Raw genomic sequence first — 57,671 nt, 5'->3', positions numbered from 1 at the left:
CTTTATGGTATGCGCGGCAGGAGCATAGATGCATCGTGGCGACCAACGCGAAACACAGCGGTCAAAAGCGGAATAACCGCGAGACGGCAGATGCGAGTTCCGGTTGGCAGCAGTTTTGGTGAGATTCTTTATGTGTCTGTAGCAAAGTCCCAATTCTCTGACCTGCGGTTTATCATGTTTCAAACCTGTTTGTACTGGGGGTATCTCCGAAAAACTGCCACCAACCGTCGATTCCTGCCATCGTGCATCCGAATGGCGTCCGTCCAGAGACTGGGTGGCCCGCCCGGCCTCGTGTGCCGTTGCTGTTGAGAAGAAATTGGACAGAATTCACACCGGGGATGCCCAAGAACGTCCAATTCCTTCTCCGCAGTGCTCGTCCAGGCGCAGTGTGGGGTGCCGGCAAATCGGGTGCTTGCCCATCTCGTCCATCAATCTGCACACGGAGATAATCTCAGTGCGTGTGCACTAGATTATTTCCCTCCGAAGGTTTATCTCCTGCTGCGCTGGGTACCTAGATAGACGGTATGAAGATAGATGCCGGCTTGTCTCAAGGAAAGAAGCGCACATGAAGCAATTTAAGACAGAGTCCAAGAAGCTCTTGGACCTCATGATCAACTCGATCTACACCAACAAGGAGATCTTCCTGCGCGAGCTCATCTCCAACGCGTCGGACGCCATCGACAAGCTGAGCTTCGAGAGCCTCACCAACCCAGACGTCCACGTTGACCAGGACTCGCTTGCCATCCACCTTGCCTTTGACAAGGACGCGCGCACCATCACGGTGAGCGACAACGGCATCGGTATGACCAAGGACGAGCTGGACAAGAACCTGGGTACCATCGCCCACTCTGGCTCGGAGGCCTTCAAGGAGGCAAACGCCGAGCACCAGGGCCAGGACATGGACATCATCGGCCAGTTTGGCGTGGGTTTCTACTCCGCCTTCATGGTTGCCGACAAGGTCCGCGTGGTGAGCCGCGCCTATGGTGCGGACGAAGCCTTTGCCTGGGAGTCTGACGGCCGGAGCGGCTACACCATCGAGCCTGCCGCTGAGGGAGAGCGCTCGGGCGAAAATGACCACGGCACCGACGTGACGCTCTACCTGCGTCCCTCGACCGAGGAGGACAACACCGACCGCTTCCTCTCCGAGTGGGGCCTGCGCGACCTTGTCACGCGCTACTCCAACTATGTGCGCCATCCCATCCAGATGATGGTCACCAAGAGCCGCGAGAAGCCCAAGCCCGAGGACGCCGGCGACGACTACAAGCCCGAGTACGAGGATTACCAGGAGCTTGAGACCCTCAACTCGATGACCCCCATCTGGAAGAAGCGCTCGAGCGAGGTCAAGCAGGAGGACTACGACGAGTTCTACAAGTCGACCTTCCACGACTGGGAGAAGCCACAGCGTACGATCAGCTTCCACGCCGAGGGTGCGCTCTCGTACGACGCGCTGCTCTTCATCCCGTCCGAGCAACCCTTCGACCTCTACAGCAAGGACTACGAGAAGGGCCTGGCGCTCTACTCGTCAAACGTCCTCATCCAGGAGAAGTGCGCCGACCTCTTGCCCGACTACTACAACTTTGTGCGCGGCATCGTCGACTCGCCTGACGTGACGCTCAACATCTCCCGCGAGACGCTGCAACAGAACTCGCAGCTCAGGGCCATAGCACGCCGCACCGAGAAGAAGATTCACTCCGAGCTCGAGGACATGCGCGACAACGACCGCGAAGGCTACGAGAAGTTCTTTGGCAACTTTGGCCGCGGCCTCAAGTTTGGCATCTACAACTCCTACGGCTCGAAGGCCGCCGACCTCGCCGACCTGCTGCTGTTCTGGTCGGCCAAGGAGGGCAAGCAGGTCACGCTCAAGGAGTACGTGACGGCCATGCCCGCCGAGCAGGACAAGATCTACTACGCTGCCGGCGACTCCCGCGACCGCCTGGAGAAGATGCCCGTGGTGACCTCCGCCGTGAACCACGGCTTCGACGTGCTTCTCTGCACGCAGGACGTCGACGAGTTCATGTTCCAGTTCATGCGCACCTACCACGTTGACGCTGTGGCGGGCGACTCCGAGCACAAGGGCACCGACGCCCGCGACCTCGAGTTTGCTAACGTCTCTTCCGCGGATCTCGACCTTGCGACCGAGGACGAGAAGAAAGCTGCCGACGAGGCGACCACCGAGCACAAGGACCTTATCGACGAGCTCAAGGGTGACCTGGGCGACAAGGTCACCGACGTGCGCGTGGCGGCCGGCCTGGGTGACGCCCCTGCGACGATTGCCTCCGAGGGCCCGGTCTCGCTCGAGATGGAGCGCGTGATTTCCCAGGGTCCCGAGGCTGCCTCTGCCCCCAAGGCCCAGCGCGTGCTGCAGCTGAACGCTGCGCACCCTGTGTTTGGCAAGCTCGTCGCGGCGCAGGAGGCTGGCGAGAAGGACCGCCTCAAGCTCATGGGTTCCATCCTGTATGATCAGGCGCTTCTCGTCGAGGGACTGCCCATCGACGACCCGGTGGAGTTCGCCAAGAACGTGACCGAGCTCATGTAGGAGTCGGTGGGGAAGCCTACTCGGCTGGGTCGGCCGGTGTCGCTGCGCTTTGCGCCTCACTGGCCGCATCCTTATCATCACCGGCAACCGCCCTCGTGACCTCCTTGGAGGGAACGAGGGCGTTCTTGTCCATGCAGCCCATGATCAGCTGGTTGAGCTCGGCGATGTAGGCCTGCGCGAGGCTTGAGAGCTTGCGCTCGCGGTGCACCACGTAGCCCACGTTCATGACCTCGTCCACGTCGAGCGGGATGGCCACGATGCCGTCGAGCATCTCGTCCGAGCGCACGCCTGTCGAGACGAGAAAACCGTCGTAGCAGCGCAGGAGGCTCGTCATGGTTGCGCGGTCGCTCACGGTGATACGCTGGCGGTGGGGGAGCGACGAGAGCGGCTCCTCGGAGTAGTAGAGCGAGCCCTCGGGGCCCTGCTCGAAGGTGTAGCGCGGATAGTCCTCGAGGTCCTGCACGCGCACGCTCTTGCGGCTGGAAAGCGGGTGCCCCTCACGGACAAAGACGTGCGGGCGCGCCCGAAAGAGCGAGACAAAGCGCAGGTTTGCCTCGTCCAGGCGGCGCCTGAGCACGCGCTCGTTGTAGGTCGAGAGGTAGAGCACCCCGATGTCGCTCCTAAAGGTGCGCACGTCGTCGATCACGTCGGCCGTGCGCGTCTCGCGCAGCGTGAAGTCGCAGGACTCGTCGTGGCGCTTGGCAACAAACTCCGTGAAGGCGTTGACCACAAAGGCATAGTGCTGAGACGAGACGGACAGCTTGCGGTAGGTGTCGTTGCGGTCGCTCTCGTAGTGGCGAATCATGAGATCGGCCTGCTCGACCACCTGGCGCGCGTAGGCGAGAAGCTCCACGCCCTCGGACGTGAGCGTGATGCCCTTGTTAGTGCGGTTGAAGACCTTGACGCCCATCTCCTCCTCAAGCTCGCGGATGGAGGTGGAGAGCGCGGACTGCGAGATGTAGTGGCTGTGCGCCACGGAGTTGATCGACCCGCTCTCCGCGACGGCGATGAGATAGCGCAGCTGCTGCAGGCGCATGCTAGTCCTCCTCGCGCTGGCCGGGGAACATCTTCCGCTCAGAGAATTCCGCCTGCACGGTCGCAAGCATGAGGTCCACGTCCTCGAGGCCCAGGTGGCGCTCCTTCTCGTTCTTGCTCAAGGTGCCGCGGCGGCGTGCCCAGTTCTCGAGTGTGGCGGGGTGGGTCTCGCGGGGAAGCAGGCGCACCTCAGGGTCCACGCGGCGGCAGATGTCGCGCGTGTCGATTGGCACGATTATGCCGGCCTTGCGCGCCTCGGCGTAGCCGTCCACGTTAAGCATGAACCAGGAGTCCTCAAAGGCGGCGTTGTGCGCCATGTAGGGGAAGGCCGTGAGTGCGGCGAGAATCGCCTTCTGCATCTTTGGGTTCTGGCGCAGGGGCGGCATGCCCTCGAGGTCCTTCCAGGTGATGTGGTGGATCTCTGAGAGGGGCACGCCCTTCTCGGCGTACATCTCGGGCATGCCGCAGTAGGCGGAGTAGGGGTTGGTGGGCTTGGCCGTGGGGGTGAGGTTCATGAACTCCAGGCCCACGTTGATCACGTAGCCGCGGTCGGGCTCGCGGTCCGAGGTCTCGAGGTCGATGCCTACCACGGCGCCCCATACTGGCGCGTCGATGTAGGCGATGCCCAGGTCTGCGGCAGTGGGGCCAGAGACGCGCGCGACCTCCTCGTCCGTGCGGTGCTGGAGCGTGGCCACGCCGTGGATGAGGTCGGCATCCGAAAGGCGCCGTGCGAGGTTGAGGCCGTTGGTGTTTCTCAGCCGCTCGATGCCATAGCGGTCACAGATGTCGCGGTTCCTGTCGGCAAGGCCTCGTACCAGGTCAAACGAGAAGGGCTCGCGGCCAAGCGGCGCCGCCTTCCAGGCATCGGTCAAGACCTTGATTGCCTCCTCGTTCTTGGAGCGCTCCTGGGTGAGGGAGTCGTCGTCCGTGAGGAAGCCAGGGAAGACAAAGGCGTTTGCCTGCTCGATTGCCTGGGAGAGGTCCATGCTTGCCGCTTTCGCTTCTGGCGGGCGGGGCCCGCGCGTAGTTGCTGTGTGAGGCGTCCGGTGGAGCCAGACGGAACCATACAGATTAGCAGAGGGGCGTGGCGGCGGTGTGCCGGGACGGCAGGCGGTGCTGTGCACAGTTGCCATTCTCGGCGTGCTTCTCGCCACTACTCTTCTTGCCGCGAGTTCTCGCCGTTTAGGGCGCCCTAACCGTTCGGAATCCGCGGCACCAATGCCATGCCGCGAGTTCTCGCCGTTTAGGCCGCCCTAACCGTTCGGAAATTTCCTAACCGTTCGGAATCCGCGGCATGACGCCGCCGTCCCGAGAGCCCAAGAGACGTTGCAGCCCGACGGCCGCCGCCGGCCCGAACACGCGCGCCGACCCGAGTCCCGCCGTCGCCGGTGCTACGACGCGATGACCTCCGGCCACGCGTCGCCAAACTTCTTGCGCAGGTCGAGAATCGCCTCGCAGAACGTGTACCCGTGAGGCGCCGATGTCCGCACCAGGCGACCGTCGCGGTAGGCGATAAGACGGTTTCGGGGCACGGGCTTCCAGAGGTCCTTCTCGGCATCCCCTCCCAGGGGCTTCGTCGAGAAGACAATGGCGTCGTCAGAGAGCTGACGGTAGTTAAGCGTGTCCTCTGACGTGTTGGTGTGCACGTAGGTGTAGGTGCCATCGTCCATGATGAGGTTCAGGCGGTTGAGGTTCGAGATCTGCGAGAGGGCACCAGCCAACGCGTCGAAGGTGCCGTTGAAGTCCAGCGCACCGCCCGCGCGCATGGCTGCCTCGTCCAGGACGTCGAGAAGGAAGAGCATCGTACGCTCGCTGTCTGTCTCTCCGCGCTCGCGACGGTCATAGCCCGCAAGCAGCTCCTCGTTGAAGAGGATGCCATTGTGGATGAGGGTCCACTCGCGTCCGGAGATGTCCGAGCCCAGGAAGGGATGGCAGTTCTCGACGCTCTGCGCACCGCAGGTGGAGAAGCGAATGTGTGCCTCCAGGCGGCAGGCCTCGACAGGCTGATCCAGAATCTTGGGCAGCAACGTTGACTCATATGCCGGGATAGGCTCGCGCCAAAGTACAACATCCGCCTCGGGGTCGCCGGCCTTGCCGTGATCGTCGCGCCACGAAAGCCCCCAGCCATGTGGGTTGTCATGGCTGTGAGTGTAGAACTCCCTCAGGTAGGCGTTGGCCAAGACCGGCCTTCCCGAGTTGATCGCGAAGAGCTCGCACATGCGGGACGTCCGATCTCAAGCGGGTATAGGTACACAAACGATAATAGCGCGTATCGTGTGACGGCTCTGTTTCCGTGCGGTGCAAGCCTTGCTAGTACCCCACGGTGCAGGGGAAGCCAAGGCCGCGTACGCGCTGGGCGATGGCATCGAGGGTTTCTCTCGGCGCCTTTGCAAGGCCCGGTGCCGGTGTGTCGCGATCCACTGTGTAGATGGTCACGCCCTCCGGCTGAATGCGCCTGAGAGCCAAGAGCCACGCTTCCACGTGGGCGTCGTCCGTGTTGTCAAACGAGTGGCCCATGTAGCTGCCGCGAAGGAAGATTGTCTGCACGATCACGTGTCCCTTGAAGGACGCAAACACCTCCACCTGGCGCTCCACGTCATATGGCACGCGGGGGCGGTCGAGCGCGGCCACATAGGCGGCATCAACGGTGTCCAGCTTGAGGACGTTCCTGTCGACGCGGAGCAGCGCTTCGTGGACGTCTAGCCGTGCCGCCTGCGTGCCATTCGAAAGCACGGTCACATGTGCCTCGGGCGCGTAGCGGTTGCGGAGGGCAAGGGCGGCGTCCACGGCCGCAGGGAAGATGGGGCTCGCGGTGGGCTCGCCGTTGCCCGCAAAGCAGATGTCGTCCAGCTGCTCGCCCTTCTCGGCCATGGCCTCCAGTGTCTGTGTAAGGGCGGAGGTCACCTGGTCAAGCGTCACATAGCCGTCATGTGTGCGGCGCTGGTCGTCAAAGCCGTTCTCGCAGTAGAGGCAGTCGAAGGTGCAGATCTTGCCTGTTGCCGGCATGAGGTTCACGCCGAGGGAGACGCCAAAGCGCCTGCTTGTGACTGGCCCAAAGACGGGGCTCTGGTTGAGAAATGTGGACACGCTCGAGCCTCCCATGCTTTTTGGCCCAGGTACCTAGATCTCGTCGGCGAAGGTGACAAAGTCGAGGTTGCCAATCGACTCTATGAAGAGACTCTTGCGCCCCATCGACGAGAGCTCCACCGAGAAGGTCGCCGCCGTGCCCTTGCGGCCGTCCTGGCCGCGAATGACCTCGAAGTTCTCGTACGTGCAGTCCCACGAGTGCAGCTTGCGGAGAAGCTCTCGCACGCCCGCCGGTTCGTTGAACTCCACGTAGACGTCGAAGGTCTTTGACGCACGGCGAATCACGCGGTCAAGGCGGTTGAGCCCCTCGAAGGTGAGAAGCACGAAGAACAGCCCGATGAGCGCGGCCTCCGTGAATCCAATGCCCGCGGCAAGCCCTATGCACGCGCACGCCCAGAGACCGGCGGCCGTGGTGAGGCCGCGGACCTCGTTCTTGCCGGTCACGAGGATGGTGCCCACGCCGAGAAAACCAACGCCCGAGATGACCTGGGCGCCAATGCGGTTGATGTCGCCGCGCGCATCGGGGAACTGGTGAAGGACGTACTCGCTCACGATCATGGCCATGGCGGCGCCAATGCACACGAGGACGTGGGTCTTGATGCCCGCGCCCTTGTTGTGGAACTCGCGGTCTATGCCGATGGCCAGGCCAACGAGGGTCGCGATGAGCAGCCGCAGAAAGACGGCATGGGCACCCCATGCCGCCGTCTCTGCCACAAAGCTCTGCCAGGCCTCACCGATCATCTTGCCGTGCGCTCCGTGCTACTCGTCGCCAAAGCTGATGCCCAGGAGCTTGGCCTCGCGCACGAGGTCGCAGTTGGGGTCAACGTACTTGAGCTTGCCGGCCACGTCCTCGAGGGGCACGCGGCACATCTTGCCGCCGACCTTCGCGATCATGTAGCCGTACTTGCCCTCGAGGCAGCCGCGCGCCGCCTCCACGCCGCACTGCGTGGCAAAGATGCGGTCCTGGGAGTCTGGCTGGCCGCCTCGCTGGGTGTGGCCGGGCACTGCCACGCGGACCTCGCGGTCGGTCCTGCGGGCAATCTCCTCTGCGATGTCATAGGCAACGGAGGGCTTCACGCGCTGCGCGACGAGCTTCTTGTAGTCCTTCTTCTTCATCGCCGCCTCCTCCTTGGAGATGGCGCCCTCGGCGCAGACGATGATCGCAAAGCGGCCGCCGTTCTCCTCGCGCCTGTCGATGGCCTTGACCACGTTGTCCATGTCGTAGGGGATCTCGGGGATGAGAATGACGTCGGCGCCACCGGCCACGCCCGCGTAGAGGGGGATCCAACCGACCTTGTGGCCCATGATCTCTATGACGAAGACGCGCCCGTGGGAGCTTGCGGTGGTGTGGATGTCATCGATGCAGCGCGTGGCCACGTCGGTGGCCGAGGTGAAGCCAAAGGTGATGTCGGTGCCCCAGGTGTCGTTGTCGATGGTCTTGGGGAGCGCGATCACGTGCAGACCCTCCTGCGAGAGGCGGTTTGCCGTCTTGGTGGACCCGTTTCCGCCCAGCACGAAGAGGCAGTCGAGCTTGAGGTTCTTGTAGGTGCGCTTCATGGCGGGCACCTTTACGGTGCCATCGGCCTCGGGGACGTCGAGCAGCTTGAAGGGGGTGCGGCTGGTGCCGAGCACGGTGCCGCCCTGCGCGAGGAGGCCAGAGAAATCGCCGGGCGTCATCTGGATGTAGCGGCTGTGAATGAGGCCCTGGTAGCCGTCGAGAAAACCGTAGATCTCTACGTCTTGCTTGGTGTTGTGCATGATGGTCTTGACGATTGCGCGCATGGTGGCGTTGAGTGCCTGGCAGTCGCCGCCGCTGGTGAGAAGGCCGATCCTCAACATGATTCTTCCTCTCCTGTGGTCCGTCGCCCCTGACGGACGCCTGAGGAAAGTGTGGCACAAGTTGGCGCTGCAGGTGGGGCCGGCCGTCAGCGGGTGCTGGCCCGGCGCAGGCGTTGGCCTTGCGCGGGGCCAGCTGGGCGAAGCCATGGTCATAGCGAGAGGAACAGCTGGTGGACCCTGAGGTCTGGGTCAAGCTCGGGATGGAAGGCGAAGCCGAGCTGAGTGCCCTGCCGCACGGCCACCACGTTTCCATCCACGCGCGCCAGGACCCGGACGCCCGCACCCGCATCCACCACGCGGGGCGCGCGGATGAAGGTCATGGGCACCTCTCGGCCAACGCCTGTGACGTCTGCCGTCGCATGGAAGCTCCCGAGCTGACGTCCGTAGGCGTTGCGTTCCACGGTCACGTCCATCGTGGCCAGGCGCGGCGTGCCCTTGTCGTCATGGGCTGCGAGCCTCTGCGCCAGGAGGATGAGGCCGGCGCAGGTCGCAAACACGGGCATGCCGCCTTCGATCCGCTCCCGAAGGGGCTCAAGCATGCCAAGCTCCTCGAGGAGCCGGCCCTGGACCGTGGACTCGCCGCCGGGAAGCACCAGTCGGTCGAACGAACGGGCGAGGTCATCGGGGCCACGCAGCTCGAAGGCCTTCTCGCCAAGCTCCGCCAGGCGGGCCTCGTGCTCGGCGAAGGCTCCCTGCAGGGCGAGAACCGCGGTCGCCATTACTTGCCCCTCTCGGCCATGAGCAGGTCTATCTCGTCCTTGTTGATGCCAACCATGGCCTCGCCGAGGTCCTCGGAGAGGGCGGCCACCTTCTCGGGGTCGTCAAAGTTGGTGACGGCGCCGACGATGGCGCGGGCGCGCTTGGCTGGGTCGCCGCTCTTGAAGATGCCCGAGCCCACGAAGACGCCCTCGGCGCCCAGCTGCATCATGAGCGCGGCGTCCGCGGGGGTGGCAACGCCGCCTGCGGCAAAGTTGACCACCGGGAGGCGGCCGCTGTCGTGCACGGAGCGCACGAGTTCGACCGGTACCTGCAGGCGCTTCGCCTCCTCGAAGAGCTCGTCGTCGCGCAGGCTCACCACGTGGCGGATCTGCGCGTTGATGAGGCGCATATGGCTCACGGCCTGCACAACGTCTCCCGTGCCCGGCTCGCCCTTGGTGCGGATCATCGACGCGCCCTCGGCGATGCGGCGAAGTGCCTCGCCCAGGTCGCGCGCGCCGCAGACGAAGGGCACCGCGAACTGGGTCTTGTCGATGTGGCAGACGTCGTCGGCGGGGGAGAGGACCTCCGACTCGTCGATGTAGTCGATGTCGATGGCCTGGAGCACCTGCGCCTCCACAAAGTGGCCAATGCGGCACTTGGCCATCACGGGGATGGAGACCGCCGCCTGGATGCCCTTGATCATGTGGGGGTCGCTCATGCGGCTCACGCCGCCTGCTGCGCGGATGTCAGCAGGGATGCGCTCGAGTGCCATGACGGCGCAGGCGCCGGCTTCTTCGGCAACGCGAGCCTGTTCGGGGGTCGTGACGTCCATGATGACGCCGCCCTTGAGCATCTGTGCAAGCTCACGGTTGAGCTTTGCGCGCTCCGGCCCGGGTGCCGGCGTGACGGTCTTCTCGTCTCTCTTGTCCTGTGACATTCGTGGTCCTCCTTGCGTTGGCGCGTCTGTGTGCCTACGTAGACTAGGAGCACCGTGGCAATATTAGAATGTCCAGAACGTGATAGATTGCTATGACCAATATAAGTCCAGTTTTACAAAACCGATAAGACCAGATGTTGAGAGGATCGTCGCATGCGGGGGATTGACCTCACAGGGAGAGGGGAGCTTCCCCTCTATGAGTACCTCTACCGGTGCATTCGCAACCAGGTTGTGACGGGTGCGATTGCCGCGGGCGAGCGCTTGCCCTCCAGGCGCGTCCTGGCGGAGCGGCTGGGCGTGAGCGTGGTCACCGTGGAGGGCGCCTATACGCAGCTGGTTGCCGAGGGGTATGTGATCGCTCGGCCGCGTCGGGGCTACTACGCGGCAAGTCTGCCTTCGCTTCCGGACATGGCGATTGCCACGCCGGCTTCCTCGGCGGCCGAGATTGCGCCGGCAGGTGTGGCAGAAGGCCAATCCGCTGCAGGTAGGGTGCCATATGATCTGACGCGTGGAGCTAACGTCGCCTGCCAGGGAGCGGCGCGCCTCTGGGAGCGCGCGTTGCGCGACGTATTGGCCCATGAGCCCGACGAGGTGCTCTATCGCACACCGCCTGCCCGAGGCGTTCTCCGCCTTCGCGAGGCGATTGCAAACCACCTCGCGCGCTCGCGCGGTATGTCGGTCGACCCTCGGCTGGTGGTTGTGGGTGCTGGCGCGCAGACGCTCTACGGACTTGTCGCACAGCTCCTTCTTGGGGATGGTTCGGTGGGCGTGGAGGACCCCGGCTATGCCCGTGCGAGCGAGACCTATCGAGCGCATGGGCTTGACGTGCACTACCTGCCGCTTGATGGCGAGGGCATCTCGGTGCGTGCCTTGCGTGCGTCTGGTGCTACCGTGGCGCACGTTATGCCCTCGCACCAGTTTCCCACCGGCCGTGTGATGAGCGTCGCGCGTCGCTACGAGCTTCTGGGCTGGGCCGCCGAGCAGGACGGGCGCTACATTGTCGAGGACGACTACGACTGCGAGCTGCGCCTCGCGGGCCGGCCCATTCCGGCGCTTGCGAGCATCGATGCCACGGGAAGCGTGATGTACCTCAACACGTTCTCGAAGAGTCTCTCTTCAGCGCTGCGCATCGCCTACCTGGTGCTGCCTGCCGCGCTCGACGCCGTCTATGACGAGCGCCTGGGGTTTCTCTCGACCACCGTACCTGCTATCGATCAGGTGGCGCTTGCACAGGCACTTGAGTCCGGAGCGTACGAGCGGCACGTGGCTCGCTATCGCCACGCCATGCGCGAGGTGCGCGATGCGCTGGTTGAGGGTCTGCTCGATGGACCCTCGGGGGAACGCGTCCGCTTTGTGGAAGCCGATTCCGGGATTCACTTCGTGCTGGAGGTGCGCGATGAGGGGCGCGGGGAGGCCGGTATTTCCGCGGCTGCGCGTGAGGTGGGCGTGGGACTGATGCCGCTCTCCTCGTTTGCGCGGGTTTCCGAGCATGTCGGGGCACCGGATGGCTTTGCCCGGTTTGTGGTGCAGTACGACAGCCTCTCGGTGGACGATGCCCGTGCTGCTGCCAAGGCGCTTGGGAGCGTGCTATAGGCCAAGCTCGGTTCTCACCTGCGAAAACGGACGCACCGACGGCTGTGGCAAAGCGTGGGCGCCCAGATTGCGTTCCATCCACACTGTGTCGTACCAGTGCCCAAACTTGTATCCGCAGTTGGGAAAGTGGCCTATCTCGTGGTAGCCTCGCCGCTCGTGGAAGGTGACGCTCCCGTTGTCGAGGTGGGTGTCGGGCGTGCTTGTTGTGGCAACGCAGGCGTATAGGTTGAGGATTCCCTGAGCGGTCAGCACGCGTTCGAGCTCCTGGTAAAGGGCGGTGCCAACCCCGCTGCCGCGGGCCTCGCGGTCAACGTAGATGGAGGTCTCAACGCACCAGGCGTATGCGGCTCGCCCATAGTAGGGACTCGCGTAGGCATAGCCGAGCGCTGCTCCTGCGGCGTCGCGCGCGATCAGCCAGGGGTGTGTGGCGCCAACCCGTTCGATGCGAGCGGCCATCTCCCGTGCGTCAGGGGCATCGTACTCGAAGGTGATTGCGGTGTCTCGTACGTATGGAGCGTAGATGTTGGCGACGGTTGCAGCATCTGAGCTGGTAGCGACCGTTATGCGAAGCTGGTCTACCTGGTTCATGTGGTTCCTCCTTGTAACTCCTGGGTCAACTATAGCGGTGTGCTTGGAGTCCATCGGGCTTGTCGAGGCGCCCATGCTTGCTGCAACAGTCATCTCACTGCACAAAAAGTCGATAGCGGACAGAGTTTCAGGGTTCGCTGCATAAAAACGCTCTATCGGACGGTGTTTTTTGTCTAACTGCATCAAATATTGAATCAAACTTTCATAGAAAAGCATACTTAATATGAAATATGCAGTATTGTGGATATGTAGTTCAAAGTTTGATATCTGTGACACGAAGGCACTGTCCGATAGAGCGTTTTTATGCAGCGACTCAGGATTCACCGTCCGATAGGGTAGTTTTATGCACAGGGATCGGCGTCGTTGCATGGCGAAGCGCAATAACTCCTCCGCCTGCAGGCGCCCTATAGCAAGCGCTGCATCAAGTGCGCCTGCCCCACCCTCTTGGCGACGCTCCCCTGTGATAAAGTGCGCTCACGGACGCCTGCCCCATCAGGCGCGACGTCTGGGTGACAATGGGTGCACGCGCCGAGCTCAGTCGGCGCAGATTGGCTCGAAAGGCGGTATGGCATGGCAGACGAGCACGACGGCACGGCGATCACCGGCAATGCGGGGGCAAAGGACGCAACGCGCCTTCCGCACGAGAGGCTCGAGGAGATGCAGCTTGAAGGCGTGCGCCGCACGCTGGTCAACTGCTACGAACACGTCCCGTTCTACAAGCGCTCCTTCGACGAGGCGGGCTTTGACCCCTATCACCTGGACTCCCTCGATGACCTTGCCAACGCGCCGTTTGTGACCAAGCAGGACCTCCGCGACGCCGCGCCCTACGGCATGCTTGCCGTTCCGCTCTCCGACGTGCGTGAGATTCACATGTCGTCCGGTACCACGGGCGTTGCCACACTTGGTGCCTATACCCAGCATGACCTCGACTTCTGGTCCGACTGCTTCGCCCGCGGCATCCGCTTTGCGGGCGGTGGCGCCAACGATGTGGTGCAGGTTGCCTACGGCTACGGCCTCTTCACGGGTGGCCTTGGTGCCCACTACGGCGCCCTTGCCTCGGGCGCAACGGTGATTCCCACCTCTGCCGGCAACACCGAGCGTCAGATTCGCATCCTGCGCGAGATGGGCACCACGATCCTCTGCTGCACGCCCAGCTATGCCATGCACATCGCAGACACGGCGCTGGAGATGGGCCTTGACCCCTCCCGCGACTTCCACCTCAAGGCGGGAATCCACGGCGCCGAGCCCTTCTCTGACAACTTCCGCGCCGAGCTCGAGCGCAAGCTCAACTACAAGGTGCTCGACATCTATGGCCTCACCGAGACCATGGGTCCGGGCGTGGCCTGCGAATGCCTCGAGCAGGACGGCCTTCACCTGGCAGAGGACCACTTCTTTGCCGAGATCATCGACCCGGCCACCGGCAAGCGCCTGCCCGACGGCGAGTGGGGCGAGCTTGTCCTTACCACGCTCGATCGCGAGGCATCGCCCGTCGTGCGCTACCGCACACGCGACATCACGCGCATCCTGCCTGGCGAGTGCCCCTGCGGCTGCACACACAAGCGCATCGACCGCCTGCATGGCCGCACCGATGACATGCTCATCATCCGCGGCGTGAACGTCTTCCCGTCGCAGATCGAGGACGTCATGAAGACCTTCGACCAGGTCTCCAGCTGGTACCAGATCGAGGTTGGCACAGACGAGCGCTCGCTGGATGTGGTCACGCTCAAGGCCGAGGCGAACCCCGACTTCGACTTCGACCAGACCGGCGCAATCGAGTCCCTGCAGCGTCAGATCTCCGCGCGCCTCAAGACCGACCTCTCCGTTGGCATCAAGGTTCGCATCGTCGAGCCCAAGTCCATCTCGCGCAGCACCGGCAAGGCAAAGCGCGTCATCGACACGAGGAAGGGGATCAAGTGATGATCAAGCAGATCTCGGTCTTTCTTGAGAACGACAAGGGCCGCCTGGCCGCGCTCTGCCGCTGCCTGGCGGACGTGGGCGTCAACATGAGTGCCCTCTCGATTGCCGACACCCCGGAGTACGGCCTGGTGCGCATCGTGTGCAACGAGGCCGACAAGGCAAAGGCGGCGCTTGACGAGGCGGGCTACAGTGCCCGCGTGACCAAGGTTACGGCCGTGGCCGTTCCCAACCGGCCCGGTGGCCTGGCCGAGCTCCTCGAGACGTTGGACAACGCAGACATCTCGGTGGAGTACGGGTATTGCTTCTCGCACCAGGACGGCAACGCGATCTTTGCCCTTAAGGTGACGGACTCCGCGCAGGCAGCGGAGGCGGTCTTTGCCATCGAGCGCGCCGGCTTCCAGATTCTGGAGGAGGGCGAGCTGGACTAGCTCCGGTCCTGGATGCCGCTGTCCTTCTCGCATATTGAACGGAGAAGCCCCTCCGGCGCCATCTGGCACCGGAGGGGCCGTTTTGGAAGCAACAGCGTCTAAAACCCTCGCTCCGGCGCCGAATTCTCGCCCGAAGGTGCATTTCTGCAGAAGGGGAGAGAACCGCACGCGAAGAAGCGAGAATCGCACACCTACAAGCGACCGAAGAGCGTCGCGCTTCCTGTGCAGTCGTCGTCGATGGTGGCGGGCAGCGCGGGGACCATGGCCTCGATGAGCTTGCGCAGCAGGTGGAGGTTCTCGTTAAAGACGCGCAGCACGTCGTCGTTGGTGACGGCGGCGTACTTGCCCAGACCGGAGTCGTAGTCGGTGACCAGGCTCACGTTCACGTAGTGCATGCCAAGTTCGCGGGCGAGCCATGCCTCGGGGTACTGCGTCATGTTCACCACCGACCAGCCCATCTTCTGGAACCACTCGCTCTCAGCGGTGGTCGAGAAGCGCGGCCCCTGGATGGTGACAACAGTCCCGCCGTCGTGCACGGGAATGCCCAGCTCGCGGCACTTCTCGACGGCGACCTTGCGCATGGTCTCGCAATAGGGGTGAGCTGCGGAGAGGTGCTGCACGCCCAGCCCCAGGTCATGCGTGAAGAACGTGTCGGCACGGCCCTTGGTCCTGTCCACAAACTGGTCGCAGATCACAAAGTCGCCGGGGTGGATGTCAAGCGAGAGGGACCCCACCGAGCACGGCCCAATGACCTGCTTCACGCCCAGCTCGTGCATGCCCCAGAGGTTGGCGCGATAGTTGACCTCGCCGGGAGCAAAGGTGTGCTTGTGGCCGTGGCGGGGGAGAAACGCGACCTTGCGACCCCCGATGGTTCCCACGGTGTAGACGTCGGAGGGCTGGCCCCAGCGCGTGTCAAGGGAGACCTCCTCGTAGTCGCCCTCGAAGAGGCTGTAGAAGCCAGATCCGCCAAAGATACCAATCTCTGCCTGCGGAAGTTCTGCCATACGTGACTCCTTTCAAATGCGGTGCGTATGCCCTCGTACATTGTAGAGTGGCGTCTCTGCTCCGTCACGCGGCACTGTATCAAAGCCAATCGATACAAGCTCTATATGTGAAGGTACATCAAAATGTATTTTACCTATCCATTGGCCAATCCTACTATCAAGACTGAAAGGCAGCGCGCCCCATGGCGTGCTGCACAGGGACCGCAACAGGTGTTGCCGTCCAACCGCATGTCGTTATAGGAGGCAACAATGGTTCTCGGAATGGGTGTTCCCGAGCTTCTCGTCATCCTCTTGGTCGCCCTGATCATCTTTGGGCCCAAGAACCTGCCCAAGCTTGGCTCCGCCATCGGCAAGACCGTCAAGAACGTGCGCGAGGGCATGGAAGAGGGCAGCGACGACAAGGATGTTGCCAAGGCTGAGAAGTCCAGCTCCTCCGAGAATGTCGAGGAGGTTGTCGCCGATCCCGACGACGCCGACGCAGACGTTGCCACCAGCGCCAAGTAACCCTGGTTTCCCTTTCCCCAGGCCGGACGGCCTCCTTCCTCCGTTCGGCCAGTTCCTACCCCAGATCGCCGAGAAGAGCCAAGCACCTCTGTGCAAGCGGTGACATGTAACGGTCTGCCTTCCAGACCACCGCCTGCCGGGTTGACAAGCCCTTCTCGGCGATCACCTTTATGAAGCAATCGCCCGTGTCGGTGACGGGGAGCAGCGTCTCGGGCACGAGGGCAACGCCCATGTCGCCGCGCGCCCAGGTGCAGGCCGTGCGCTCGTCGTCGACCATGCAGCTTACGGCTAGCTCTGCCTTGGCCTCATCGAACGCGGCGCGCACCTGCTCTTCAAGGCGACGCGCGAGCACCACCGGCACGCTCGAGAGCTGCGCGCAGGTGACTTCCATCTCCGAGCCCACCTCAAGCGCGGGCGGCATGATGGCAAGCATGCGCTCCGTCTTTGCGTAGCGGCAGCGCAGACCGGCGCTCGCGAACGGCGTGCGCACCACGCCGATGTCCACCACACCCCCCTCGAGCATCTCGAGCACCTGCGGTGTGTCCCCCTCGCGGAGTTCCACCGACACGTTGGGTGCGGCCGCAAGCTCGGCGAGCCTCGTGCCCGGCACCGATCCCGCGCATGAGGCGTCGACCCCAAGCGTGAGCACGCCGGTCATGCCCTTGCCCACACCTTCGACGTCGCGCTTCGTGGCCTGCGTGAGCGCAAGGATGCGCGTGGCCCGCTCGTAGAGGAGCTTGCCCGCGTCCGTGAGCGTGGCCGAGCGCGGCCCCCTGCGCACGAGCGTGGTTCCCAGCTCGCGCTCCAGCTGCGCCAGCTCGTAGGAGAGCGGAGGCTGCGAGATGTGCAGACGACGCGCGGCTGCCGTGATCTGGTGCTCCTCGGCAATGGCGACAAAGTACTCCAGTTGCTTGAGATTCATGCGTGCCTCCCGCGATATCTGCAAGCGCGCAGTCGCCTGGCGTGACGGCAGCGTGCGAACAAGTCATACGAGAATTGTATGGCGTTGCCTTAGAACATGCACGTGCAAGATGGATGTCCAAAGCGCAGCCCCGCGCCCATGGGTAGAATGTGGGCACGAAGGCCGCCGGGCGCATGCTCCGGCACACACGGAGGGTGAGGTCCACATGGCCCGGAACAGCGACAACTACCCCAGCTACGAGGTCCCCGGGGAGGACTTTGACCCAAAGCGGGAGGTCGAGGAGGCAATCGACGCTGGCGAGAAGGCCCTCGCGTGTCTCAACCGGGCGTCCAAGAGCCTAGACAGCGCGTCCGGGTGGGGCATGCTCGACATTTTTGGCGGTGGCCTCATCTCTGGCCTGGCCAAGCACCACCGCATCGACGAGGCGCAGGATGCCCTGCGAGAGGCGCAGTCGTCCCTCGCGGTGTTCTCGCGCGAGCTCTCGGACGTTCGCGAGTTCTCTGGCCTCAAGGTGGACATTAGCCGTGGCTGGACCTTCGCGGACTTCTTCTTTGACGGTGCCATCTCAGACATCGTGGTGCAGAGCAAGATCGAGGACGCGCGCAGCCGCGTGGACCATGCGCGCGACAGCGTGCGAGAAACCCTCGCGCGCCTGGAGAAGCTTCGGTAGCGTATCTCGCGCACTGCAAATAGGGCACTTACGCTGGGCTTACTGCTTGTTCAAACAAGTTGTAGACGTTATGTGCAGTTAACGAGGCAGCAACATATCGCTCCTACCTCGCGGGTACCGTATTCATCAGGAACACCGCTAGGAAAGGAGGACTCCATGAAGATCAAGAACCTGAGCAGGCTCCAGAAGAAGGTCCTTGACGCCTGCATGGACGGCTGGTTCATGAGCGGCGAGTACACCGCCATGTTCGATAACCACCGTCGCAGTTTCGAGGCCGACAGCCCCCTGTGGCTCTACCGCGACATCGAGCGCTGGTATGCAAGCCATGCTGCCAACCACGGGGATTCCCACCTGCTCGTCAAGTGCACCAGGGTCGATTAGGGGCAACATGCCCCGGCACCCCGGTGCCGTCCGGGGAAATGACAAAGTGCACGTTGGCAAGCAGGACCCCACGGGGTCTTTTTTGTTAGTCTTCGGGGAGTAGCGCCCGCGCGCCGCCCCCGTTTTTCTTTGGGGCAGCCTGGAATCCCTAGGAGGAACCCATGCCCCTCTTGCTCAATGCTGCCCTTGATGACCTAAGGCTCTCTGGCATCAGGCGCTTCTCGGCACTCGCTGCCCAAACTCCCGGCTGCGTCTCGCTCACGCTTGGTGAGCCCGGAGAGGACACGACCCCCAACGTATGCGCCAAGGTGGGGGAGGACCTTGCCCGCGGTCTCACGCATTACCCGCCCAACAACGGCTTTGCATGGCTTCGCGAGGCCATCTGCACGTGGGAAGCCGAGCGCGGCGTGCGCCTTGCCCCGGAAAACGTGATAGTGACCGATGGCGCAACGGAAGCGCTCTTCTGTGCCATCACGGCGCTTCTCAACCCAGGTGACGAGGTCATCATCCCTACGCCGGCGTTTCTCCTCTATGACTCTCTCGTGAGGCTGGTGCGCGGCGTGCCCGTGGCGCTCGACACCACAGCGAGCAACTTCCAGTTGGACCCGTGTGCGCTCGCGCAGGCGGTTACCCCCCGCACCAAGGCGATTGTGATTACCTCGCCCAACAACCCCACCGGGTGTGTGCTCGACCGTCGCAGCATGGATGCCGTTGCCGAGGCGGCGCGTACGCGCGACCTCTACGTGATCTGCGACGACGTCTATGGCGAGCTTTGCTACGAACCCGGTTACCGACGCTTCTCGGCCCTCTACCCCGAACTTGCGGATAGGACCATCGTTGCCAACAGCTTCTCGAAGCCGTGGGCCATGACCGGCTGGCGCCTAGGCTGGGTGGGCGCTGGCGAGAAGGTCGCTGCCGCTATGGCCAAGGTGCACCAGTACGCGGTCTCGTCGGTGCCGGCCTTCCTGCAGCACGCCGCCGTGGAGGCGCTTGCTACCAATACGGCCCCCATGCGCGCCTCCTACCAGGCACGACGCGACGTCACGGTGGAGGCGCTCGCGCACATGGGGCTTCGCACCGTCACGCCCCAGGGCGCGTTCTACGCATTCCCCAGCATCGAGGCGCTGGGCTTCTCAAGCGAGGAGTTCTGTGAGCGCGCCATCCGCGAGGCCGGTGTGGCGCTGGTGCCGGGCTCGTGCTTTGGTGGAGAGGGCCACGTGCGCCTAAGCTATGCCACGGACGAGAAGACCCTGGCCACAGGCCTTGAGCGCCTGGCCGGCTTTGTGGGAGCGTTGCGGTAGCGGCGCCTGCCGCCAACGGCGCGTTCGGGCGCTACTCGTCCTCCACCACGTGTGCCATCATGAGCAGCAGCGCCACCGCGACGCCCTGCTCAAGCGACGCCTTTCGAATCCACTCGTCGCGGGTGTGGGGAAGGCCCCCCGTGATGGTGCCCACGCACACAGCGGGCACGCCAAGCGAGAGCGGCACGTTCGCGTCGGTCGAGGAGCTCACGTGGCGGGCGCGCACGCCAAGGACCGCTTGGATGGCGTCATCGCAGCGGCGCGTGAGGCGTCGCTCGGCGGTCTCGTTCACATCGCCCGTGGCGGGCCGGCGGCCTATGACGGCGATCTGGACGTCCATGTCGTCGCGGGCGTCCGCGCGGGCGACGAGGTTGCGGAGCTTCTCGTCCATCTCCTGCAGGCACGCCTCGCTCGTGGAGCGGAACTCGCAGAGGCACGACGCCTCGCTCGCGATGCTGTTGACCGTGGTGCCGCCCTCGATGAGGCCAACGTTGCAGGTGGTGCGGGCCTCGGTGGGGCGCGGCAGGTCGTACATCGCGCAGACGATGCGCGAGAGGCGCTCGATTGCGTTGGGGACGCCCCAGTTCTTCCAGCTGTGGCCGCCCCGCGTGTGCACGCTGATGCGATAGCGCATGGACCCCACGGCTTCGGTGACCACCTCAGGGAAGTGTGCGTCGAGCGCGGTGAGTTCGGTCACGGGGGCCGTGGCCTCGCGCATGAGCTGCTTGGTGCCCTTGAGGTTGCCCAGTCCCTCCTCGCCGGAGTTCGCCACCACCACAACGCAGGTGTCGAGCTTGGGGCGGTGCTTGAGGAACCACTTTGTGGCCATGAGCAGCGTCACCAGGCAGGCCGTGTCGTCGCCGATGCCCGGGGCGTACATGTTCTCCTCGTCCTCGGTGAGTGGCAGCTCGCCCGTGTCGGGGAAGACTATGTCGGTGTGGGCGGAGAAGACCGCGCGACCTGGTTCGGACCGGTCGCCCAGGATGCAGACAACGTTATGCGCCTCGTCCACGGTGACGTCGGTTGCGCCCTGCTCGCGGAGCCAGGTTGCGACAAACCAGGCACGGCGTCCCTCGTCGCCCGTGGGGGCGCCAATACGCCCGAGCGCGCGCAGAAGCTCGAGCGACTCCTCGCGCACCTCGTGCGCAAACTCCAGTGCTGTGTAGGTCTCCCTTGGGTTCATGAGGTCCTCCAGAGCGCGGCGCGCCGCCGCGTAGCGTGCGTGTTGCCCCTAGCATACTCCCTCACTGTCACCCAGCCGTCCTCCTATCGGTGTCCGCCTCCTTCGCCGTCCCCCTACGCCCCGTTCTTTAGCGGTATTTGAGAATCGTGTTTCCCGCCAACTGGGCAAATGCAGTGCCCGATTCTCAGAAATCGCTAAAGAACGGCGGGGCGCAGGGGGACTATGGAGATGGCGGGCGAGGAGGTGCCTACCACCTCGTGAAGAAGTTTTTCTCCGTTGGTGCCACGTGCGACCTTGCGCAGGCGCGGCGTGGATGCTAGCGTTGTCCGCACGATAGAGGAGCGGGCACGATGGTCCTGGAGGAGCCGGCGGGCAAGGATTCCAGGAGAGGCGATGCCCGCCGAACTTCCGCGTCAGGCATGGCGCGGCGGTGGGCTCGGCGGGAATACCGCCGGGACTGTCCGTGGAGAAGATCCGCGGGAGCGCTATCCCCGGCCATGCGACGCTGCCGCGTGGACCCCGGCGGCGCCCTCGCGGCGCGTCTGGGGGAACAATGGGGGAGAAGCTACCGTTCGTCACAAGAGACCAGCTCGAGCGTGCCGCCGCACAGTGGCCCACGCCCTTCCACGTCTATAGCGAGAAAATCATCCGCGAGCGTGCGCGCGCCTTGAAGGCGGCGTTCTCGTGGAACCCCGGCTTCACCGAGTACTTTGCCGTGAAGGCGACGCCCAACCCCACGATTGTCTCCATCCTCGCAGAGGAGGGCTGCGGCTGCGACTGCGCAACCGCCACAGAGCTTACGCTCGCCAGTGCGTGCGGCATGCGAGGCGAGCGCATCATGCTCTCCTCCAACGACACGCCCGACGAGGACTACCGCCGCGCGCGCGACCTGGGTGCCATCATCAACCTTGACTCGCTCGACATGGTGGAGTGCCTGTCGCGCGCGCTGGACGGAAAGCTGCCTGCCATGGTCTGCCTGCGCGTGAACCCTGGCGGCAACTTCACTGCCTCAAACGGCATCATCGGCGAGCCCGAGGACTCCAAGTTTGGCATGACTGTCGAGCAGGTCATGGAGGCCGCGCGCAGGCTCTCTGCCATGGGCGTCACCGAGTTTGGCCTCCACGCGTTTCTCGCCTCGAACACGCAGGTGGAGGACTACTACCCGCGCCTCGCGCGCGTGCTCTTCGAGCTGGCCGTGCGTCTTTCGCGCGAGCTTGGCGTGCATGTGCGGCTGGTTGACCTCTCCGGCGGCATTGGCATCGACTACCGACCCGAGGATGTTCCCGTGGACATCGTTGCCGTGGGCGAGGGCGTGCGCCGCGTGTACGAGGAGGTCCTCGTGCCCGCGGGCATGGGCGACGTGGCGCTTGCCGCCGAGCTTGGCCGCTGGATGCTGGCGCCCGCAGGCGGCCTTGTGACCCGCGTGATCCACGAGAAGGTCACCTACCACGACTACCTGGGCGTCGACGCCTGCGCCTCCAACCTCATGCGTCCGGCGGTCTACGGCGCCTACCACCACATCACCGTGATGGGCCGCGAGGGCGAGCCCGCAACCAGGCGCTACAACGTGGTGGGCAGGCTCTGCGAGAACTCCGACCAGTTTGCGCGCGACCGTATGCTGCCCGAGGTCCACATCGGTGACCTGCTCTTCATTCACGACGCTGGCGCCCACGGGCACTCCATGGGCTACAACTACAACGGCACGCTCCGCTCGGCGGAGCTCTTGCTGCGCGAGGACGGCTCGTTCGAGCTCATTCGGCGCGCCGAGACGCCCGCGGACTACTTTGCAACACTCGACTTTCCGGGCTCGCGCTTCTCGGCGCTTGCCCACCCAGAGGGCTAGGACACGTAAGGTTACACGCAGGGCGCCCATGGGGCGCACGTGAGAGGGGACGCACAATGGACATGCAAGGACTTACCGGTTCTGTCGTGGCGCTGGTCACGCCGTTTTTGGAGGACGGCTCCATCGACTTTGGCTCGCTGGAGCGCCTGGTCGACTTTCACCTCGAGAACGGGACCGACGGCATCTTGGTCCTGGGGACCACGGGAGAGTCTTCCACGATGACCGACGAGGAGGACCTCGAGGTAGCCAAGACCGTCATTGACCGCGTAGCGGGCCGTATTCCCGTCATTGGCGGCGCGGGATCAAACTCCACGGCCGAGTCCCTCCGCAAGGCAAAGGCGCTGGAGAAGCTCGGCGCCGACGGTCTTCTCCTCATTACGCCCTACTACAACAAGTCCAACGAGGAGGGCATCTACCGTCACTTCACGACGGTCCTCGACCAGGTTGACGTGCCCTGCCTGCTCTACAACATCCCTGGTCGCACGGGTTGCTCCATCTCGGAGAGAAACGTCGCACGACTGGCCACGCACCCCAACGCGTGGGGCATCAAGGAGGCTTCGGGCAATATTTCCTACGCGACGATGGTTGCGCGCTACCTCTCGGATGACTTCCGTATGATGAGCGGCAACGACGATATGGTGGTGCCCATCCTCTCGCTGGGCGGCGTGGGCGTGGTCTCGGTGTGGGCCGACGTCGCGCCGCGCACCGTGCACGACATGTGCGAGAAGTGGCTCGCGGGCGACACCAAGGGCGCACTCAAGGTGCAGCTGGATAACCTCGACCTGGTGCACGCACTCTTTGGTGAGGTCAACCCCATTCCCGTGAAGGCCGCGCTCGCCAAGATGGGGCTCATCGGCCCTACCGTGCGCCTGCCGCTCTGGCAGCTCTCGCCCGAGGCAGATGCGCGTCTGGAGGCGGCCATGAAGGGGGTTGGTATTCTTGGCTAGCGTGCTGGTGGTTGGCGCCAAGGGGCGCATGGGGACGCTCCTTCGGGCGGCCGTCGAGGCGGATGCGAACCTCTCGCTTGCGGGTGGCTACGACGCCGACAACATCTCTGAGCTTGACTCCGTTGCCCCAGCGGTAGACCTCGTCATCGATTTCTCGGCGCCCGCGTCGCTTCCCCATGTGGAGGCCTACGTGCGTCGCACGCATGCGGCGCTGCTCTCGGGCACCACTGGCCTCTCGGCGGAGGATCTCTCGCGCATCGAGGCGTTGGGGCAGGTGGCCCCGGTCATCTGGAGTGGCAACTACTCGCTTGGCGTGGCGGTTCTTCGTCACCTGGCGCGCGAAGCCGCGGCCTCGCTTACCGGCTGGGACACCGAGATTGTGGAATGCCACCACAACCGCAAGGCCGACGCTCCCTCCGGGACGGCAAAGATGCTGCTTGAGGCCGTGGATCCCGCAGGCGAGAGGAGCGTTGCCTACGGGCGCGAGGGCATCGTGGGGCCACGTCCGGCAAGCGAGATTGGCATGCACAGCCTGCGCGGCGGCACCGTGGCGGGGACGCACGAGGTGCTCTTCTTTGGCGAGGACGAGGAAGTCGTGCTCACGCACCGCGCAACGAGCCGGCAGATCTTTGTGAACGGCGCCGTCTCTGCGGCCAAGCGCCTGCTTGCGCACGAGCCCGGTTTCTATGACTTCGACACGCTCATGTTTGGATAGCCTGCAGCAACGAGAAACGCCAGGTGGCTGGCGAGAGGGGACAATCCATGGACGCCCAGGAAATCATTAACTATATTGCGAGTGCGCCAAAGAAGACGCCGGTCAAGGCATACGTCAAGCTGGCTCCTGGCGCGCATGTGGACTTTGGTCCCAGTTCCCACGTCTTTGGGACGGGCGATGTTGTGGTCTTTGGCGACTGGTCCGAGGTTGGGCCGGCGCTTGAGGCGGCTGGTAACAACGTTCTGGACGTGGTTGTCGAGAACGACCGTCGCAACTCCGGTGTGCCGCTGCTTGACGTGCGCAACGTGAACGCCCGAATCGAGCCTGGCGCCATTATTCGCGACCAGGTGGAGATTGGCGACAACGCCGTAATCATGATGGGCGCGATCATCAACATCGGTGCGGTCATTGGCGCGGGCACCATGATTGACATGGGGGCCGTCCTGGGCGGGCGCGCCACGGTGGGTGCGCATTGCCACGTGGGTGCCGGCTGCGTGCTTGCCGGCGTGGTGGAGCCTGCAAGCGCGACGCCCGTGGTGATTGAGGACGACGTGCTTCTCGGTGCAAACTCCGTGGTCATCGAGGGGTGCCGCGTGGGCAAGGGTGCCGTTGTGGCTGCCGGTGCCGTGGTGACCGAGGACGTGCCCGCAGGCGCGGTTGTTGCCGGCTGCCCCGCGCGCGTCATCAAGATGAAGGACGAGAAGACCGAGTCCAAGACTGCCCTGGTGGACGCGCTGCGCAACCTGTAGAGGGAGCTGCTCGCCACGGCGGGTGTTGCTCTTCTCGCCCTTGCTTTTCTTCCCGTCGCGTTGTCGCGGATTTCGAACGTTTAAGCGGGGTTAACCGGCGATAATTCGCGTCATTCGAACTGTTCCGCGGAATTCGAACGTTTACGGTGGTCCAACCGTTCGAATTCCGCGGCTTTCGCATCTTGCTAGATGCAACTCTTCCAGCCACGCAGCGGTGCGGTGAGGATTGGCGTGTAGGTGAGCTGCTCGCCCGTGGGGTGGTGGCTCCACATGAGGGACACCTCCGCGTGGCGCGTCTCGAGCGAGGGAAGCCCGCAGGAGACTTCCTCGCAAATGCGCCGCAGGTCAGGCATCCCGTTTCCCACCTCTCTTGCTGGCCGCGCGCCACGCACAAGGGTCACGTGTGGTACGAAGGGCCTCTCGTCCACAGGAAGCCCACGTGCGGTCAGCTCCCGCACGAGCGTTCGCTGGAGGACGAGAAGCTCCTCTTGTCGAGAAACGCCTCGCCATACGATGCCCCCGCGCCTGTGCTCAAAGGCGCCTAGGTCGCCAAGTGAAAGGCTCACTGGGTCGCATGCGCGCGCCGCTGCGCGCAGGGCGTCTGCCGCGCGCTGCTCGCCCGCGTTGTCAAGCATCCCGAGAAACGCCAAGGTCAGATGAATATTTGTAGTGAGGGTGGGATGCCCGGAGCGAAGCCTTTCCAGCACGGCGTCGCGCGACTGGGCAAGTGCCTCTCGCTCCTCTGCCGAGAAGCACAAGGCAACAAAGAGCCGCTTTTGCGTCTGGTCCGCAGAGCTCTGGTCATTCTTGGTGCTCTCCATAAGACCTCCCATGGTTTTCTCTCGTAGAGAAGCCTATCCCAACCACGGCCTCCGCCACCCCTCTTGCGGTGATGCCGCAGCGTTTGGCCGTATCGTGGCATATAGTCGTTAGGTAAGCGGGGGAGAGGCCCGCATGCAAAGCGATGCTGGGAGGGTGCTCATGAGAATCAAGGCTTTGGTCGTGCACGAGAAGAACGGTCCGTACTGCATGGAGGACGTCGAGCTGGACGAGCCGAAGGACAACGAGGTCCTCGTGCGCAACGTTGCCTCTGGCATCTGCCACACCGACGAGTTTGGCCGCTCGCAGGGCGTTCCCATCGCGCTGCCGCTGGTGCTTGGCCACGAGGGCGCCGGCATCGTCGAACGTGTGGGTGCCAACGTGGATGACCTCAAGCCCGGCGACCACGTGGGCATCACATACGCCTTCGACGGCACCTGCCCGGCCTGCCAGGCGCACGAGCCGTACTACTGCGAGAACTTCAACCAGATCAACTTTGGTGGCGTTGCCACGGACGGCACCACCCGTCTGCACCAGAATGGCCACGACGTGAGCATGTTCTTTGGGCAGTCTTCGTTCGCTACCTACTCAGTGGCCAACGCCGCCTCGGTCTGCAAGGTTGACGATGATGTTGACCTGGGAATTGTTGCTCCTTTGGGATGCGGTGTGCAGACGGGTGCCGGTGCCATGATTAACGTGGCCCACGTGGACGAGACAAGTGCCGTTGCCGTCTTTGGCTGTGGTGCCGTGGGTATGTCGGCCATCATGGGTGCTGCCGTTGCAGGGGCCAAGGTCATTATCGCAGTGGGCGGTAACCCCAAGAGTCTGGCCCTTGCGCGCGAGCTTGGCGCCACTCACACCATCAACCGCAAGGAGGTGGACGACGTTCCGGCGGCGGTCCACAAGATCTTCCCGTCTGGCGTCGACGCCACGGTGGACACCTCGGGCAACCAGTACATGATGGTCAACGCCATCCGCAGCCTCAAGTTCCACGGAACGTTCCTGCCCGTTGCGGCGGCTGGCTGCATCGACCACTTTGACGTGGGTGGCGACATCATGATGCCCATGCGTACCATGAAGGGCACCTGCGAGGGAGAGTCCGATCCCAAGACCTTTGTCCCACAGATGGTGCGTTGGTACAAGGAGGGTCGCTTCCCCGTGGACAAGATCCTCTCGTTCTACGACTTCTCCGAGATAGACAAGGCCCTTGCGGACACTTCCGGTGGCAAGACGATCAAGGCCGTGCTCAGGATTTCGAAGCAGTAGGTCTCGACCCTCTAGGCAAATCCAAGCACCCCCTTCGTGTGGTTGACAGTCTTGTTCTATCTGTTATAGTCCAAATAGAACAAACCTCATCACCGCGAAAGGGGGTGCCAGCATGCCCGTCGTGATTGACCAGATGTCGGAAGAGCCCATCTACCGGCAGATTCGCGCGCAGGTGATTGAGGCTATCGCCACGGGGGAGCTTTCTCCCGGTGACCCTCTTCCCTCGGTGCGCTCGCTCGCACGCGACCTTGGCGTGAACCTCCATACCGCGAACAAGGCGTATGCCGTCCTGCGCGACGAGGGCTACCTCATCATGCGCGGCCGCTCCGGCGCTTTTGTAGCCGATACGGATGGTGCGCTCGCGCGTCGTCTCTCAGCCGAGCAGGACCAACTCATGGCACGTGAGCTGTTGCGGCTCGCAGTTGCATACAGGGCCCGCGGGGGCTCGGAGCAAGGCTTTATGGAGGAGGCGGCCCGCCAGGCGCGTGCGGCATACGGGGCGGGAGAATCCTTGGCCAAAGGAGATGGTACGGGTGAGTGTTGAGTCTGTCCTTTCGGTAGTCACGATTCTCATTCTTGTGCCACTGTGTGGCGTGGTCTTTGCCCTGACCCCCTGGCTCGCGCCAAAGGGCGAGCTCTTTTCGGTCAGCGTTCCTACTGCCGCTGCAAGTGATTCTCGGGCCCGGTCGCTCAAGCGTTCCTACTCGCTGTGGGTGCTTGCGGTGACGGCTTTGCTTACGGGCTGGGTTTCCTACGTGCTGGTTGCGATACATCCCAACATGGCGGCCCTTGCCTCCTGCGTGGCAATGGTTGTGCTGGTGCTCTTTGGCTACTTCCTCATGCTGCATTACCGCGATAAGGCACAGGACCTCAAGCGGGCCCGCGGCTGGAAGGCCAAGGCGCGAAAGAGTGCGGCAATGCTCGGTGGCGTGGGCGTCCCCAAACCTGTACCCCTGGGCTGGGAGCTTCTCAACATTCTGCCCATAGCGGCCTCAGTCATGGTCGCCGTGTTGGGCTACGACAGTGCGCCGGACCTCATCCCCATTCACGCGGGAATGGACGGCGTCGTGAATGGCTGGGCCGAGAAGTCAGTGCCGGTCATGCTTCTGCCCATCGTCTTTCAGCTGGCAATGGCCGGCACGATGACCATCTCCCATGCCATGCTTCTGGGTTCGAAGCGGCCAATCGACCCGCGTCATCCCGCGTCGAGCGCCTTCGCCTACGGTGCCTATGTCCACGCGTGGAGTGCGTGCTGCGTTGGCATGGGCCTGGCGCTGAACACGTCCGGGGTGGTGCTGGAGGCATCCATGGTGGGATGGGTTTCGTTTGACGTTGGCGGTACGACGCTCACGGCTGTTGCTTTGGCCGTGCTTGTCCCCTGCGTGGTTCTCGCCGTGCGCTACGGGCAGAATGGAACCAGGCTCCTCGCGCGTCTGCCCGAGGACTTTACGCTTCCCGCGGATGACGATGACCGCTGGTACGGCGGCGTGTTCTATGCCAACCGAAAGGACCCGGCGGTCGTGGTGCCCAAGCGCTTTGGGATTGGCTGGACGCTCAACCTGGGTAGGCCAGTGAGCTGGCTCATTATGGCTGGGCTGGTTGCCATCTGCGTGGTGGCCGTGGTGGCGACGGTGCAGGGGTAATTCGCGGGCTGCGGCAACTCTCCACGCCCCTCTACCGCATCCCCCTCTCGTTCTTTAGCGGTTTTTGAGAATCGGAGGCCACGTTTGCCCTGTTGTCGAGAGGTGCGATTATCAATTTCCGCTAAAGAACGCGGATGGGGTAAGGGGAGGGTCGCGACTCGGCAGTCTGACGTACCGTTTCGTTGGGTAGATAGCTCTCGGTCACGTGTCCGATGGCACAGGCGCCGCCGGCATCCAACGGGAAGGAAGACTCTATGGTTAATCGCTTTGTCCTCAACACCATCTCGTATCACGGCTCCGGGGCCATCAAGAAAATCCCCGGCGAGCTGAGCCGTCGCGGCCTCACCAAGGCCTTTGTCTGCTCCGACCCCGACCTTGTGAAGTTTGGCGTCACTGCCAAGGTGACCGACCTTCTCGACGAGGCGGGCTTCCCCTATGTGGTCTACTCGGAGATCAAGCCCAACCCAACCATCAAGAACGTGCAGGATGGCGTGGCTGCCATGGCTGACTCTGGTGCGGACTGCATCATTGCCATTGGCGGCGGCTCCTCCATGGACACCGCCAAGGCCATCGGCGTCATCCACGAGAACCCCGAGTTCGCGGACGTTCGCTCGCTCGAGGGCGTGGCGGACACCAAGAATCACGCCACCTTTACCATCGCCGTGCCCACCACGGCAGGCACTGCGGCCGAGGTCACGATCAACTACGTGATCACCGATCCCGAGAAGGTCCGCAAGTTCGTCTGCGTGGACACCAACGACATTCCCGAGGTTGCCGTCGTCGACCCGGACATGATGGCTTCGATGCCTGTTGGCCTCACGGCTGCCACCGGCATGGACGCGCTCACCCACGCAATCGAGGGCTACACCACCAAGGGTGCCTGGGAGCTCTCGGACATGTTCCACCTCGAGGCCATTCGCATCATCTCGCACAACCTGCGCGAGGCCGTGGCCGAGGCAAAGTCCAAGGAGCCGGGCGAGGGCCGCAAGGAGATGGCGCTGGGCCAGTACATCGCCGGCATGGGCTTCTCCAATGTTGGCCTGGGCATCGTGCACTCCATGGCGCATACGCTCTCGGCGCACTATGACACCCCGCACGGTGTGGCCTGCGCTATGCTCCTGCCCGTGTGCATGGAGTACAACGCCGACGCCTGCGGCGAGCGCTATCGCGAGATTGGCCGCGTGATGGACGTGGCCGGCTGGGATACCGACCCCATCGACGTGGTGAACAAGAACGTGGTTGCCGCCGTTGCCAAGCTCGGCGAGGACGTGGGCATCCCCAAGACCTGCAACGGCCTGGTGGAGGCCGACCTCGACCAGCTCGCAGACGACGCTGCCGCCGACGCGTGCTTCCCCGGCACACCCAAGCCTGCCGACCACGAGACCATCAAGGCCCTGTTCCGCAAGGTTATGGCATAGGCGAGAAAAGCTTTAGGCGATGGTCCGGCTGGGGCTACCTGGCCGGGCCTTTTTTCTCGGCTGGGGCGTAGTCCTTGGCCCTGCCAGGGAAGACTATGGCCGAGAAAATACATGCTGCCGAGAAAACCTGCGGCTGTGAAATTACACGCCGCCGAGAAAATACACGCCGCCGAGAAAACCTGCGGCTTAATAGCACCCTCCGAGAAGGCCGCGGGCCTTCTACCTGCGGTTTCTCTCAGCGGCGCCCCAGGCTAACTGCTATTAAGTCGCAGGTTTGGTGAGAGGCGGACCGACGACGGGTCGGCACCACAGGCAAACTGCAATTTAGTCTCAGATTTCCCCCACCTGCACGCGTTCGTGGCATACTGCCTCATACCAACTGCCCGCTTGGCCATACGCGAAGGGACATCCATGGCGAACATCCACAACTACCTCGACCTTCGTGGCGACATCACGCTCGAGGAGCGGCCATTCAACGTGGTAGACGGGCTGATCCTCTCGGTGCTCTCCTACGTCGACTTCACGGGGATTGTTCCCGGGGAGGGAGAGGGGCCGGTCACCGTTTCGTACGCATGCGAGGCGCTGCTCGACCGCGCGGGCGGAGACGTTGCGCCCTTCGTGCGCTCGCTCGCGAAGATTGACGAGCGCTACCTGCGGCTCCTTGGGGTATCCAAGCGCTTTGGGCAGGCACGCGTGCAGGACTACGTGGACGTCTTCGACCATGACCGCGACCTGCAGTTTGCCGCGCTTACGGTGGAGCTTCCGGGTGGCCTGCGCTTTGTTTCCTTTAGGGGAACCGACAACTCCCTGGTTGGCTGGCGCGAGGACTTCATGCTGAGCTTCGAGGTCACGGAGGCGCAGCGTCTGGCTGCGGAGTACCTGCTGAGACAGGCGCGCCGTGCCGAGGCCGAGGGCGTGCGCCTTATGGTGGGCGGTCACTCAAAGGGCGGCAACCTGGCGAGCTTCTCGGCGGTGCTTCTGCCCGAGGAGCTGCAGCACGTGATTGAGCGCGTCTACTCCAACGACGGTCCCCTTATGGCGCCGGAGGTGGTGCCTCTGAGCTGCCACGACGTGTATGGCGAGCGCTTCGTGCGCATAGTTCCCACCTACAGCGTGGTGGGCATGCTCTTTGACGACCCCTCAGAGCCCAAGACCATCGTGAAGAGCACCGGCGACGGCGCCCTTCAGCACGACCCCACCACCTGGCAGGTCCATGCGGACTGCCTGGACGAGGCCGACGACCTGCTCCCGCAGTGCAAGCTCGTGAACGCCATCTTCGACAAGTGGATGCGCGGAGCCAACCTTGCGGACCGCGAGCTCTTTACACGACAGGTCTTTGACGCCTTCGAGGCCGGGGGAGCGACCACGTTCGACGAGGTCATGGGCAACCCTGCCAGTACCCAGCGCGTGCTTGCGGCCCTGAGGGACGCGGACCCCCGCACCAAGGAGCTTCTCGGCGAGCTGGTCCAGGTTGCTGCCGGCAAGACCTGGGATGCAACAGTTGCTGCTGTGGCAAGCGCCACGCGCGCTGCCCTAAGTGCCGTGGGGGCCATGCTCCCGCAGCACAGGCTTGTGGGCGAGAGTGACGCCGGCGAGCAGGGACAGGACGAGAAACCCGCTGAAAGGCCCGTGCTCCCCGGGGGTTCGGCATCCGTCGATGCTGCATCTGATGCCGGCACAGAGGACGCCTCCCTCTGAGGGTCTTATTTGTGTCGCGCCCCCGTTCCATACTGTGAGCAACACAGAGGACGGCCATGCAAACGGCCTAGGGAATGGAGGAAGCCATGTACGAACTTTCTCGTCTCATCTCGTCATTCTTCATTGCGGGGTTTCAGTACTATGACGGCGCGCTTGTGCTCTCGAGCCTCAAGCCAGGCGAGTCCACCCTCGAACTTGTCCCCGAGCCGGACAACCCTCATGACCCGGATGCTGTTGCCATCTACTTTGGTGGCCACAAGCTGGGCTTTGTTCCCGGAAGCGAGAATGCGCTGATATCGCTCATGTGTCACTACGGTCATGCGGACGTCTTTGAGGTCCGGGTGCAGCAGGTCAAGGAGGATGCCGACCCCTGGAAGCAGGTGCGCGTGGGCATCTATGTGACAGATGCCCGCTAGCAGGCGCGTTCCCCTCGCTTCACTTTGATGCGCTAAAGTGTTTCCCACGCACGTGACGCTGCTCGCTGGCACAAACTGGCGCGGGAGGTTTTGGATGACGCGTGACAACACGTTCGACTCTGAGGAGACGCGACGTCTCTGCGAGGCCGCATGCCTTGTGAAGACGCCGGAGGAGGCCTTGGCCTTCTTCGCCGACCTTCTCAGCCCGCACGAGATGAGCGACCTTGCGCAACGCCTTGAGGTAGCGACGCTCCTGCGGTCCGGGAGATCCTACGTGGACGTTTCGAGTGTCACTGGAGCATCGTCCACTACGGTGAGCCGCGTCTCCAAGTGTCTGAGGGGAGAACGCGGTGGCTACCGTCTTGTGCTGGAGCGACTTGATGGCGAGCCGGGCGCGGCAGGACGCGCGAATGCCGAGTAGGTCGATGGTTTAGGGATGCAGGAGAGACAGGTCTAGGGATGCTTCACATTGCGACAACTGCCGAGGAGTGCCTGGCGAGTGCAGAGGTGCGTGCATGCCTGGGGGAGGCGCTGCGCACCCACGGCACGGCAACGCTTCTGGTCTCGAGCTTTGCCGACCAGCTGGTTGTCCAGAAGGAGCTCTCTGCATACCCCGCTCTCTCACTTGGCGTGACCGTCACCACGCCTGTTGCGTGGACCAAGGAGCGCTGGGAGGTGTGGGGAGACGGCACGCATGTCGTGGAGCCTCTTGCGAGGACCATTGCCGTGCAGCGTGCCATCGCGCAGGCTCCCCAAACGCTAAGTCGCGGAGTCTCGCTCAACGTGGGCACGGTGCAGCTCCTCTCGGCGCTTGCGCAAAGGGCATTGCCCTGGCTGCCATTGGATTCTGCTGGCAAGCCAAACGAGCTTGCCTGCCACGAGGCCGGCCTCACAGATGCCGAGGTAGGTGTTGTGGCGCTGGCGGGGGAGTACGCGCGCATCATTCACCAGGCGGGCTACGTCGAGGAATCCGAGGCAATGGCGCGGGTTGTCGGCGCAATGGCAGAGGGGCTTGTCGACCCTGGGTCCGTGTGCGTGGCCGGCCTGGGAGAGACGCCCCGCGCCGTGCGCGAGCTTCTGGCAGACCTTGCTTGCGCGGGAGAGCTCACCATTGTTGCTCAAACGGGAAACGACGCCGCGCTGGAGGGGCAGCGCTCTGCCATTTCGCTGGTGGAGGAGGCCATTGCCGCACGTGGCGGCAGCGTCTCTTGGCAAGGGGAGACAACTCCCGGGCCGGTGGCAAACCCCGGCCGGGCGTCGGAGCTCCAGGACCTTGCCCAATCGATCTTTGGTACCGAGACGGGCATTGTGCCTGCGGGTGCGGTGGAGTTTCTCGCGCCGGCAGGCCCCCTCGCCGAGGCGGAGCTGGTGGCATCCCGTGTTGTCGAGCTTGCAGAGTCGGGCGCACGCGAGGTGGTTGTGGTTGCGGCAGACCCCGCGCGAGCCTGGCGAGAGCTCTCGCCCAAGCTCTACTCGCGCGGCGTGACCTGTGAGGCGGAGCTTTCCTCGCGCGTGGACCAGCTCGAGGCTGGTAGGGCCTTCCTCGAGTTTGCAAGCTCTGTCGCGCAGCTCTCCGAGCTGGCTGCCTCGTGGCCGGCTCCTGAGGAGAGCCCCGAGGGAGAGCTCGTCGTGCTGGGCGACATGAACTGGTGGCCGCCGCGCGCACTTGCGGACTTCCTGCGTCAGGACATCGCGCACGTTCCCACCGAGCGTGCCGTCTCGCTTGACCGCGCGTGGCGCGCGGATCGTCTGCTCACCCCCGCGGACGTCCTAGCCACGCTCCAGAACCCCAAGGCTACGAGCGCTCCCGTTGCTGCTGCAACAAGGGAGCTCCTGCGCGGGCGCGTGGGCTCTGCGGCGTCAAAGCTCCTCGCGCCCTACCTCCAGGACGCCGAGCCTGCGCCGGCAGACCTGGTTCCCAACGAGGCCGCCCTCGAGCTGGTTCCCGTTGCGCCCGAGCACAACCGCCTTGAGGACGAGCGCGCCATTGGCGTCCTTGACGCGGTGCTGGGGATTGCCGGCACGCTCAAGGACCTGGGGATAACGGCCGACCCAGGGGTCCCGGCCCACGTGCCCCTCTCCACGCTTGTCGAGCTCTGCGCGCAGGCAATGTCTCAGACCAGCGTGATCGTGCGTCCTGGCGCCTGGGCGGGCGACGGAGCATGCCGTTGCAGGATCTATGGCCGCGCGCGGGCGGCGGGGCTGGCGCCCCTCTCAGCAGACGCCCTTGTCTCCTGTTCGATGACCTCAACTGAGTGGCCTGTTGCCACCGGAGACGACGTCCTCTCGGCGCTTCTCGAGCGTCTGGGGATAGAGCCAAAGGCGAATCCTGCCGCGCACGAGCGTTCCGTCTTCTGGCGGATGCTTCGCGTACCCCGTTCAAAGCTCGTGGTAGAGCGCTGTGGCGTCGATGCCTCGGGTAGCCCCTGCTACTCGGCAGTCATGCTTACGGAGCTGCTCTCCTGCTATGGCAAGGTGTCTGCCGATAAGGACAAGGGCCTCCCCATGCGGTCGCTTGGCGAGGACCAGGCGGATGCAAACCTCAGTACGGGTGGACGTGGCATGGACGTTCTTGGCGCAAGCGACCCTTCGCCAGCCGGCAGCATCTCTGGCGCAAATGCTGCCCTTGTGGTTGTGCCGCCTACAGGCAGGGTCGACCTTGTGGAGGGAAAGCCGCTCCTCTCGGCGTCGCAGATTGAGTCGTACCTCGAGTGCCCGTACAAGTGGTTCAGTCTGCGGCGTCTTCGCCTGCAGGACTCCGATGCCGGCTTTGGCCCAATGGAGATGGGCACCTTTGCGCACCGCGTGCTGGAGGTCACTCACTCGCGACTGCTTGCCGAGGCGCGTGAACGTGCGGGGGTGGGCGAAGACGAGCGGCTTGATCCCTGGGTCATGCTTCCGGGCTCGCGCGTGCTTGAGGATGACGCGGAGGGGCTTGCCCACGCGCACGAGGTCCTTCTCGCCGAGTTTGAGGAGCATCTTCGCCACCAAAGCCTGCGCCAGGGAAAGCGCAGCCGCTATCAGGCATTTGTCCCCCACAACTCCGCAGACGAGGCGCAGCTGGCACAGCTCAAGCGCGACCTCGAGACTGCGCTCGACTACGAGGCGGGCCTCTTTGTGGGCTATGAGCCCCGCTTCTTCGAGTGGGACTTTGGCACGCAGGACGAGCCCGTGGAGTACGCGGGCGCCTGGATCTGCGGAACCATAGACCGCGTGGACGTCGATGCCCACCAGCAGGCCGTCGTTATTGACTACAAGCATAAGGGGCCAAACGGTTTTGCCAAGGAGTATGGCGTGACGCCCGTGCAGAGGCCTTCCTGCGATTTCCAATTCGAGACGGACGAGCAACAAGCGGCCCCGTATGGGCTGCCCCGCCGTGTCCAGTCGCTCATCTATGGCCAGGTGGTGCGGCGTATGCATCCAGAACTAAAGGTGAGGGCGGCAGTCTATCTGGGAACTCGTGGGAGCCACGCCGTGGGCGGCGCCATCCTCGGCAACTCGATCGACCGCGTACTTGGTAGCCACGCTCCCGCAAGGGAAGGCTCCCTCGCCGCGTATGCGGTTGCCGACAATGACTCCTACGGCATGGAGGGCGAGCATGGCATGGAGGCGTACCTCGACGCCACCGAGGCGGCAATTGCCGAGAAGGTGGCCCAGCTCCTTGCCGGAAACGTCGAGGCAAATCCGCTCGATGCCGCCGCATGCTCCTTCTGCCCCGTCATGAACTGCGAGAGGAGGCTCTCCTAGTGTCAGGCATAGACCTCTCTACCTTGAACGACCGCCAGCGCCAGATTGTCTCCACGCTCGACAGGCCAGTCTTCGTCGAGGCTGGCGCCGGCTCCGGCAAGACGTTCACCCTAACGCGCAGGATAGCGTGGGCCCTCTCGCCGGGCTCCGGCGTGGGGGACGCTCCGTTCGTGGACGACCTGAGCCAGGTCCTGGTCATCACCTTTACCAACGCTGCCGCACGCGAGATTAAGGAGCGCGTTCGTTCGACGCTTCGCCAGGCGGGCATGCGCGAGCAGGCGCTCATGGTCGACTCCGCATGGATCAGCACCATTCACGGGATGTGCTCGCGCATCCTTAAGCGCCATGCGCTTGACCTGGGGATAGACCCTTCGTTCAAGGTTGCTGGCGTCAACGAGGCGCGGGCCCTTCTCGAGCAGGCGACAGAGAAGGTCGTAGGCGCCGCCAGCCACGACCATTCGAACGAGGTGCTCAACCGCGCCTTCCAGGAGTACGGCTACGGCACGCTTGGAGGGGCTACGCCCTTTGGCGTGGTATCCATGGTCCTGAACGTGGTGAATGCCGCACACTCCTCGCCAGACGGCTTCGATTCGCTCGTCACGGTGGGGGAGCCGGATGTCGAGGGGTCGATTGCACGCCTCAGAGAGGCCATCGGTGCGCTTGGGGCGCAGTCTGGTATCTCGCCTGCTGCGCGCGAGGCCGTGATGACAAGCCTGGGATCTCTCGACGGGTTTCTCTCGTCGCCTCCCAGCCAGCGCACACCGGAGGCGGCGGCAGCAGCACTTGCCGGGGTGAAGCTTCCCAGCGCGCGGGCGAAGGCGATAAAGGAGTTGGTGCCCGAGGCAAAGCGCGCCCTGGGCGAGGCTACGCTCGAAGCCGCGCTTGCGGGCACCGCGCCGCTGGGAGACGCCCTTGTTGACCTGGCACGCAAGGTAGACGAGCGAAACCTCCAACTCAAGCGCGATAAGTCCGTTCTCGACAACGACGACCTCGTCTCCCTCGCCCTTCACGCCGTGCGTGACAATCCCGTCGTGGCCGCCGACTACCGCGGGCGCTTCAAGCTCGTGATGGTCGACGAGTCGCAGGACACCGATGCCAGGCAGCTCGAGCTCATCACACTCCTGTCGGGCGACGGTGCGTGCCACCTCACCACAGTGGGCGATGCCCAGCAGAGCATCTACCGGTTCCGTGGCGCGGACGTGGGCGTGTTCCGCGCGCGAGGGGAAGAGGTCCCGCAGGAGGACCACGTGCGCTTGGACGTGAACTACCGCAGCCACGCCGACGTCCTCTCGTTTGTGGATGCCGTGTGCGGTGGTCCAAATGGCGTTGTTGACGGCTTCATGCACCTCGAGCCAAACCCAAAGCGGGATGACGGGTATCGCGCCCGATCTCTCCCGCGCGTGGATGTCGAGGTGACGCTTGCCAGGCGAGGCATGGCGGCGCTTGCCTCTGCCACGTGCGCAACGCAGATCGCCGACCGTCTTGCGGCGTATGCCGCGGCTGGACAGAGCCCATCTGACATGGCGCTGCTCCTTGGCGCTACTGGCAAGGCTGACCTCTACATCGACGCCCTGCGCTCGCATGGCCTCGAGTGCGTGGTCACCGGAGGCTCGACCTTCACGCGCACCTCCGAGGTCAAGGTCATGGCCGCCCTGCTCCACGCCCTTTCCAACCCCCACGACACCCAGTCGGGCCTCTTCCCGCTTTTGGCATCGCCCATGTTTGAGCTTGACGCGAACGACTTTGTCCAGCTGGGGACGCGCAGGCAGGACATGGTCGACGCTCCCACCAAGCGCGCCATCGACCGTGGCCTTCAGACCATGTCGTTCTATGGCGAGGCAGAGCCGTCTCCACGGCTGAGGGCTGCGCACGAGGTCCTCTCTCGCGCGCGCCTGGCCTTGCGCAAGCATTCCGTTGCTGACGTCTGCCTGCAGGTGGTGCGCGAGTCGGGGTGGCTTCGTCGCCTGGAGGGTGCCGGCACCGATGGCCTTGCACAGGAGGCAAACATCCTTGCCGCGGTGCGCTACATTCGCGAGCTCACGCAGGACCTGGGCCTTGGCCCGGCCCGGGCCGCGCTTGAGTTTGACCTCTGGCTCGAGGCCGCTAAGGTGCCCCCCGCCTCTCTTGCGGGCGGATCCTCCAACCAGGTGCAGATCATGACCGTGCACGCCTCAAAGGGTCTCGAGTTCCCCATTGTTGCCATTGCCGAATGCTGGGCCAACCCGCGTCCCTCCGGCTCTGTGGTCACCGGTCGCGTGGACGCCCGCCGTCGCGGCATCATCGTGAAGCCCAAGGGCCTCAAAGTCCCCAAGGACCTCACCGCAGAGGAGAACCCCCGCAGCTGCGCGGAGTGGCTCCTCTCGCTCACCGAGGACGGCGCAGATCAGGAGGCTGCCGAGAAGACCCGCCTGCTCTACGTGGCGCTCACGCGCGCGCGGGAGGCGCTGGTCCTGGGCGTTGGCATCACACAATCCGCCTCGGGCGCCTCGCCGGCGCTCGCCGCGAATGTGCTTGGGGCGCTTGTGGGAACGACCGCGCCTGCGCCGGGCGTGAGTTCGATAGAGTACGGAGGAAGCGAGCCGGGGCGGCTGAGGTGCGTCTCCCTTGAGCCCTGCGAGGAAAACGGGGGAAAGGGTGCCACGCTTGACTCCGCCGGCAGCTTCTTTGATGGCACCGTCGCAAACACGGACGAGGTCATAGGCATCGGCGCCACCATCGAGGTTCCGGAGCCTGCGGGCTTCTCGCTTGTCTCGCCAGACCCAGATCCTGCGACGCCTGCCGTCACCATGTGGCGACCCCGTGCGGGTGTCTTCAGCTACTCGAGCGCCCACGCGCAGATGCTCGGGGACTTCTCGGCGGCAGATGACGCGTCGATGGATGATGCGGGTCCCGTCACCGGTGTGGCAGCCTTGCCCTCGCGTGCCGAGCGCGATTCCATGCAGGAGGGCGCTCCGGTGGTGGGGGACGCCGACAAGGCCACGGGGCTGGGGTCGGCCTTCCACGAGCTTGCCCAGTCCATGGTCGAGGGTGGCCAGCGCTTTCCGCTTCCGGAACGCATTGCTGCCACCAAGCGCTTCTGGCACCTCTCAGAGCGGGCGGGCAGCAGGCTCGACGAGGCGCTTGCGCGCTGGTGGGGCTCGGACGTGCGCAAGGAGGCGCTCTCGCATGCCCTCGTGCGTGCGGAGGTCCCGTTCTTCCAGCGCGTGGACTCCGTCTATGGCGGCTACGTGGAGGGAGCCATCGACCTTCTCGCCACAGATCCCGGCTCTGACCACGCGTTTTTGGTGGACTACAAGACGGGTGACCGAGGTCTGGACGCTCGCGCTCTTCACCTGCGCCACGAGATGCAGGCCAACTTCTACGCGCACGTCCTCATGGGGCTTGGCTTCACCTCGGTAAGCTGCCGCTTTGTGTGCGTCGAACTGGATCGCACGGATGCGCCCGGCCAGCCCGTGGTGGTGCTCTACGAGTTTGACGCCATGCATCCGCCGCGCATGGGATAGTCCTCGCGCACCCGTCGCGAACCAGAACAACGTGTGGAGCCTCTGCTCGATTTCTACCTGCGGCAACGTCATTGCCGCAGGTAGAGTGGGGTATAGGTCAAAGCTCGCGCCGCATTCCTTCTGCTATGCTGTGCCAAACACCACAGCATCACCCGGTATGGAGAACACATGGCATTCGTTCACCTACACAATCACTCGGACTTCTCGATCCTCGATGGCGCCACGCCCATCCCCAGCATGGTCAAGCGTGCCATCGACGAGGGGATGCCCGCTGTTGCCCTTACGGACCACGGCTACATGTTTGGCATCCCCAACCTCGACCTGGAATGCCGCAAGTACAACGACGACCAGGCCAACATGAAACAGTGGCGCCACGACGTCGAGTGCTTCAAGAAGAGTTGGGACCTCGAGGAGCCCGAGCCAGACGCAGACGACGCGAGCTACTTCGATCGCGTCCACGACCAGTGGGCAAGCGACGTGGCCGTGTGGGAGTCCTCCGGCCACGACCTCGCTGCGGTCCAGGCAAACCGCCCGCGCCTCAAGGTGAAGCCCATCTTTGGCTGCGAGGCCTACTTCATCACCGATGACTGCATCGAGCGAGGCACAAAGCAGCGCCGCTACCACCTTATCCTCCTCGCCAAGAACGAGACGGGCTACCACAACCTGGTGAAGTGCATGTCCAAGGCCGCCGGCCACGAGATGATGTACTACCGGCCGCGCACCACGCTCGACATGCTCAAGGAGTACCACGAGGGCCTCATCTGCCAGAGCGCCTGCGTCCAGGGCATCATTCCCCAGTGCATACTGGACGGTGACTTTGACGGTGCGCGGAGATGGGCAGAGACCTTCCGTGACGTCTTTGGCGAAGACTTCTACATCGAGATACAGGACCACGGCCTCACCTTCCGCAATGGATGGGATGACCGCAAGCTCGACGAGTACCTGGTCAAGATGGCGCACGAGATGGGCGTGAAGGTTGTTGCCACCAACGACTTCCACTACCTCACGCGCGAGGACGCCCCCACGCAGGACATCCTTTCCTGCATAGGCAAGGCAACCACGCTCGACGACCCCAACCGCATGCGCATGGAGGGCTCGGAGTTCTATATGAAGTCCGAGGACGAGATGCGCCAGCTCTTCTCCTGGTGCCCTGAGGCCTGCGACACTACGCTCGAGATTGCCGACAAGTGCAACTACGAGCTCGACTGGACCCACATGTACCTGCCCGAATACCCTGGCCTGCGCCCCGGCGAGACGGCAGACGAGCGCTTCCGCGAGGAGTGCGAGAAGGGCCTTGCCAAGCGCTACGGCGAGAACTGGCGCGACCTCACCATTGGTGGCTGGAACGTCAAGGACCGCTTCGAGCACGAGTACAAGATCATCACCGAGAAGGGCTTTGCCAACTACTTCCTCATCGTGCAGGACTACGTGCAGTGGGCCAAGGACAACGGCATCGGCGTGGGCCCGGGCCGTGGCTCTGCCGCCGGCGCCATCGTCGCGTACGCCATGAACATTACGAACTTCGACCCGCTCGAGAACGGCCTCATGTTCGAGAGGTTCCTCTCGCCGCAGCGCTCCGAGATGCCCGATATCGACATGGACTTCGACGACGAGCACCTCCAGGACGTCCTGCAGCACGTGCGCGACGTCTACGGCGAGGACCACGTGTGCAAGGTCATCACGTACTCGACGATTAAGGCCAAGCAGGCCATCAACGATGCCAACCGCGTCCTGGGCTTCCCTGTCTACAAGGGCCAGCAGCTCTCAAAGATGCTCTCGAACGACCCCAAGCTCCAGCTTGCCAACGCCCTCCACAAGAACGAGAAAAAGCCCGACCAGTACTCGCCGGACTTCGAGGAGGCCTACAACAAGGACCCGGACGCCCACCGCATCATCGACGCCGCCCTCTCCATCGAGGGCTTTATGCGCGGCGAGGGCGTCCACGCCTGCGCAACGCTCATCGCGCCCACGCCTGTAACAGACCACGTGCCCACCAAGCTCGACACCAAGGGCAACGTCACCATCACCCAGTACGAGGGCCACTCCGTCGCGGACATGGGCCTGCTCAAGATGGACTTCCTTGGCCTGCGCACGCTCACGGTCATCAACAAGGCGCTCGCGAACATCCGCCACTCCTACCCCAACGCCTCTGACATCGACCGTATGCCAGATGCTGTCAAGGCCTGCATCAAGCCAGGCGCCACCTGTGTGGACATCGACGTGGACAAGGTCGACTTCTCGGACCCCAAGATCTACGAGCTTCTCGGCAAGGGGTACACGGCCGGCGTGTTCCAGGTAGAGTCTGCCGGCATGACCGCCACCATCAAGAACATGCAGCCCAACGCCTACAAGCAGATCGTCGCTCTTATCGCCCTGTACCGCCCGGGCCCCCTGGGCGCCGGCATGGTCGACAGCTACATCAAGCGCATGCACGGCCAGGAGAAGATCTCGTACTACGACGACCGCCTGAAGCCGATCCTGGAGGAGACCTACGGCACCATGGTCTACCAGGAGCAGGTCATGCAGATCTCGATGAAGATGTCAGGGTTCACGGCCGGCGAGTCCGACTCGCGCATGCGCAAGCCGGTGGCCAAAAAGAAGATCAAGATGCTCACCGACCAAGTCTTCCATTGGGAGGGCAATGGCGCGGACGAGACGATCTACGACCACTGGATGAACGGCGCCGTCGCAAACGGCTACAAGCGCGAGGTGGCGCAAGAGATCTGGGAGAACGTCCTTGAGTTTGCCTCCTACGCGTTCAACAAGTCCCACTCCGCCGGCTACGCCATCCTAGTCATGCAGACCGCGTGGCTCAAGGCGTACTTTCCGCGCGAGTACATGGCCTCGGTCCTCACGTCCTACATGGGCAAGACCGACAAGATCGTGCACTACGTCACGAGCTGCCGTCGCGAGGGCATCCAGGTCCTGCCGCCTGACATCAACGAGTCCGGCAAGGATTTCACGGCAACGGCCGAGGGTGTGCGCTTTGGCTTCGCCGGCATCCGTGGCGTGGGCGAGGGCGTGGGCGAGTGCATCATGGCCGAGCGAGACGCCCACGGCCCCTTCAAGAACCTCCACGACTTCTGCGAGCGCGTGGACGGTTCCCAGGCCAACCGTCGCGTGGTCGAGTCTCTGATCAAGGCAGGCGCCTTCGACTCCACGGGCTACACCCGCATGCAGCTCATGCACTTCGTCGACAAGAACAACCCCGAGAACATCATCGACGCCGCGGCGCGCCGCCAGAAGGAGCGCGCGGTGGGGCAGTTCTCGATGTTCGACATGTTTGGCGATGTGGCGGGCTCAGGCTTCCAGGACGAGGTCCCCGCGCCGGACGGCGTGGAGTGGGACCGTCACATCAAGCTCGCGCAGGAGCACGACGTCCTGGGCATCTACGTCTCTGACCATCCGCTGCGCCCCTACGCCTACGCGCTTGCCAAGGCGCGCGACTACACAATTGCAGACCTTTCGGTCTCGGAGGAGTACACCGATCCCAACACCGGCGCCACCACCGAGCGCTTCAAGGTCCCCGAGGACAAGCCCATACGCCTTGCCGGCATGGCAACCTCGGTCCAGAAGAAGACCACCAAGAAGGGTGATGCCATGGCCATCGTCACCCTCGAGGACATGGAGGCTGAGACCACGCTCGTGGTCTTCCCCAAGGCCTATAAGGAGTGTGCGGCCACGCTTGCCGGCGAGGTTGACCCCGAGACCGGTGAGAGCACGGGCGACGTCTTTATCAAGGTGGTGGGGCGCCTGGAGCGCGGCGACCGCGGCGACCAGCTGATCTGCTCGTCCATCGAGCCGCTCGAGCTTAACGACAAGACCAACCGACCCAAGGTGCTCGAGATAAACATGCCCGCCAACCTCCTCACGCGTGGCCGCATGGACAACCTGGGCGAGATACTTGGCCGCTACCCTGGCCTCGACCGCGTGGAGCTGCGTGTGGAGAGCGCGACGGGTGATGTCATGCGCATGGAGCTCCCCACGCGCATCGACGCGCACAACATGGTCCTCATGGCCGAGGTCATCGACCTCATCGGTCGCTCCGGTCACGTGAAGGTGGCCTAGCTCCGTACCGCTGCCTTCCATGGGCGCGCCCTTTCTTATTGGCAGTCTTTTATATGTAGGTTTAAAGATAGCAATTAAGCGGATGCATGAAGTGGCAAGCAGTGGGGGACAATAGCAATAGTGGCGGTCGCTCCTGCGGCCGCAGGCATTGGCGTCAACCCTGCGGGGCTGAACCAAAACTAGGAGAGGATGTCCCATGGCAGATGTAAAGATTTATCGCTGCAAGCACTGTGGCAACATCGTCGTGAAGATTGTTGATGGCGGTCCAACGCCCGTGTGCTGCGGTGAGCCCATGGAGGAGCTTGTTGCCAACACCACCGACGCTGCCGTTGAGAAGCACGTTCCTGCGCTGACCGTCGAGGGTGACCGCCTTGTTGCCCGCGTTGGCTCCGTCGAGCACCCCATGACTCCCGAGCACTACATCGAGTGGCTGCTCTTCGCCGATGGCACCAAGACCGTCATCCGCTACCTCAAGCCGGGTGACGCCCCCGAGGCTCGCTTCCACCTGGGCGAGGATGGTAAGGCTACGGTCTACGCCTACTGCAACCTCCACGGCCTTTGGAAGGCAGAGGTCTAAGGAGCCAGACTCCCAGACAGCGTTACTCTTCGTGCCGTCCCGGCAGCGCTGGGGCGGCACGCTTCTCTCTGGGTGGCATGTGCGAGCAGGGCGGGGATACAATCATCAGCAGGTTTATTTGGCAGGGGGAAGGTCCAAGCATGAAGATCGCGGTTGCTCAGATGAGGACCACGGCAGGCGAGCTCGAGCGAACGGCAGAACGTATGGTGGAGCTTGCGAAGAAGGCCGCAGACGAGGGAGCGCAGCTCGTGGTGTTCCCGGCCGCCGCCCTGATGGGCGTTTGGCCAGTCGATCCGCCCAGCCAGGAGGGTCTTCTGCTTGATCTTGCGGAGGTGCTGGTCAAGATCTCCGAGGAGGTCCCCTGCCCCTGCATTGTGCCAGTTCTCTCGGATGCGGACGGGGCGCCCGCCCCCGAGGCAATGCTCGTGCACGACGGGGAGCTTACCCCGCTAAAGCTCTCGGCGCTCCTGCGCTCATCGGCCACAGGCCAGACCGACAAGTACGCGGGGGAGGGCTTGGAGGAGGATGGCCCCGCGCCCGATCTTCCTGTCTTCGAGCTGGGGGGCGTCCACTTTGGACTCGCCTTCTCCTTCGACGACCTCAACGACTTCGATGACTACGACTTCGACGTGGACGTGATGCTCTATCTTGACGGCTATGGGTTTGCCATGGACGACCCATCATCTGCCATGGGAGTCTCTGTCTCGGACGGCCGTTTCATGGATGACGCCGAGGCAACAGGCGCCTGGATCGTTGGCGTGGGCTCGCTTGGCACCTACGGAACCCAGGTGTTCACTGGCTCGAGCTTCGTACTCACGCCGTGGGGAGAGCTTGCCGCGCAGTCTCCCTCCTTCGAGGAGGACCTCCTCATCGCAGACGTTGACCCGGAGCTTAATGGCCCTCTCGACCATCCACTGAATCCCGAGGTCTACGACTGTCCCCTTGTTGCCTGGAACGCGCTGGCACAGGGCCTTACCGAGTCCCTCTCGCAGATGGGCTTCACCCAGGCAGCCGTGCTGGTGGATGGCACGTTGGACTCCAGCGCCGTTGCCACCTTGGCCACCGACGCGCTTGGGCCCACCAACGTCCATGCGCTGCTCGTAACGGGTATCGACGACAAGCTCGACTCATCTGCCCGAAGGCTTGCTGAGAACCTCAGGCTGCCGGTTCGCGAGCTTCCCATGGCTGCGCTCTCGCCCGATCACGCCCTGGCGGCAGACCTCGCGCAGGCCCACCTCGTGGCGCTGGCCAGAGAGGAGGGTGCCATGCCGCTCTCGAACCACGACAAGACGGCGCTTGCCTTGGAGGTTTTGCCTGGATCTATGCCGCGCGCAGGCCTTGCCCCGCTTGGTGACGTCTACCGCTATGCCGTGATCGAGCTTGTGCACATGAGAAATACCATCTCGCCAGTCATCTCGCGCACCTCTCGGCACGCCTTCGAGGTGCCCGCCATTCCGGGCATCGAGGAGTGCGGCCCCACGCCAGAGTCTCGCCTCGACTTTGTCGACTACGTGCTCGCAAGCCACATCGAATGGGGGCGTCCCCTCTCTGACATTGCGGACGATGGGGGCCACCCGCAGGTGGTTTCCGCGATACTCGATCGCCTTGCCTCATGTGAGCCAGCACGGATGTCTTGTGGACCCGTCATCGTTGCCTCGTCGCGGACACTCGAGGACGTTGCATGGCCGCTTGGGATGATGTGGCGCGATCGTGCGCGCACCAAGGCAGAGCGTGCAGGCGAGGGCATTGGCGGAACCATCTCGCTTGGTGACGACCTCGACGAGGCAATTGCCCAGGCGGCAGAAGAGCTGGGCAGTGTTGCGGGGTCACATGACGCCAGCAAGGGGCAGCAAGGCGGAGAGGAAGCCAGCGTTCCCGCAACGCCTAGGGATCGCGAGAAAGACATGCGCGACATACTCAACCTCCTCCGAGACTTCTCGCTTACGGGAGGCCTTGCCGCCGACCAGCCCGAGGGGCGTTCCGGCAGGCATGGGCAGGGTGGTCGACCTGGACCGGGTGGAACGCCTGGTGACAGCTCCATATGGAGGACCTTCTCAGAGAACTAGCCCGCACTTCCCACGGGCGCACGGTATGCTAGAATAGAACGAACGTTCTAACCATCTTCATACGGTGGAGGAGGTGCTTCTCGTGATTATCCTGGGCATTGACCCCGGCCTTGCCAACACTGGCTGGGGAGTGGTCGAGACCCGTGGCTCTGTGTGCAGGGCGCGCGCATATGGCTGCGTCTCCACCTCGTCTTCGGAATCTATCGATCGCCGCCTGGGCAAGATTTACGAGGGCATCTCCAAGGCTATAGAGACCTATACGCCCAGTCAGCTTGCCATCGAGAAGATCTTCTTTGGTGAGAACTCCCGCTCGGCTCTCGCTACGGCGCACGCGCGTGGCGCGGCTCTTGTTGCAGCGGCAGAGGCTGGGCTTGAGCTAGGGGAGTACACCCCCATGCAGATTAAGCAGGCAGTTGTGGGTACTGGGTCTGCGGACAAGCGCCAGGTCATCTTCATGGTGAGGAACATACTCGCCCTTGATCACGACCCTCGCCCGGACCACTGTGCGGACGCCCTTGCCGCAGCCATCTGCCACGCCAACCTCACGCGCACGCAGCGACTCACGCGCGAAGGGGCGGCGGTTCAGGTCTTCGAGCAGGAGAGGGCGCAGGAAGAGCTTGATGCCGCCACGGCGCGCGGCGTTACGGCGGCAGCAACGGCAGCGCGTCTTGCTGGGACCCGCGGGGAGGCGTCGCCCTTGGGTCACGTGCGGCAGAGCAGGAGGAACACCCAATGATCGTGCAGCTCACAGGTACTCTTGTCGAGGTGCTGCCCTCTCATGTGGTCATCGACGTTGGGGGCGTTGGCTACGAGCTTGGCGTCTCGGCTACTACGGCGGCATCGCTGCCGGCGGTGGGCGAGGCTGGCGTCACCGTGCTCACGCGCATGCTCGTGAAAGAGAACTCGGTAGAGCTCTATGGCTTCGCCACGCGCGAGGAACGTGCCGTGTTTGACAAACTCGTAGCCGTATCCGGCGTGGGGCCAAAGCTTGCGCTTGCAGTGCTCTCCACGTTTTCGCCGGCAACGCTTGCCACCATCGTTACCCTTCAGGACGAGGGCCGCATGGCGCAGGTGCCTGGCGTGGGCCGCAAGAAGGCGCAGCGGCTCCTTGTTGAGCTTCAGGATGTCTTTGCCAAGGACGCTACCTTGCGCGGTCTTGTGGGCATGAGCGAGCCTGAGGCACGTCAGTCCAAGGTGCCCGACACCGCCCAGTCCGTTACCGACGAGGCAACGGCCGCGCTCCTTTCCATGGGTTTCTCGCCGCAGGAAGCCGAGCTCGCCCTTGACGGGCATGAGGAGGCTGGTGCCGTGACGGTCGAGAAGGCCATCCAGTTTGCGCTTAAGAGGCTTGGAGGCAACCTGTGACGTGGGAGGCACAAGAGGAAGACCTCTTCGACGACGTGCCGGGTTCTGGCCATGGCCACGGAGGGCCTCGTCCCGTGACGGGGGAGCTCACGGCGGACGACCTAGAGGTCGACCGCAGCCTACGTCCCACCACGCTGGACGAGTACTGTGGCCAAGAACGGGTTCGCGACAACCTTCGCGTGCTCATTGCCGCCGCCAAGGACCGCCATGAGACGCTTGACCACGTGCTCTTCTCCGGTCCTCCGGGTTTGGGAAAGACAACGCTTGCAAACGTGGTTGCCAACGAGATGGGCGCGCGCCTTCGCACCACCTCCGGGCCGGCCATTGCGCGCACGGGCGACCTTGCCGCCATTCTTACCAACCTCGAAGAGGGTGACGTCCTCTTCGTGGACGAGATCCACCGCCTCAACCACCAGGTCGAGGAGGTCCTCTATCCCGCTATGGAGGACTTCTTCCTCGATATTGTCATTGGCAAGGGGCCGGCCGCGCGCTCCATCCGCCTCGATGTCCCGCACTTCACGCTCATTGGCGCAACTACGCGCACGGGGCTTCTCACCGGCCCACTTCGCGACCGCTTTGGCATCTCGTATCGCCTGGACTACTACACCGTCGACGAGCTCAAGCGCATTGTCCAACGTTCGGCCGCCATCCTTGGTGTCGAGATAGACGAGCAGGGCGCCGCCGAGATAGCCTCGCGCTCTCGTGGCACGCCGCGCCTTGCCAACCGGCTACTTAAGCGTGTCCGAGACTACGCGCAGGTGAGGGCTGGCGGCGCCATAACTTGGGAGGTTGCTGCTGAGGCGCTCTCGTTCTTCGAGATAGACGAAATGGGCCTCGATTGGATGGACAAGAAAATCCTTACGGCGCTCACGAGCACCTTCAGGGGTCGACCCGTGGGTCTCACCACCATTGCCTCTGCGGTGGGGGAGGACCCATCCACTCTCGAGGACGTCTACGAGCCATATCTCTTGCAGCGTGGCCTCATCGTTCGCACGCCGCAGGGACGCCAAGCAACTCCTGCCGCCTTCGAGCACCTAGGGATGCCGCTTCCGCCCCAGCGCTAGTATCATGGTCGCGGAAGCATATGCAGAGAGGATGGCACCATGCTTGAGAGAGACTACATCACCGAGCTTATCTCGCAGTTCGTCGAGGCGGTGACAAGAGCGCTTAAGCTTGCAGTCGAAAAGGGCGACCCTGCCTCTTGCCAGGCAGTTGAGCAGCAGGTTGCAGACCTCATCGATCTTGATGCCCAGACCGCCATGGCGCTCTCGCCGGACTCGCTCGTTACCATGCTCGTGCTCTCTGGCATGGGAGACTCGGTGGCGTCATACGTCTGCTACGCGCTTGACCGTGTCTCGCGCGTGTACGAAGCGCATGGCGAGGAGGACCTTGCTGGCCTGCGGCGTCTTCAGTCCCAGGCAGTTGGCGAGAGCTTTGGCTGCGACCCTGCAACGCCTCCGGAGGAGCTTGCGTCGCTTGACGCAGAGCTCTTTGGCACCACCGGAGATATAGCGTAGCGAGAGCCGCCTGCACAACGTGTTACAGATGTTCACATTGCAGAGCATTTCTTCAATTTATTGAACATTCAGCTTAACTTTGGCATACTGAAGCTTACTGAAAGCTTACAGGTGTCGGAGGTCGTATGGCACTTTCAAGAAGCATGTTCAAAGTTCTTGTTGCCCTTGCGCAGTCTGATGTTCGTATGACCCAACGTCAGCTCAGTGCCGCTTCGGGCCTCTCCCTTGGAACCGTAAATGCAGTGCTTCACGATGCCGAGGAGGCAGGCCTAGTCGAGGACGGGCTTCTTAGCATCGATGGCCTTAAGTCGCTCAAGCCCTACGAGGTGGGAAACGCCATCATCATGGCCGCTGGCCTCTCCTCTCGCCTTGCCCCCATCTCCTACGAGAAGCCCAAGGGCCTCCTCCGAGTTCGCGGCGAGGTCCTTATCGAGCGCCAGATTCGCCAGCTCCAAGAGGCGGGCGTCACTGACATTACCGTTGTGGTTGGCTATAAGAAGGAGTACTTCTTCTACCTTGCAAGCAAGTTTGGCGTTCATATCAAGGTAAACCCACAGTACGCCACGAGGAACAACAACTACACGCTCTGGCTTGTGCGAGATCGCCTGGACAACACCTACGTGTGCTCGTCGGATGACTACTTCGAGGAGAACCCCTTCGAGCACTACGTCTACGAGGCCTATTACGCCACGCAATATGTGAGTGGTCATACAGACGAGTGGTGCGTGGCTACAGGCTCGGGTGGGCGAATCACCGAGGTGAGCGTGGGTGGCGCTGACGCTTGGACGATGCTCGGACATGCCTATTTCGACCGGGCTTTCTCCACGGCGTTCGTTCCCATCTTGGATGCTGCCGTGCGCAAGCTCGAGACCGCAGACATGCTCTGGGAGGATATATTCCGGTCCCACACGAATGAGCTGCGCATGGTTGCGCGTCACTACCCCGGCGCATCAATCCATGAGTTTGACACCCTCGATCAGGTGAGTGGCTTTGACCCTGCCTTCATCGAGAACGTTGACTCTAACATCTTTGAAAACATCGTCTCGGTCCTTGGATGCGAGAAGTCTCAGATCCACAGCTTCTATCCCTTGAAGCAGGGCCTCACCAACCTCTCGTGCCACTTCTCGGTGGGCGAAGGCGCGGACGAGCGGGAGTACGTGTACCGTCATCCTGGCCTTGGCACCGAGAAGATGGTCGACCGCGCTGCCGAGGAGGCGGGGCTTCGCCTCGCGCGTGACCTTGGGCTCGACAACACCTTCATCTACGAGGACCAGCGACAGGGATGGAAGATCTCGCGGTTTGTGAGCAACGCCCGTCCCCTTGACCCGCATGACCACGTGCAGCTTAAACGCGCCATGGAGATGTGCCGCAAGCTTCACGAGAGCGGCGCCACGCTCAGCCGAAGCTTTGACTTTGTCGAGGAGGGCCTTGGGTACGAGAGGCTCCTCGCAGAGCGCGGGCCCATCGAAATCCCGGGGTACAACGAGCTCAAAGAGAAGGTCCTGCAGCTCAAAGAGCTTGCTGAGAAGGACGGATTCCCGCGCTGCGTCTCGCACAATGACTTCTTCTACCTCAACTTCCTTATCGACGAGCAGGACGAGTACAGCCTCATCGACTGGGAGTACGCGGGCATGTCTGACGAGGCAAGCGACTATGGCACCTTTGCGGTGTGCTGCGAGCTCTCCAATGCGGAGGCAGAGGAAGCCCTGCGCGACTACTTTGGACGCACGCCAACCATCCGCGAGCGTCGCCACTTCTGGAGCTATGTGGTCTTTGCGGGCTGGTGCTGGTATGTGTGGTCCCTCGAGAAGGAAGCCGAGGGTGACAACGTAGGCGAGTGGCTTCTCATCTACTACCGCTACGCGCAGGACAACGTGGACCGCGTGCTCTCCTGGTACGAGGGCGTCGAGCCAAGAGGCGAGCGTGAGGCTTCGTAACTGTCCCTACGACTGCGGGGCAGCTCGCAAAAGCCCAGGCATCTTGTGTCCTTTTTTGCATATGCCGTTCATGCTCCTCGCGCATGCGTGTAGTATGAACATGACAACTTCCTTACATGCAGTTGATGTGTTCATGACAAACGCTTGGCGGTGGCAGTATGGCGGGACGCGTTCACAAAGGCAACGCTACCCCGGGAATCTCTCGTAGGGGTTTCCTTGCGCTGACCGGTGGCACCATCGCTTGCCTTGGTCTAGGAGCCATGGCGGGCGCGGGAGGGACATCGAGCAACTCGGTTGTTATCTACTCGTGTGGCGAAGGCATTCGCAACGAGACACAGATGACCGCCCTGCGTGAGGTTTTTCCATCCTACGACATCCGCATGCACTACATTACCACGGGAAACTGTGCCGCCCGACTACGCATGGAGGGCGCCTCAACGGAGGCGGACATAGTGATGGACCTCGAGGGCGGCTACATCAACCAGGTATCCGACAGCCTTGAAGTCCTTTCTGATTTTGACGAATCAATTTTCTGCGAGGACCTTCGCGATCCGGATGACCGCTACTTTCCCTTCTCCCGCGAGAGCGCTTGCATTGCCACGAATGATGACGTTCTCTCGGAGCGTGGCATACCTACTCCCACCTCGTACCAGGATCTTCTTGATCCTGTGTACGCCGGTGTGGTTTGTATGCCTAACCCCAAGACCTCGGGCACGGGTTACAACTTCCTAAAGAGCCTCGTCAACGCGTGGGGCGAGGACGCCGCATTCGACTACTTCGATGCGCTGGCGGAGAACGTCTACCAGTTCACCTCGTCGGGCTCCGGTCCCGTTAATGCGCTGGTACAAGGCGAGGCGGGCGTGGGGTTTGGCATGACCTACCATGCGGTTTCCGAGATTAACGACGGTGCCCCGCTTTCCGTTCACTTCTTTCAGGAGGGGTCTCCTTGGGATGTCTACGGTTCGGGAATCATCCAAGGACGAGGAAACCGCCAGGCGGTCCACGACGTCTTTGGGTGGCTCTGCACCGAGGGCGTACGAATTGATAACGAGACATATGTGCCCGATCAGGTCCTGGTAGGCGTGACGCCCGAGATTCCCAACTACCCGAAGGACATCATTTATGCCGATATGACCGGCATCACCGATGTGGACGAGAAGATGCGTCTGCTGGAGAGATGGAGCCACTGATTGCGATGACTGGACAGAATACCGATTCAAACGCAGCGCCAAAACTCTCCGCCCAAGGCATTACAAAGTCCTTCGACGGCCGCGAGGTGCTCCATGGAATAAGTTTCGACGTGCTACGGGGAGAGTTCCTCTCGATTCTGGGGCCTTCGGGCTGCGGAAAGTCGACCATCCTGCGCATTCTCATTGGTCTTGAGCACCCTGACGCAGGCTGCGTTCTCCTCGACGGCAAAGACATCACGGACGCTGCTCCAAGCAAGCGTCACATGGGGATAGTCTTTCAGGACTATGCGCTCTTCGAGAACATGACCGTGCTGGGAAACGTTGAGTATGCGTTGCGCTTCGACCCAACCAGACGCGAGCGCCGTACCAAGATCGCGCTCGAGGCGCTCGCGAGCCTTGGCATGGCCGACTATGCAAACAAGCCAGTTGCGGGACTCTCTGGCGGCCAAATGCAGCGCGTGTCCATTGCGCGAACGCTTGCGCTGAGCCCCGAGGTCATCCTCTTTGACGAGCCTACGAGCGGGCTCGATGCGGACGCACGACTGGCGCTGCGCTCGCAGCTCAAGATAATCCAGCGAGACCACGGGACCACGATGGTCTTTATCACTCATGACCAGGAGGAGGCTTTTGCGCTGGCAGACCGCGTCATGGTGATGGGGGAGGGTTCCATCCACCAGCTTGACGAACCGTTGAGGATCGTCGAGGACCCTGCCGATGACTATGTTCGTGACTTTGTGGTGAGCAACCTCAAGGCCAAGTATGACTCGCTCGCGAGGTTCGCCTCGCCGTTGAGGGAGGAGGCGGAATGACTCGCTACAACACCTCACGCGGCACGAGGGTCCTCGAGATTGCACTTCTTCTATTCTTCCTGCTTGCTGTGGCATTCCCCCTCGTTGGGATGTTCTCCCGCCTGGCAGACCCACAGGTGCGGGAGGTCTTTGGGACCCCGGCTTTTGCAACCGCCTGCGTCAACTCCCTTGTAGTGGCAGCCCTCACCACGGTCATCTCTGTGCTTGCGGCGCTCCTAATGTCGTGGGTGCTCTGCAGGACCGCGATACATGGAAAGGGCGTCTTTGCCGGTCTGCTCACGGTTCCCATGCTTGTCCCCTCGCTGGCTCACGGCATGAGCCTGGTGTATCTCCTGGGGTCAAACGGCATACTCACGAATCTCTTGCATGGCTCGTGGTCGATTTACGGCTATCCGGGCATCGTGATGGGCTCGTTTCTCTATTCGTTTCCACCGGCTTTCCTCATGCTCTACGACGTGATGCGCTATGAGGACGCCACGCCCTATCAGGCCGCCGATGTATTGGGCATTCCCAAGGGCAGCCAGTTTGCGCACATCACGCTTCCGTTTTTGAGAAAGCCGCTTGTATCCGCTGTATTCGCGACCTTCGCACTAGTAATTACCGACTACGGCGTACCGCTCATGGTGGGCGGCAAGGTTACGACGCTTCCCGTGCTCATGTACCAGAACGCGGTGGGGCTTCTCGACTTTGACACCGGCGCCGCCATCGGATTTGTCCTGCTCGTCCCCGCAGTCATCGATTTTCTCGTCGACGTGCTGGCACGGGATAACGCTAGCGCACGTTACGTGTCTCGTGGATTCGAGAATAAGCGGAGGCCCGTTAGAGATGCTTTGGGTTATGTCGCCGCGGTACTGGTGACTCTTGCCTTGCTGCTCCCCATCGCAACCTTCTGCATGGTCTCGTTTGTGACGAAGTACCCCCTCGATTTCACGCCAACCCTTGCAAACGTGGGGCGCGCGTTCACCATGGGGGCGGGTTCATACTGGGTGAACTCGCTTTTCATAGCGCTCGTGGTGTCTATCTTGGGGACCATCGTCGCGTATCTCGTTGCCTACATCACGGCACGCGTCGGTGGAGTTTCTGCTCGTCTTCTTCACTTGGCATCGGTGACTACGCTCGCCGTTCCGGGCATTGTCCTGGGCCTCTCCTTTTCCCTTGCGTTTAAGGGGTCCCCCATCTATGGGACGTTTGCCATCCTCATTCTGGTGAACCTGGTGCACTTCATCGCGTCCCCGTATCTTATGGCCTACAACTCGCTCTCCAAGGTGAACAAAAACCTTGAGGCGGTTGGCCAGACCATGGGCGTGGGACGCGCGCGCATCGTTTTGGACGTCCTTGTCCCGGCGACTGCCGACACCATCGCCGAGATGTTCTCGTTCTTTTTCGTCAACTGCATGGTGACCATCTCTGCGGTCTCCTTCCTTTCAACCACGCTTGACATGCCGCTCGCGCTCCTGGTGACCGACCTCGATGCCCAGCGCCTGGTGGAGTGCTCTGCCTTTGTTGCTGTTCTCATCCTTTTCACAAATGTTGTTGAGAAGGCGGTCGTGGCTTTCGTCAAGCGCTGCCGCCATGCCCAACAGACAGCCATCTAGTAACCAAGTGGAGGTACTTTAGCTATGACGCACAAGGAGTTTCTCGTTCTCTCGACCATGGCCACGGCTCCTGCGCCGCTTACCCAGCGTGCCGTGGCGGCACAGACAAAGATGTCAGTGGGGAGCGTGAACGAGACTATCTCTACGCTTTCCGACCTCGGCTATGTTTCCGAAAGGCGGGTGACTGATGAGGGCCTGGATGCCCTTGAGCCCTTCCGTGCCAAGCGTGCGGTGCTCATTGCCGCGGGCTTTGGCTCTCGAATGGTGCCCATCACGCTCAACACGCCCAAGCCGCTGGTTCGCGTTGGCGGCAAGCGCATCATCGACACCATCCTCGACGCCGTCTACGCAGCGGGAATCACCGAGGTGTACGTGGTGAGGGGCTATCTTGGCGAGCAGTTCGACCAGCTCCTCTACAAGTACCCCACCATAAAGTTCATCGAGAACCCCCTCTACAACGAGGCGAACAACATCTCGAGCATGGTTGCTGCCAAGGACCTTCTCCAGAGCGCCTACGTCTTTGAGTCTGACCTTCTCCTGAGAAACCCCAATCTCATCACTCGCTACCAGGACCGTTCGAACTACCTGGGAATTCCCATGGAGCGCTCCGATGACTGGTGCTTCAAGGTAAAGAACGGCATGATTAACCACCTTGGCATTGGCGGCGATGGTGGGGTCTGGCAGATGGTTGGCATCTCGTACTGGACGCCCGAGGACGGCGCAAAGCTCGCTGAGGACATCCCTGCAACGTTCGCGATGCCTGGCGGCAAGGAGCGCTTCTGGGACGAGACTCCCCTTACCTACTTTGCCGACAAGTACAAGGTCTACGCTCGCGAGTGCTCTCTTGCGGACGTGACGGAGATTGACTCGTTCCGCGAGCTTGAGGCGATAGACCCTGCCTACGACTGCTAAGCTGGGTTCATGTCACGAACCTACGCCATCTTCTCTGCGCAGTACCTTCCCCACGTGGGAGGGGTGGAGACGTTTACCGCAAATCTTGCCCACCAGCTCGTCTTGGGTGGGGACAGGGTGTGCGTGGTGACATCTGCCCGCGATGGTGCGCCGGAGGTCGAGACCCAGGAAGATGGCGTACGCATTGTGCGCCTGCCCAGTGTCCAGCTCATGGGCGGAAGGCTTCCCCTTTCGCGTCACGGCTCACGCGAGAGCTCTCTACTCTCTGCCGTATCCAGCCTCGGCGTCGACCGGGTCCTTGTGAACACCCGTTTCTACGGAACTTCAGTCACCGGTCTTCGCTTTGCTCGCGAGCACGACATTCCTGCGGTGCTTCTCGACCATGGCTCAGCGTGGCTTACCTTTGGGCGCAGCGGTGCACTTGATGCTGCCGCCCATGCGTGGGAGCGTCGCATGACCGCCCGCGACGTGAGCCTGGGGGCTACCTTTGCCGGCATCAGCGAGAAGAGCGCGGCATGGCTTTCGACCTTTGGCATCAAGACGTCGCTGGTCATTCCCAACGCCATCGATGCGGCGTCGTTCCGGGGCGAATCGTCTGGCAGGGACTTCCGCTTCGAGCTTGGCATTCCAAACGATAAGACACTCGTTGCTTTCGTGGGCAGGCTTGCGCCCGAGAAGGGCCCCGAGCGCCTTCTGGCCGCAATGGGGCAGCTGGGCGAGAAGTACGCCTGCGTCCTTGCGGGCGAGGGGGCTCTGCGTCCCCAGCTCGAGCGAGACCTCCCCGCGAATGCGCACCTTGTGGGAAACCTAGGCCATGCGGATCTCTCTGCCCTGCTCTCGCAGACAGACGTCTTCTGCCTTCCCACACGCTCCGAGGGATTTTGCACGTCGCTTCTCGAAGCGGGAGCCTGGGGCGTTCCCTGCGTGGTGCCGGATGTGGGTGGCGCTCGGGAGGTGCTTTGCCAGGGCGCCGACACCTTTGGATGCATTACAAACGACCGCGAGTCCGCAACCATGGCTGATGGAATTCGACGGGTTTCAGCATCTTGGACGCCCGAGCGTTCGCTGAAACTGCGTGCACACGTTGAGCGCGACCTGTCCTGGCCTCAGACGGTGCGGGCATTGGAGCACGCCTTTGCACAATCGTCTGGAGACTAGTCTTCGGGCTTCTGGAGCCATCGCGCATCCACGTTATGGGGGATGCGATCGGCCTCAGGAGGAGGTGTCATGTAGTCGCCGTAGAGTCTCGTGAGATAGGCGTCATACTCGCGCGGAGCATCGAAGAGCTCACCCTCGAAGGTGATCGGAGCGGTTTCAAGGAGCGTCTTCGGCATGCGCTCGCGCGGTCCGAATGTCCAGACAACCTGTCCAATCTCTGTGGCCTCCTCGATTGGTGTCTGGCGAGCGATGTCATCCATCTTGTGTGCGACCTCGTAAACGTCATCCTTGGGCATGATTGCTCTGAGCACACGTTTGGCTATCTTAGCTCCGGTGGAGGACCCCGCATGGACGTTTGCCGTGAGGTAGTCATACTTTCTGCGCAGACGTAGGCACTCCTCGAAGGGTCGGTCATCCTTGCCAAGTCCGTCAAGTGGAAACACGTCAACCCAGACGCCTGTATGGCTCCAGCGATTGTCTACATAGTGTTCGATGACTTCAGTTCTCGTGTCCACAACCTTGACGAAGGGGTAGATTGACGAGCGGTCCCGGTACCAGGTTGGTTTGAGATAGGGTTTCGAGGTCCTTTGCGAAAAGACCTCGACAAAGCGTTCGTAGTCGGGTCGAGGCATCACAAGGTCTACGTCATCGTCCCAGGGAATGAATCCATGGTGGCGAACTGCCCCGAGAAGCGTCCCCGCGTAGAGCATGCAAACGAGTCCCTCTGCATGGCAGACGTCAAAGATTTGGCTCATCGTCACTTCTGGTGGGTAGCGCATCCCTGCGGTGATGCGTCTGACTCCTCCGGGCGGTAGGATGTTGCCCTGCAGGGGGATGCCGGACACAACCCACCGGGGAGGCGGCTATGGAAGCGCAGGCCGGGATGCTCGCGAGGCTCTTCGAGAGGTCGATGGGACTGGGCCCCGAGTGGGAGGTCTCCGACGTCTGGTTCGAGGAGCGCGACGGCGCCCCCGACGAGCTCCACGTCCGCGTGGCTCACGTGAGGGGGCAGGCCGTCGAGTGCCCCGAGTGCGGGCGGAGGTGCGGCGTCTACGACACTCGCGAGCGCACCTGGCGCCACCTCGACAT

At 63.1% G+C, this 57,671-nt stretch carries 48 protein-coding genes, 1 pseudogene and 1 riboswitch; of the genes and pseudogenes, 35 read left to right on the top strand and 14 right to left on the bottom strand.

Annotated elements, in window-relative coordinates:
• The first annotated feature begins 565 nt into the window (after positions 1-565).
• A complete protein-coding gene (gene htpG / locus BT122_RS05300) occupies positions 566-2,536 on the top strand; it encodes a molecular chaperone HtpG (RefSeq protein WP_072354951.1) in 1,971 nt (656 codons plus the stop codon).
• Positions 2,537-2,552: 16 nt separating this feature from the next.
• Here the strand turns inward: htpG and BT122_RS05295 are convergent, their stop codons facing one another.
• From BT122_RS05295 to pdxS, 8 genes are all read right to left on the bottom strand, one after another.
• Positions 2,553-3,572 (bottom strand): LysR family transcriptional regulator, encoded by a 1,020-nt coding sequence (locus BT122_RS05295; RefSeq protein WP_070807567.1) that lies wholly within the window; start codon positions 3,570-3,572, stop codon positions 2,553-2,555.
• A gap of 1 nt (position 3,573) precedes the next feature.
• Positions 3,574-4,557, bottom strand: coding sequence for a 3'-5' exonuclease (locus tag BT122_RS05290; protein ID WP_072354949.1), 984 nt, complete (start codon positions 4,555-4,557; stop codon positions 3,574-3,576).
• 405 nt (positions 4,558-4,962) lie between these two features.
• Positions 4,963-5,790 carry a class II glutamine amidotransferase gene (locus BT122_RS05285; RefSeq protein WP_072354948.1) on the bottom strand — a complete coding sequence of 276 codons (828 nt, stop codon included), beginning with the start codon at positions 5,788-5,790 and terminating at the stop codon, positions 4,963-4,965.
• 91 nt (positions 5,791-5,881) lie between these two features.
• Positions 5,882-6,658, bottom strand: a complete 777-nt coding sequence (locus BT122_RS05280; RefSeq protein WP_072354947.1) for a radical SAM protein — start codon at positions 6,656-6,658, stop codon at positions 5,882-5,884.
• 33 nt (positions 6,659-6,691) lie between these two features.
• The gene (locus BT122_RS05275) at positions 6,692-7,399 is read right to left on the bottom strand and encodes an MgtC/SapB family protein (RefSeq protein WP_072354946.1); all 708 of its coding nucleotides are present in this window, start codon (positions 7,397-7,399) and stop codon (positions 6,692-6,694) included.
• A gap of 18 nt (positions 7,400-7,417) precedes the next feature.
• Entirely contained in the window at positions 7,418-8,497 is a 1,080-nt protein-coding gene (locus BT122_RS05270; RefSeq protein ID WP_072354945.1) for a 6-phosphofructokinase, read from the bottom strand.
• A gap of 149 nt (positions 8,498-8,646) precedes the next feature.
• Positions 8,647-9,216, bottom strand: a complete 570-nt coding sequence (pdxT, locus tag BT122_RS05265; protein ID WP_072354944.1) for a pyridoxal 5'-phosphate synthase glutaminase subunit PdxT — start codon at positions 9,214-9,216, stop codon at positions 8,647-8,649.
• On the bottom strand, positions 9,216-10,133 hold the full coding sequence (gene pdxS / locus BT122_RS05260; RefSeq protein ID WP_072354943.1) for a pyridoxal 5'-phosphate synthase lyase subunit PdxS: 918 nt from the start codon (positions 10,131-10,133) through the stop codon (positions 9,216-9,218). Before pdxS ends, pdxT begins: the two co-directional genes overlap by 1 nt.
• A gap of 153 nt (positions 10,134-10,286) precedes the next feature.
• Between pdxS and pdxR the strand changes: the two genes are divergently transcribed.
• On the top strand, positions 10,287-11,726 hold the full coding sequence (gene pdxR / locus BT122_RS05255; protein WP_072354942.1) for a MocR-like pyridoxine biosynthesis transcription factor PdxR: 1,440 nt from the start codon (positions 10,287-10,289) through the stop codon (positions 11,724-11,726).
• On the opposite strand, the gene BT122_RS05250 is transcribed toward pdxR, so the two are convergent.
• Positions 11,721-12,314: a GNAT family N-acetyltransferase gene (locus tag BT122_RS05250; protein WP_072354941.1), complete on the bottom strand. Its 594-nt coding sequence runs from the start codon at positions 12,312-12,314 to the stop codon at positions 11,721-11,723. The two genes, pdxR and BT122_RS05250, sit on opposite strands and share 6 nt — an antisense overlap.
• Positions 12,315-12,884: 570 nt before the next feature.
• Here BT122_RS05250 and BT122_RS05245 point away from each other — a divergent pair.
• Together BT122_RS05245 and BT122_RS05240 are read left to right on the top strand one after the other, a co-directional pair.
• Complete coding sequence (locus tag BT122_RS05245; protein WP_083432329.1) at positions 12,885-14,231, top strand: phenylacetate--CoA ligase family protein; 1,347 nt, start codon at positions 12,885-12,887, stop codon at positions 14,229-14,231.
• Complete coding sequence (locus tag BT122_RS05240; protein ID WP_072354940.1) at positions 14,231-14,659, top strand: ACT domain-containing protein; 429 nt, start codon at positions 14,231-14,233, stop codon at positions 14,657-14,659. The genes BT122_RS05245 and BT122_RS05240 overlap by 1 nt, the downstream gene beginning before the upstream one ends.
• 191 nt (positions 14,660-14,850) lie before the next feature.
• Here BT122_RS05240 and BT122_RS05235 read toward each other — a convergent pair whose 3' ends face one another.
• Positions 14,851-15,663 (bottom strand): S-methyl-5'-thioadenosine phosphorylase, encoded by an 813-nt coding sequence (locus BT122_RS05235; RefSeq protein WP_059054753.1) that lies wholly within the window; start codon positions 15,661-15,663, stop codon positions 14,851-14,853.
• A 249-nt stretch (positions 15,664-15,912) separates the two neighbouring features.
• Between BT122_RS05235 and tatA the strand changes: the two genes are divergently transcribed.
• Positions 15,913-16,167 carry a twin-arginine translocase TatA/TatE family subunit gene (gene tatA / locus BT122_RS05230; RefSeq protein WP_072354939.1) on the top strand — a complete coding sequence of 85 codons (255 nt, stop codon included), beginning with the start codon at positions 15,913-15,915 and terminating at the stop codon, positions 16,165-16,167.
• 55 nt (positions 16,168-16,222) lie between these two features.
• Here the strand turns inward: tatA and BT122_RS05225 are convergent, their stop codons facing one another.
• Positions 16,223-17,089 (bottom strand): LysR family transcriptional regulator, encoded by an 867-nt coding sequence (locus tag BT122_RS05225; protein WP_072354938.1) that lies wholly within the window; start codon positions 17,087-17,089, stop codon positions 16,223-16,225.
• A gap of 205 nt (positions 17,090-17,294) precedes the next feature.
• Between BT122_RS05225 and BT122_RS05220 the strand changes: the two genes are divergently transcribed.
• From BT122_RS05220 to BT122_RS05210, 3 genes are all read left to right on the top strand, one after another.
• Positions 17,295-17,759, top strand: a complete 465-nt coding sequence (locus BT122_RS05220) for a hypothetical protein (RefSeq protein WP_072354937.1) — start codon at positions 17,295-17,297, stop codon at positions 17,757-17,759.
• A 156-nt stretch (positions 17,760-17,915) separates the two neighbouring features.
• Complete coding sequence (locus BT122_RS05215) at positions 17,916-18,140, top strand: hypothetical protein (RefSeq protein ID WP_072354936.1); 225 nt, start codon at positions 17,916-17,918, stop codon at positions 18,138-18,140.
• 161 nt (positions 18,141-18,301) lie between these two features.
• Positions 18,302-19,441, top strand: a complete 1,140-nt coding sequence (locus BT122_RS05210; RefSeq protein ID WP_072354935.1) for a pyridoxal phosphate-dependent aminotransferase — start codon at positions 18,302-18,304, stop codon at positions 19,439-19,441.
• A 31-nt stretch (positions 19,442-19,472) separates the two neighbouring features.
• On the opposite strand, the gene BT122_RS05205 is transcribed toward BT122_RS05210, so the two are convergent.
• Positions 19,473-20,624, bottom strand: coding sequence for a M20 family metallopeptidase (locus tag BT122_RS05205; protein ID WP_072354934.1), 1,152 nt, complete (start codon positions 20,622-20,624; stop codon positions 19,473-19,475).
• Positions 20,625-20,950: 326 nt separating this feature from the next.
• Positions 20,951-21,120: riboswitch (Lysine riboswitch) on the top strand.
• 57 nt (positions 21,121-21,177) lie between these two features.
• On the opposite strand from BT122_RS05205, the gene BT122_RS05200 reads away from it, so the two are divergent.
• From BT122_RS05200 to dapD, 4 genes are read left to right on the top strand one after another with little or no spacing between them, the layout of a single operon-like run.
• On the top strand, positions 21,178-22,467 hold the full coding sequence (locus tag BT122_RS05200; protein ID WP_072354933.1) for a diaminopimelate decarboxylase: 1,290 nt from the start codon (positions 21,178-21,180) through the stop codon (positions 22,465-22,467).
• A 56-nt stretch (positions 22,468-22,523) separates the two neighbouring features.
• Positions 22,524-23,414 carry a 4-hydroxy-tetrahydrodipicolinate synthase gene (gene dapA / locus BT122_RS05195; protein ID WP_072354932.1) on the top strand — a complete coding sequence of 297 codons (891 nt, stop codon included), beginning with the start codon at positions 22,524-22,526 and terminating at the stop codon, positions 23,412-23,414.
• Position 23,415: 1 nt separating this feature from the next.
• Entirely contained in the window at positions 23,416-24,129 is a 714-nt protein-coding gene (dapB, locus tag BT122_RS05190) for a 4-hydroxy-tetrahydrodipicolinate reductase (protein WP_286130320.1), read from the top strand.
• 47 nt (positions 24,130-24,176) lie between these two features.
• Positions 24,177-24,878: a 2,3,4,5-tetrahydropyridine-2,6-dicarboxylate N-acetyltransferase gene (gene dapD, locus BT122_RS05185; RefSeq protein ID WP_072354930.1), complete on the top strand. Its 702-nt coding sequence runs from the start codon at positions 24,177-24,179 to the stop codon at positions 24,876-24,878.
• A 185-nt stretch (positions 24,879-25,063) separates the two neighbouring features.
• On the opposite strand, the gene thpR is transcribed toward dapD, so the two are convergent.
• Positions 25,064-25,699, bottom strand: coding sequence for an RNA 2',3'-cyclic phosphodiesterase (gene thpR, locus BT122_RS05180; protein WP_072354929.1), 636 nt, complete (start codon positions 25,697-25,699; stop codon positions 25,064-25,066).
• Between the two features lie 160 nt (positions 25,700-25,859).
• Here thpR and BT122_RS05175 point away from each other — a divergent pair, with 160 nt between their 5' ends.
• The 22 genes from BT122_RS05175 to BT122_RS05070 all read left to right on the top strand — a co-directional run bounded on the left by BT122_RS05175 (position 25,860) and on the right by BT122_RS05070 (position 56,582).
• Positions 25,860-26,963, top strand: a complete 1,104-nt coding sequence (locus BT122_RS05175; RefSeq protein WP_072355044.1) for an NAD(P)-dependent alcohol dehydrogenase — start codon at positions 25,860-25,862, stop codon at positions 26,961-26,963.
• 112 nt (positions 26,964-27,075) lie between these two features.
• Entirely contained in the window at positions 27,076-27,507 is a 432-nt protein-coding gene (locus BT122_RS05170; RefSeq protein WP_072354928.1) for a GntR family transcriptional regulator, read from the top strand.
• Complete coding sequence (locus tag BT122_RS05165; protein WP_072354927.1) at positions 27,497-28,606, top strand: DUF1648 domain-containing protein; 1,110 nt, start codon at positions 27,497-27,499, stop codon at positions 28,604-28,606. The genes BT122_RS05170 and BT122_RS05165 overlap by 11 nt, the downstream gene beginning before the upstream one ends.
• A gap of 254 nt (positions 28,607-28,860) precedes the next feature.
• Positions 28,861-30,024 (top strand): lactaldehyde reductase, encoded by a 1,164-nt coding sequence (gene fucO / locus BT122_RS05160; protein WP_072354926.1) that lies wholly within the window; start codon positions 28,861-28,863, stop codon positions 30,022-30,024.
• A gap of 411 nt (positions 30,025-30,435) precedes the next feature.
• Positions 30,436-31,722 (top strand): Mbeg1-like protein, encoded by a 1,287-nt coding sequence (locus tag BT122_RS05155; RefSeq protein ID WP_072354925.1) that lies wholly within the window; start codon positions 30,436-30,438, stop codon positions 31,720-31,722.
• Between the two features lie 86 nt (positions 31,723-31,808).
• On the top strand, positions 31,809-32,138 hold the full coding sequence (locus tag BT122_RS05150; RefSeq protein WP_083432326.1) for an HIRAN domain-containing protein: 330 nt from the start codon (positions 31,809-31,811) through the stop codon (positions 32,136-32,138).
• A gap of 94 nt (positions 32,139-32,232) precedes the next feature.
• Positions 32,233-32,559 (top strand): YerC/YecD family TrpR-related protein, encoded by a 327-nt coding sequence (locus BT122_RS05145; protein WP_072354923.1) that lies wholly within the window; start codon positions 32,233-32,235, stop codon positions 32,557-32,559.
• A gap of 38 nt (positions 32,560-32,597) precedes the next feature.
• Positions 32,598-35,885 carry a PD-(D/E)XK nuclease family protein gene (locus BT122_RS05140; protein WP_072354922.1) on the top strand — a complete coding sequence of 1,096 codons (3,288 nt, stop codon included), beginning with the start codon at positions 32,598-32,600 and terminating at the stop codon, positions 35,883-35,885.
• Positions 35,885-39,388, top strand: a complete 3,504-nt coding sequence (locus tag BT122_RS05135) for a UvrD-helicase domain-containing protein (RefSeq protein WP_286130311.1) — start codon at positions 35,885-35,887, stop codon at positions 39,386-39,388. Before BT122_RS05140 ends, BT122_RS05135 begins: the two co-directional genes overlap by 1 nt.
• A gap of 168 nt (positions 39,389-39,556) precedes the next feature.
• Positions 39,557-43,456: a DNA polymerase III subunit alpha gene (gene dnaE, locus BT122_RS05130; protein ID WP_072354921.1), complete on the top strand. Its 3,900-nt coding sequence runs from the start codon at positions 39,557-39,559 to the stop codon at positions 43,454-43,456.
• Positions 43,457-43,652: 196 nt separating this feature from the next.
• Positions 43,653-44,033 carry a desulfoferrodoxin family protein gene (locus BT122_RS05125; protein ID WP_072354920.1) on the top strand — a complete coding sequence of 127 codons (381 nt, stop codon included), beginning with the start codon at positions 43,653-43,655 and terminating at the stop codon, positions 44,031-44,033.
• A 140-nt stretch (positions 44,034-44,173) separates the two neighbouring features.
• Positions 44,174-46,099: a nitrilase-related carbon-nitrogen hydrolase gene (locus tag BT122_RS05120; RefSeq protein ID WP_072354919.1), complete on the top strand. Its 1,926-nt coding sequence runs from the start codon at positions 44,174-44,176 to the stop codon at positions 46,097-46,099.
• Between the two features lie 82 nt (positions 46,100-46,181).
• The gene (gene ruvC, locus BT122_RS05115; protein ID WP_072354918.1) at positions 46,182-46,835 is read left to right on the top strand and encodes a crossover junction endodeoxyribonuclease RuvC; all 654 of its coding nucleotides are present in this window, start codon (positions 46,182-46,184) and stop codon (positions 46,833-46,835) included.
• Positions 46,832-47,464: a Holliday junction branch migration protein RuvA gene (ruvA, locus tag BT122_RS05110; protein ID WP_059054727.1), complete on the top strand. Its 633-nt coding sequence runs from the start codon at positions 46,832-46,834 to the stop codon at positions 47,462-47,464. Before ruvC ends, ruvA begins: the two co-directional genes overlap by 4 nt.
• The gene (gene ruvB / locus BT122_RS05105; RefSeq protein WP_072354917.1) at positions 47,461-48,528 is read left to right on the top strand and encodes a Holliday junction branch migration DNA helicase RuvB; all 1,068 of its coding nucleotides are present in this window, start codon (positions 47,461-47,463) and stop codon (positions 48,526-48,528) included. Before ruvA ends, ruvB begins: the two co-directional genes overlap by 4 nt.
• Positions 48,529-48,567: 39 nt before the next feature.
• On the top strand, positions 48,568-48,981 hold the full coding sequence (locus tag BT122_RS05100) for a hypothetical protein (RefSeq protein ID WP_072354915.1): 414 nt from the start codon (positions 48,568-48,570) through the stop codon (positions 48,979-48,981).
• A gap of 125 nt (positions 48,982-49,106) precedes the next feature.
• Entirely contained in the window at positions 49,107-50,918 is a 1,812-nt protein-coding gene (locus BT122_RS05095) for an NTP transferase domain-containing protein (RefSeq protein WP_072354914.1), read from the top strand.
• Positions 50,919-51,178: 260 nt separating this feature from the next.
• Positions 51,179-52,108 carry an extracellular solute-binding protein gene (locus BT122_RS05090; RefSeq protein ID WP_143189981.1) on the top strand — a complete coding sequence of 310 codons (930 nt, stop codon included), beginning with the start codon at positions 51,179-51,181 and terminating at the stop codon, positions 52,106-52,108.
• Positions 52,109-52,113: 5 nt separating this feature from the next.
• Entirely contained in the window at positions 52,114-52,917 is an 804-nt protein-coding gene (locus BT122_RS05085; protein WP_072355042.1) for an ABC transporter ATP-binding protein, read from the top strand.
• Positions 52,914-54,512 carry an ABC transporter permease subunit gene (locus tag BT122_RS05080; protein ID WP_072354912.1) on the top strand — a complete coding sequence of 533 codons (1,599 nt, stop codon included), beginning with the start codon at positions 52,914-52,916 and terminating at the stop codon, positions 54,510-54,512. The genes BT122_RS05085 and BT122_RS05080 overlap by 4 nt, the downstream gene beginning before the upstream one ends.
• Positions 54,513-54,536: 24 nt before the next feature.
• Complete coding sequence (locus BT122_RS05075; RefSeq protein ID WP_072354911.1) at positions 54,537-55,424, top strand: sugar phosphate nucleotidyltransferase; 888 nt, start codon at positions 54,537-54,539, stop codon at positions 55,422-55,424.
• Between the two features lie 9 nt (positions 55,425-55,433).
• Entirely contained in the window at positions 55,434-56,582 is a 1,149-nt protein-coding gene (locus BT122_RS05070; protein ID WP_072354909.1) for a glycosyltransferase family 4 protein, read from the top strand.
• Here the strand turns inward: BT122_RS05070 and BT122_RS05065 are convergent.
• Positions 56,579-57,337, bottom strand: coding sequence for a LicD family protein (locus BT122_RS05065; RefSeq protein WP_072354908.1), 759 nt, complete (start codon positions 57,335-57,337; stop codon positions 56,579-56,581). The genes BT122_RS05070 and BT122_RS05065 overlap by 4 nt on opposite strands.
• A gap of 110 nt (positions 57,338-57,447) precedes the next feature.
• Here BT122_RS05065 and BT122_RS05060 point away from each other — a divergent pair.
• Positions 57,448-57,671: pseudogene (locus tag BT122_RS05060) on the top strand (hypothetical protein); the annotation flags it as partial.

It is taken from the genome of Olsenella sp. kh2p3 (assembly GCA_900119625.1).
GTDB lineage: Bacteria > Actinomycetota > Coriobacteriia > Coriobacteriales > Atopobiaceae > Tractidigestivibacter.
The sequence above is the reverse complement of the archived record's forward strand: the minus strand, read 5'-3'. Positions and strand labels throughout refer to the sequence as shown.

What these genes read in the sequence shown, in the direction of transcription:
- htpG (WP_072354951.1), top strand. Translation starts at nt 566, where the DNA reads ATGAAGCAATTTAAGACAGAGTCCAAGAAGCTCTTGGACCTCATGATC.
- BT122_RS05295 (WP_070807567.1), bottom strand. Translation starts at nt 3,572, where the DNA reads ATGCGCCTGCAGCAGCTGCGCTATCTCATCGCCGTCGCGGAGAGCGGG.
- BT122_RS05290 (WP_072354949.1), bottom strand. Translation starts at nt 4,557, where the DNA reads ATGGACCTCTCCCAGGCAATCGAGCAGGCAAACGCCTTTGTCTTCCCT.
- BT122_RS05285 (WP_072354948.1), bottom strand. Translation starts at nt 5,790, where the DNA reads ATGTGCGAGCTCTTCGCGATCAACTCGGGAAGGCCGGTCTTGGCCAAC.
- BT122_RS05275 (WP_072354946.1), bottom strand. Translation starts at nt 7,399, where the DNA reads ATGATCGGTGAGGCCTGGCAGAGCTTTGTGGCAGAGACGGCGGCATGG.
- BT122_RS05270 (WP_072354945.1), bottom strand. Translation starts at nt 8,497, where the DNA reads ATGTTGAGGATCGGCCTTCTCACCAGCGGCGGCGACTGCCAGGCACTC.
- pdxT (WP_072354944.1), bottom strand. Translation starts at nt 9,216, where the DNA reads ATGGCGACCGCGGTTCTCGCCCTGCAGGGAGCCTTCGCCGAGCACGAG.
- pdxS (WP_072354943.1), bottom strand. Translation starts at nt 10,133, where the DNA reads ATGTCACAGGACAAGAGAGACGAGAAGACCGTCACGCCGGCACCCGGG.
- pdxR (WP_072354942.1), top strand. Translation starts at nt 10,287, where the DNA reads ATGCGGGGGATTGACCTCACAGGGAGAGGGGAGCTTCCCCTCTATGAG.
- BT122_RS05250 (WP_072354941.1), bottom strand. Translation starts at nt 12,314, where the DNA reads ATGAACCAGGTAGACCAGCTTCGCATAACGGTCGCTACCAGCTCAGAT.
- BT122_RS05245 (WP_083432329.1), top strand. Translation starts at nt 12,885, where the DNA reads ATGGCAGACGAGCACGACGGCACGGCGATCACCGGCAATGCGGGGGCA.
- BT122_RS05240 (WP_072354940.1), top strand. Translation starts at nt 14,231, where the DNA reads ATGATCAAGCAGATCTCGGTCTTTCTTGAGAACGACAAGGGCCGCCTG.
- BT122_RS05235 (WP_059054753.1), bottom strand. Translation starts at nt 15,663, where the DNA reads ATGGCAGAACTTCCGCAGGCAGAGATTGGTATCTTTGGCGGATCTGGC.
- tatA (WP_072354939.1), top strand. Translation starts at nt 15,913, where the DNA reads ATGGTTCTCGGAATGGGTGTTCCCGAGCTTCTCGTCATCCTCTTGGTC.
- BT122_RS05225 (WP_072354938.1), bottom strand. Translation starts at nt 17,089, where the DNA reads ATGAATCTCAAGCAACTGGAGTACTTTGTCGCCATTGCCGAGGAGCAC.
- BT122_RS05220 (WP_072354937.1), top strand. Translation starts at nt 17,295, where the DNA reads ATGGCCCGGAACAGCGACAACTACCCCAGCTACGAGGTCCCCGGGGAG.
- BT122_RS05215 (WP_072354936.1), top strand. Translation starts at nt 17,916, where the DNA reads ATGAAGATCAAGAACCTGAGCAGGCTCCAGAAGAAGGTCCTTGACGCC.
- BT122_RS05210 (WP_072354935.1), top strand. Translation starts at nt 18,302, where the DNA reads ATGCCCCTCTTGCTCAATGCTGCCCTTGATGACCTAAGGCTCTCTGGC.
- BT122_RS05205 (WP_072354934.1), bottom strand. Translation starts at nt 20,624, where the DNA reads ATGAACCCAAGGGAGACCTACACAGCACTGGAGTTTGCGCACGAGGTG.
- BT122_RS05200 (WP_072354933.1), top strand. Translation starts at nt 21,178, where the DNA reads ATGGGGGAGAAGCTACCGTTCGTCACAAGAGACCAGCTCGAGCGTGCC.
- dapA (WP_072354932.1), top strand. Translation starts at nt 22,524, where the DNA reads ATGGACATGCAAGGACTTACCGGTTCTGTCGTGGCGCTGGTCACGCCG.
- dapD (WP_072354930.1), top strand. Translation starts at nt 24,177, where the DNA reads ATGGACGCCCAGGAAATCATTAACTATATTGCGAGTGCGCCAAAGAAG.
- thpR (WP_072354929.1), bottom strand. Translation starts at nt 25,699, where the DNA reads ATGGAGAGCACCAAGAATGACCAGAGCTCTGCGGACCAGACGCAAAAG.
- BT122_RS05175 (WP_072355044.1), top strand. Translation starts at nt 25,860, where the DNA reads ATGAGAATCAAGGCTTTGGTCGTGCACGAGAAGAACGGTCCGTACTGC.
- BT122_RS05170 (WP_072354928.1), top strand. Translation starts at nt 27,076, where the DNA reads ATGCCCGTCGTGATTGACCAGATGTCGGAAGAGCCCATCTACCGGCAG.
- fucO (WP_072354926.1), top strand. Translation starts at nt 28,861, where the DNA reads ATGGTTAATCGCTTTGTCCTCAACACCATCTCGTATCACGGCTCCGGG.
- BT122_RS05155 (WP_072354925.1), top strand. Translation starts at nt 30,436, where the DNA reads ATGGCGAACATCCACAACTACCTCGACCTTCGTGGCGACATCACGCTC.
- BT122_RS05150 (WP_083432326.1), top strand. Translation starts at nt 31,809, where the DNA reads ATGTACGAACTTTCTCGTCTCATCTCGTCATTCTTCATTGCGGGGTTT.
- BT122_RS05145 (WP_072354923.1), top strand. Translation starts at nt 32,233, where the DNA reads ATGACGCGTGACAACACGTTCGACTCTGAGGAGACGCGACGTCTCTGC.
- BT122_RS05140 (WP_072354922.1), top strand. Translation starts at nt 32,598, where the DNA reads ATGCTTCACATTGCGACAACTGCCGAGGAGTGCCTGGCGAGTGCAGAG.
- dnaE (WP_072354921.1), top strand. Translation starts at nt 39,557, where the DNA reads ATGGCATTCGTTCACCTACACAATCACTCGGACTTCTCGATCCTCGAT.
- BT122_RS05125 (WP_072354920.1), top strand. Translation starts at nt 43,653, where the DNA reads ATGGCAGATGTAAAGATTTATCGCTGCAAGCACTGTGGCAACATCGTC.
- BT122_RS05120 (WP_072354919.1), top strand. Translation starts at nt 44,174, where the DNA reads ATGAAGATCGCGGTTGCTCAGATGAGGACCACGGCAGGCGAGCTCGAG.
- ruvA (WP_059054727.1), top strand. Translation starts at nt 46,832, where the DNA reads ATGATCGTGCAGCTCACAGGTACTCTTGTCGAGGTGCTGCCCTCTCAT.
- BT122_RS05100 (WP_072354915.1), top strand. Translation starts at nt 48,568, where the DNA reads ATGCTTGAGAGAGACTACATCACCGAGCTTATCTCGCAGTTCGTCGAG.
- BT122_RS05095 (WP_072354914.1), top strand. Translation starts at nt 49,107, where the DNA reads ATGGCACTTTCAAGAAGCATGTTCAAAGTTCTTGTTGCCCTTGCGCAG.
- BT122_RS05090 (WP_143189981.1), top strand. Translation starts at nt 51,179, where the DNA reads ATGGCGGGCGCGGGAGGGACATCGAGCAACTCGGTTGTTATCTACTCG.
- BT122_RS05085 (WP_072355042.1), top strand. Translation starts at nt 52,114, where the DNA reads ATGACTGGACAGAATACCGATTCAAACGCAGCGCCAAAACTCTCCGCC.
- BT122_RS05080 (WP_072354912.1), top strand. Translation starts at nt 52,914, where the DNA reads ATGACTCGCTACAACACCTCACGCGGCACGAGGGTCCTCGAGATTGCA.
- BT122_RS05075 (WP_072354911.1), top strand. Translation starts at nt 54,537, where the DNA reads ATGACGCACAAGGAGTTTCTCGTTCTCTCGACCATGGCCACGGCTCCT.
- BT122_RS05070 (WP_072354909.1), top strand. Translation starts at nt 55,434, where the DNA reads ATGTCACGAACCTACGCCATCTTCTCTGCGCAGTACCTTCCCCACGTG.
- BT122_RS05065 (WP_072354908.1), bottom strand. Translation starts at nt 57,337, where the DNA reads ATGAGCCAAATCTTTGACGTCTGCCATGCAGAGGGACTCGTTTGCATG.